This window comes from Bacillus sp. EKM202B (genome assembly GCF_011066025.1).
Lineage (GTDB): Bacteria > Bacillota > Bacilli > Bacillales > Bacillaceae_G > Bacillus_A > Bacillus_A toyonensis.
The window spans coordinates 115,343-173,013 of the sequence record NZ_JAAMNK010000004.1 but is presented as its reverse complement, the minus strand read 5'-3'; the positions used below and the strand labels follow the sequence as shown (position 1 = coordinate 173,013).

Here is a 57,671-nt window from a genome sequence, read left to right as displayed (position 1 = left end):
ACAGATAATACAATTACAGAGATAACTGTGTTAAAAATTACTTTTTTTCCAAGACCTATGTATCCTAAAATAAGGATAGGTAAGTTTAATACGAAGTTAATAATACCTGTGTTTACAGGAGTTACAATCCCTAAAATAATAGCAATTCCGCCAATTCCACTACTTAAAATTTTGTGGGGGATAAGGAAAAGATTAAAGGCAATCGCAATAATAAAAGAACCAATAATAACACCGAGAAATCTGATCATCTTTTTCCCGTCCTTCACTAAAAAATTCATATTATTTCAAGATTATATATGATATTGAAAGTTTTGGGTAAAAACAGTTTATTTCGGAAAATTAGATTAATCGAAACAATTTGATTGTTTTGTAATTTGAAAGGGGATACAGAAATGAGGATAACGACTTATCAACAAAAAAGCCCGTTGAAGCAAGAGTGTGAGGATTCTTATTTTTGTAATGAAGACAAAAATATTTATGGTGTATGTGATGGTGCAACACCGCTCGTTCCGTTTCGTGACGAAAAGGAACATAATGGAGCATACATCGCTTCACATTTATTTGCAAGACATTTTACTTCATTACGGGAAAATCTTAGTTTACAAGTCGCAGTTGCAAGAGCAAATGAGTTATTGCAGAACAAGATGCTAGAATATAAGGTTGATACGAGAAAAAAAGAGCATTTGTGGTGTACATGTATTGCAGCAGTTCAAATAAATGGTGAGAAAATTGAATATGCGCAGTTAGGGGACTGTATGATCGTTGCAATTCTTCAAAATGGAACGATGCAAGTAGTAACGAAAGACACAGTTAAAGGAATTAGTAAACGAGCTAAAAAGAAGAGAGAAGAAGATCGTAAAAAAGGTTTATTTGTGCCAGAAGAACATGTTTTTCAAGATGTTCGAGAACAGTTAAAATACAATCGTTATCTTGCAAATATGGAGGGCGGGTATTCCGTTGCAAACGGAATGAAAGAAGCCATCCATTATTTACAACACGGTGAATTACATATAGATGAAGTGAGTGGGATTTTTATTTGTTCAGATGGGTTATTTCATCCAGATTGGTCACTCGAACAAACTGTTGCATATATAAGAAAGAATAGTATAAACGAATACGTAGCAATCATTGAAGAGTTAGAAGGGAAAAAGAGAATAAGGCCAGATGATAAGACAATTATTATGATCGATTTTTAAGAGGAGGAAGTTCATATGGAAATTAAATGTGTAAATTTAATATTTCAAGATGAGTTAGTTCCTTTAGGGAAAGTAAATAAACTTATTATTCACCATACGTCAGAAGATGGATGGGATGTGTATAAAACACATGAATTTCACCAAACTGTAAGAGGGTGGAGCGGGATTGGTTACAATTATTTTATTGAAGAGGACGGAACGGTAATTGAAGGAAGAGGGTTACATATTGGAGCACATGCGAAAGACAATAATCGAGATACAATTGGAATATGTATGACGGGTAATTTTGATAAGTATGATCCAACTACTGCACAAATGAATGCATTATATTCTTTATGTAAAATGTTTATGAAACAGTTTGCTATAAAGAAGGAAAATATACTAGGTCATAGGGAGCTAGTAGGAGTAACAAAAAGTTGTCCTGGAAATCGTTTTTCTATGGTAGAGTTAAGAAAAATAGTATCTTAAATATAGAGGAGTAACAAATGATGATGAATATAAAAATACCAAATGATAAAAAAGAAGAGCTTGTAGCACAAATTCAGCAATTCTTCATGGAAGAAGATTTAGATGAAATTGGACGTTTCCAAGCAGAACGTTTAATAGAAGAAATGATAAAATTAGTTGGTCCATTTGCCTATAATCAAGCAATTGGAGATGCAAGAAAGCTTGTAAGCGAGAAATTAACGAATATTGAAGAAGATTTGTATGTGTTAGAGAAGAATGAAGGGAAATAAAAAAAGAGCCGAATGGCTCTTTTTTTATTTGTCTTCTTTATGTTCTTTATACTCGTGTGCTTTTTCTTTTACATTACCGACAGTGCTTTTTGCATTGCCTTTTATTTTATCCCATTTTCCTTCGGCTTGTAATTTTTTGTTATCCGTTACTTTCCCGACAACTTCTTTTACTTCACCTTTTACCTTATCAATGGCACCTTCTACTTTTTCTTTTAAACCATGATCATGCTTTGTCATACATTTCTCCTCCTTGTAGTTTGATTAGAATTCTCTTTTCATATTGCAAGTTGAATGATGTATCTAATAATAGCGTAACAAATCTAGTTTGAATATTCAAATGATTAATAGGATAGAAAAGGAATTGTCAAACAATGTATAAAATTGTAATGGAAAGAGAAAGAATGTTAATTACATGTCTTTTGCAGTCCATATTGATTTTGTATAAGCGATTTTCAAATGAGCGCGTTCCATATTATTTTGACTACTACTACCGAACCTTGCTTGTCCAATTATTAAATTACAATCGGATTTAATAGCTGCCTCAATTCTTTTTTGAATTAATGTAGTGTGACAGCCTATACGCTGAAATTCTGGCAAAGTAGCAGAAGCAGCTAATGATGCAATTCCCTTATTTATATATAGGACACCAATGCCCGCAGGAATATTTTGAACTTCTGCTATGAAAAAATACCAGCCTGGTTCATTGTAAAGAATTTCGTTATTTTGACGTACACCATCCTTTGTAAAGGAAGGCATATTAAATCCGCGTACATATATGTCTGCAAAAATATCAAATTCATTTTTTTTTAGTTGGCGCACTGAAATGTTAGAAGGAATAAGGGATGGATCTTCTTTCGGTATACTATATAAAGCGGTATGGAAGCTAGATTGATAAAAACCTTTTTTTGATAAGTATTGAAATAGTTCAGCTGTACCTTGCGCTGGTGTAATTTCAAAACGGCAAGGGATTTGTAGTGATTCATAATAAGAGATGATTTCATCTATCGCATCTGTATTTGTATATGTAATGCCTTTTACTGTATTAAAAGCAGGACCAGTAATTATTTTTGATGAAAAGGCAGTGGCACTCCCGAAATTTTTCATTTGTATTTGCATTGGATTTCCGCTTATTGCTTGTAGTAGCGCTAATCTAGAAGAGAGCATATCTATTTCTGCGTTTTCAATTTCTTGTGCTACATTGAATGTCATAATCATACTCATAAGATTCCTCCGTCAATTAATATAGTTCATAGTACATATACGATTTTTATTCTGAGATTCCTGTTGAAATGTAAGAGAATAAGAGGTTTTTTGGAAGGGAAATGGAAGTGAACTGTCGAAGGGAAGTGGAAACAGATTAAAGGTGGTGCTCTCATGAAACAGAAAGACGTGCAGACATGCCCTAATTGCGGCTCTCAAAACATAGGAGAAGGTGAGTTTATCGGTTATGCACAAATACGGAAAAAGGAAACGATGTTCACATCTTCACCAGTAGATGCTTATATTTGTACAGATTGCGGGAATATCCTTTCATTGAAGGTACGGAATTATGAAAAGTTTAAGCAGAAGCCGTTATGATTGTTGAGAGGTGGTCATATCCAGCGTTGTATACGAAACATCTTATATTACGGGGAATTAATATGAGTGATATTTTACATATATATGAGTATGCCTCAGATAAAGAAATGTCAACGTATACTGTATGGGATGCTCATCAATCGTTACATGACACACAAAAATATATAGAAGAAATTGTGAGTCAATATGAAAAAGAAAAAGTAGCCCCCCTTGGAATTGTATTAAGAGAGGAACAAAAACTCATAGGGACTTGTGGATTTATAAAATATGATGTAATTGAACATAAAGCGGAAATTGCATACGCCTTATCACGAAAATATGGGGGTAGAGGATTAGCTACTGAGGCGGCGTCAGCTTTTTTTAGCTATGGTTTTAATGAGTTACGTCTTAATAGTATTGAAGCAGGATGTAATTCAGAAAATGAAGCATCTGAAAAATTAATGAAACGTTTGAATATGGAATACGAATGTACAATTCAAAAGGATTTGTTCATTAAAGGTAAGTATCGTGATACGAAAAGATATTGTATATCTAGGGAAAGATATATGAATCAATGAAATATTTTATATTGAAAACTCCTTTAATTTAATAAGGGGGTTTTTATTTTTTATAACAATAATTACCTTTAATTGTTATAATTGGTTATTGAAAGGTATTGTGTTTCTTAATATCACAATTATAGAAGAAAACTAGCTAAATCGTATAGAAAACCTCTATATAACATGATCGCAACCGTAAGTTGACAAAGTGCAACCGCAGGAAGATAGAGATAAAGACAATGTTTACATACAATTTAGTTAAGAAAATAAAGGGGGACACACATATGGGATTTGGTGAAAAGCTTTTTAAATTAAGAAAGGAAAAGGGCCTTTCTCAAGAAGCGTTAGCTGAGAAACTAAACACGACAAGGCAAGCAGTTAGTAAATGGGAAAACGGTCAAGGTTTTCCTGAAACTGAAAAGTTAATAATGATTGGAAATGTATTTGAAGTCTCTCTTGATTACTTATTAAAAGAAACTGCCGAGCAAAGTAATGAAAAGGAAAATGGTTATTATGTAAGTAAGGAAATGGCGGAAGGGTATGTAGTGTATGGACAAAAAATTTCTAAATATATCGCATTAGGATTTAGCTTGCTTATTTTATCTACAATACCGTATTTATTATTTAAAGAAAATGCAACACTGTCTACATTTCTTGTCATTATCATTGCGGTCCTTGGAATTGGAGCAATGATGGTACCTGTAACACTAGAAGAGAGTCGATACAATGTATTAAAAAAGGAAGAATTACTGTTTGATCAAAACTTTCTAAAAGAATTGACAAAAAGATATGCGACTATTAAGAAGAAGTATGCAGCAGTAGTGATCGTTGGATTTTGTTTTATCGCAGCAGGAGCAATACCATTTTTATTTGAGAAAAAACGAATCACGTCAGGAGAGCTCGTGCAGTATTACCCTTATTGTGTTGTACTTATTGCTATTGGAGTTTATCTTTTTGTTCGTGTGTTAGGCGTGTTAGAGACGTATCGAATTTTAGTAGAAAATAAAGAATATAGTAATCGTTTTATCTTTAAACTCAAAAAGAAAGTAAGAAAAAAGGTAGATAGTTTATAAGCAAGAGAAAAACATGTTTTTTATTGTTCTGAATTATTTCCAAAGAAATAATTCAGAAAATACAGAAAAATATCGTAATTATTTGTAGAAGTCTGTTATAATATACGAAAATGAAAACGCTTTAAAGGGAGGCTGTAAACAATATGATGATGAATGTACCGCTAACAATTAGTTCTATGATGGAAAGAGCAGAGAAACTGTTTTCGAAGAAAGAAATTGTTTCACGGACACATGATACAGTTACAACGTTAACGTATAAGCAGTTAGGGGAAAGGACGAGAAGACTTTCAAGTGCGCTAAAAAAATTAGGAATAAAAGAAGGCGAGCGTATAGGAACGTTAGCGTGGAATCATCATCGACATGTGGAGGCGTATTTTGCTATTCCAGGTATTGCTTCCGTTTTACACACAATTAATATTCGTTTATCTCCTCAACATATTTCATACATTATTCAGCACGCAGAAGATCGCATTCTACTTATAGATGAAGATCTCGTACCACTCGTTGAAAATATTCAATCACAATTATCAACTGTACAAGCCTACATTATTATGACTGATAAAGATGAACTTCCAAATACTACGCTAGAACCTGTATATCATTATGAAAAGTTATTAGAAGAAGGCGATCCAAATTTCCAATTTGTAAAAGATATTGATGAAAATACACCTGCTGGTATGTGTTATACGTCAGCGACTACAGGAAACCCAAAAGGTGTTGTATATACGCATCGTAGTACTGTATTGCATTGTATGGCACTTGGTTTAGCGGATACAGCTGCTTTATCGGAAAGTGATGCGGCGATGGCAATTGTACCGATGTTCCATGTGAACGCTTGGGGGCTTCCTTTCGCTGCTACTTGGTTTGGAACAAAACAAGTTCTCCCAGGACCGATGTTTACGCCAAAAATTTTATTAGAAATGATTCAAGCTGAAAAAGTAACGATAGCAGCAGGTGTGCCGACAATTTGGCTCGGTGTATTACAAGAGTTAGAAAATAATAGTTACGATTTATCTAGTATAACGAGAATATTATGCGGTGGTGCAGCTGCACCGAAAAGCGTTATTAAAGCATTTGAGCAAAAATATAATGTTCCTTTCGTACATGCATATGGTATGACTGAAACGAGTCCACTCGTAACGCTTGCACGTTTAAAAAGTTATGAAACAGAATTATCATATGAAGAGCAATTAGAAATCCGCTCCAAACAAGGATATCTTGTACCTGGTGTAGAGATGAAAGTAGTCGGTACAAATGGTGAAGTGAAGTGGGATGGTACGGAGATGGGAGAATTATGTTTACGAGCACCTTGGATCGCTGAAAGCTATTATAACGATGATCGTACTGTCGAAGGATTCCGTGACGGTTGGTTATATACTGGCGATGTCGTTACAGTTGATGAGGAAGGCTGCGTGAAAATTGTTGATCGTACGAAGGATGTTATTAAAAGCGGGGGCGAGTGGATTTCTTCAGTCGATCTTGAAAATGCTTTAATGGCACATGATGCTATATTTGAAGCGGCTGTCGTTGCAATTCCTCATCCGCAGTGGCAAGAACGCCCAGTTGCCTGCGTTGTTCAAAAGAAAAATAGTACGGTTACAAAAGAAGAAATATATGAGTTTTTAAAACCGCAGTTTGCGAAGTGGTGGTTACCAGATGATATTGTATTTATGGAAGAAATACCGAAAACATCTGTTGGAAAGTTTTTAAAACAGGCACTTCGAAAAGAACTTGAGCATTTGCATAAAGAGAAATAACAGAATTGTCATTTGTAAACTTATATTAATTTATGGTTGACAAAAGAAAAGTAGGAAGATAATATAACTCCTATAATATGTTATCTAAAAACGATTTTAAGTTTACAAATAGGAGAAGCAAATATGAATACAAAAAATTTAGTTTTCGTCGCTTTATTTAGTTCTATTATGGGAGTGTTAGGGTTAATACCTCCAATTGCTCTTTCTATCACACCAGTTCCGATTACATTACAATCACTTGGTGTTATGCTTGCAGGTGGCCTGTTAGGATCACGTCTTGGGGCATTAAGTCAGCTCGTTTTCTTACTTATAGTTGGAGTTGGAGCACCATTACTTGCGGGTGGACGTGGGGGTCCAGGTGTATTTGTTGGACCAAGTGCAGGATATTTACTTGGTTATATCGTTGGAGCGTTTGTAATTGGATATTTAATTGAGCGTTTACGTGAAGTTTCTATTATAAAAGTATTATGTATTAATATAATTGGTGGTATTTTCGTAGTTTACGTATTTGGCATTACTGTACAAGCTTTCTTAATGGATGTTTCTGTATGGGAGACAATGAAAGTGAGTGCTGTGTTTTTACCAGGGGATTGCATAAAAGCAATTATTGCAGCAATTCTCGTGACAAAATTACATCGTTCATTGAAACACATTATTACGCCCGCTTTAAAGAATGGAAAATATACAAATGCGGGATGATAAAGAGAAGAAACACGTTCATTACGTGTTTCTTTTTGTTATTTTGTAAAGAAAGGACATCTCAAATGGGGATTATAAAAGAATATAAAAAGCATGCCTCTTTACAACCGAATAAAATAGCGATAAAGGAAAATGATAGAGCTTTAACATATAAAGAGTGGTTTGAATCAGTTTGTAAAGTAGCAAACTGGTTGCGCGTAACAGAATCGAAGAATAAAACAATAGCAATTGTATTAGAAAATCGTATGGAGTTTTTACAACTATTTGCGGGTGCTGCTATGGCTGGGTGGGTTTGTGTACCATTAGATGTGAAATGGAAAAAGGATGAGCTAAAAGAAAGACTAGCAATTAGTAATTCGGATATGGTTGTGACGGAAGGGTATAAGTTAAATGATATTTTAGATGAAGAAAGAAGAGTATTTGCAATTGATGAATGGAAACAAATAATAGAGAACTACCTTCCTAGAGATTATCTCGGAGAAAATGTACAAAATGCCCCTTTTTATATGGGGTTTACATCAGGATCGACTGGAAAGGCAAAAGCATTTTTGCGTGCACAACAATCGTGGGTTCATAGTTTTGATTGTAATGTATATGACTTTCATATGAGAAAGGAGGATTCTATTTTAATAGCTGGAACGCTCGTTCACTCTCTTTTCTTATACGGCGCAATAAGTGCATTATATGAAGGACAAACGGTGCACGTTATGAGAAAGTTTATTCCAGATCAAGTGTTGGATAAGTTAGAGACTGAAAATATTTCGGTCATGTATACAGTACCAACAATGCTGGAGTCTTTATATAAAGAAAATAGAATAATAGAAAATAAGATGAAAATTATTTCGTCAGGAGCAAAATGGGAAGCTGAAGCGAAAGAAAAAATAAAGAGTATATTTCCTTATGCAAAAAAATACGAATTTTACGGTGCATCGGAACTAAGTTTTGTAACAGCATTAGTCGATGATGAGAGTGAAAAAAAGCCAAATTCAGTAGGGAAACCCTGTCATAATGTGCAAGTTCGAATATGTAATGAAGCAGGAGAAGAAGTACAGCTAGGTGAGATAGGAACAGTTTATGTGAAAAGTGATCAGTTTTTTATGGGATACATATTAGATGGTGTTTTAGTTCCAGAGCTAACTGAAGAGGGCTGGATGACAGTACATGATGTAGGCTATCAAGATGAGGAAGGGTTTATATATATAGTTGGTAGAGAGAAAAATATGATTCTATTTGGTGGAATTAATATTTATCCAGAAGAGATAGAAAGTGTGTTATATACGCATCAAGCTGTTGAAGAAATTGTTGTTGTTGGTGTAAAAGATAGTTATTGGCGTGAAAAGCCTGTCGCTATCGTAAAAGGAAGTGCTACGAAGCAACAATTAAAGAGCTTTTGCTTACAGAGATTATCCTCTTTTAAAATACCGAAAGAATGGTATTTTGTAGATGAAATACCTTATACAAATAGCGGGAAAGTAGCCCGCATTGCAGCCGAAAGTATAGTTAGAAATCAGGAGAAGATACATGAATAGAGCAGTTATTGTAGAGGCGAAAAGAACGCCCATTGGTAAGAAGAAGGGGATATTGAAAGACTATGAAGTTCAGCAATTAGTAGCACCACTTCTTTCATTTCTAGGTAAAGGAATTGAGAGGGAAATAGACGATGTTATATTAGGGAATGTTGTTGGACCAGGGGGTAATATTGCAAGATTATCTGTTTTAGAAGCAGGACTTAGTTATCATATTCCTGGTGTAACGATTGATCGGCAATGTGGTGCTGGTTTAGAAGCGATTCGTACCGCGTGTCATCTCATTCAAGGTGGGGCAGGTAAGTGCTATATCGCCGGGGGAGTAGAGAGTACAAGTACGTCACCTTTTCAAAATAGAGCGCGATTTTCACCTGAAACAATAGGTGATCCTGATATGGGAGTAGCGGCTGAATTTGTTGCAGAGCGTTATAACATAACGAGAGAAATGCAAGATGAGTACGCTTGCTTAAGTTATAAGCGGACGCTACAAGCATTAGAAAATGGATATATACAAGATGAAGTATTGTCACTTAATGGATTACTAGATGAAGTAATAAAGCGAGAAATGCAGTATGAAAGAATGATTAAGAGAACAAAACCTGCATTTTTACAAAATGGAACGGTGACGGCAGGGAATTCGTGTGGTGTAAATGATGGGGCGTGTGCTGTACTTGTAATGGAAGAGGGGCAAGCTCGAAAATTAGGATATAAGCCAGTTCTTCGTTTCGTTCGCAGTGCTGTAGTTGGAGTGGATCCAAACCTCCCGGGAACTGGTCCGATATTTGCCGTGCAAAAACTACTTAGAGAAATGAATTTAGCAATAGAAGATATTGATTGTATTGAGATGAATGAAGCGTTCGCTTCGAAAATTGTTGCTTGTGCAAAGGAATTACAAATTCCATATGAGAAGCTCAATGTGAATGGTGGTGCAATTGCGCTCGGGCATCCGTACGGTGCATCTGGCGCTATGCTTGTGACACGTTTGTTTTATCAGACAAAAAGAGATTCTATGAAATATGGAATGGCGACATTAGGAATTGGGGGCGGAATAGGACTTGCTCTATTATTTGAGAAAGTAGAAGACTAGCAAGATAACTAGTTTTCTACTTTTTGAGGAATATAAGCATTGCTACCAGGTTTTACTTTTATTTCGTTCCAAGCAACGATAACGTCAGCTTTTGATTTTCCTTTGTTATTTGGATCTTCAAAAAAATCGCGAATAAAACGATTGTATTCAAACTGTGTACCAATAGTTGTTTTATACGCAGGGTCTTTTTTACGTTCGTTTTCCTCATACCAAAACGTTATAGCGTCTTCATATGTTCTTCCGATATTTTCTTTAAAAAACTTTTGAAGAGCTACTGTAAAGCGGAAGTTTTCTCCAATTTTTTCTTTAAAAAAAGCACGTACATCTTCGCTACATCGATGATTTTCAGTGATAATCGTTTGCAGGGAAAGATCTTTATTGGATAGGGAAGCTTTACTCACCTTTTGATGAGAACTGTTTTTTAATACTTTACCTGTAGTTAAATAATGTGAGATACGACCGCTTATTTCGATCTTAGAGCCACTAGCTGGTAAATCATACTCACGACAAAATATTTGTAGTTCAGCTTTCAACCAATAATAGTTTTGGAAATCTTCAAGAGATATAGACTTTGTTAAAGGTGGACGCATGAATGTAACAACTTCTTTCTTCCATAATTTTCTTTAATTATAAAACGTACGTTCTTTTTGTGGAAGGATTAATTTGTAAATGTAATAGGAAGAGGAGATTACATATGGAAAATGTAATGCAAGTTCGTGTTACTGGAATTTTAATTGAAAGCGAAAAGGTATTGCTAGTAAAGCAAAAAGTTGCTAATCGAGATTGGTCTTTACCTGGGGGAAGGGTAGAGAATGGTGAAACGTTAGAAGAAGCGATGATTCGAGAAATGAAAGAAGAAACGGGATTAGATGTTAAGGTTAAGAATTTATTGTATGTTTGTGATAAACCAGATGCTCTCCCGTCTTTATTACATATTACATTTCTGCTTGAAAGGATGGAAGGTGAAATCACTTTACCTTCTAACGAGTTTGATCATAATCCAATTCAGGATGTACAAATGGTGCGAATAGAAGAATTAAGTAGTTATGGTTTTTCTGAGAAATTTACTAAACTTGCATCTGAAAAATTTCTGAATGCAGGAAGTTACCAAGGTTTAAAACAAAATATTGGCTTGTAAATATAAACTACTTTGAATATTGCTTTTTTCGGTAAATCGATATTTCTTGTCGAATCGTCGATATATGGTAAGTTATGATTGATAAAGTCAAAATGTCGTTCCTGAAATTTCATTTATCGTATTACTATGTATGAAGCAAAAAATAAGGAGATGTCCCTAGTTTGAAATTTCGCTAGACGACATCTCCTTAAGAAATGTTTTACACTGCAGATTGTAAAGAAGAAATAAGCTGATGTAAAAACTCATCACTGCTCATAATCGCTTTCCCACCACCGCGAGCGCTCTTTTTATTTCCGCCACCTTTTCCTTCAATTGCAGGAAGTGCATCTTTTAAAAGAGCATTCATATCGAGCGTTACTGTTTTTCCACAAGCGAGGATGCATTGTAGTTTGTCATCATTTTCAATGACGAAATATGTAATTGCATGCTCTTGTTGTTCTATAATGATAGCAGATAGTTTGGCAACTTCTTGCATAGAACGATTTGTAAATACTTTAGAAATAAGGAATCCAGCATGTATTTCTGCAGGCTGTTGTAATAGTTCATTTGCCTCTGCAAATAATAATTTTTCATTCATTGTCTGTATCGCTTTTTCGTTTTCTTTTTGAGAGATAAGAAGTTGTGCTACTTTTGCTGGAATATCAGTTTCGCTACTATTTAATTGTTTAGAAACATCTTTCATAATTTGTTGCTGTTGTCCCATTAATTTCAGTGTGCGCCAGCCAGCGATAAACGTTAATCGAATACCACCTTTATTGCGCTCCCAATTAAGTACTTGAATAAGACCTACTTCACCTGTACGTCTCGGATGAGTTCCACCACAGCCGTTATAATCAAAGTTTTCGATAATAACAACGCGTATATTTTCGGTTAAAGTCGGTTCTTTACGAAGAGGTAACGTTTTCGCTTCCTCTAAGTTCATCCACTGAATACGGATTGGGTGGTTTTCAAAAACAATATTGTTGGCAATTTGCACTGCTTTTTCAATCGTTTCTGCAGGAAGATTTTCTGTTTCTAAATCAATTGTCACCGTTTCTTTTCCAAGATGGAATCCGATAGTGGGTATGTTAAAATGATCCCAAAAAGCAGCAGATAAAATGTGCTGAGCTGCATGTTGCTGCATATGATCAAAACGGCGCTCCCAATTAATTTTACCTTCTACTTCTGCTGTTTCTAATTGTTCTGCAATGAAGTGGCGGATTTCTCCATTTACTTCTTCAACATTAGTGACTAAGGTACCATTTAGTGTGCCAGTATCATATGGTTGTCCACCGCCTGTTGGGTAAAATGCCGTTTCATTTAAAACAACATATAAGTTATCTTCTTTATCATAATCTTGCTTTATAATTTTCGTAGTAAAGTCTTTCGTATAAGCGTCGATGTAATATAATTTTTGCTCCAATTTTCTTTCCCCTTTCGTATTCACTAGTTTCATTGTAAAACAATTGAAATAAGTTTCCTAATATTTCAGAAGAAAGAAACTATTTTTAGAATTTTCTTGCTATAATAAGAAAAAGAAAATGCGGGGGTGGAATGAAATGCTATATGAAAACGGCGTAGATAAACTGCTTAGTTTAAACAGAAATATTTCTGAATTATACCGAGAATTAAATGAAATGACCCGGATTTTAACGGAGTGTAATCGAGAAAGCGTGAAATTTGATCGGTTATATGTAAAAGAGTTACTGTGGAAAAAAGAAGATGTGATAGAGAAGTATGATCAATTACTTGTGCAGCTTTGTATGAATGAATGCTTTGATTTAAAAAGTGTAATTACTGGCGAATATAAGTATACATATGAAGAAGTAGAAAGTATTGTTTTACAATTTAATGAAAAGTATAACGTAGCAATTTTAATTAAAGATATTTGTAAAGAATTACAGTTTACATATGGCATTGATATGGACATATCGAGAGCGGTTCGGGTGCAAACATCTCAAGTATAAAAAGGAAAAAGAAAGCAGATCCTTTGCTTTCTATTTTTATGTAAGAAAAGGGAGAGTAGGTTTAAAGATGAAGGGGAAGTTACAAAATATTCATCCACTTGGCATGACAATTATAATAGGGACATTATTTGCGAGGTTTGCAACTTCAATGAGTATTCCTTTTTTAGCAATTTATTTAACAACTGTTAAAGACGTTTCAGCTGGAATGACGGGTGCTATTATTGGAACGAGTGCGCTTGTTGGAGTGTTTGCTAGTTTTATTGGGGGCAATTTATCGGATCGATTTGGTCGGAAGATGATTATAATATGGTCCATGATTGTTTGGGTGTTTGTATTTATCGGATTTTCAGTTGCAGATCATGTTTTGAGTTTCTTTTTATTAAACGCTTTGAATGGATTATGTCGTTCTTTTTTTGAACCGACATCAAGAGCGTTATTATCAGATTTAACAAAGCCAGAGTATCGGTTACTCGTCTATAACTTACGATATGGTGCAATAAATGTTGGGGTTGCGATTGGACCAATTGTTGGATTACAGCTCGGAAGTGCAAAATCAACAATTCCTTTTTTAGTAGCCGCTGGAGTTTACATTCTATATACAGCTATATTAGCACTGCAATTTAAGAAATATCCACTTAATAAAAAGAAAATGAATACAGAAAATCCTGTTACAATGCTAAATGCAATTCGTATATTGCGAAAGGATGTAGTATTTTTAGTTGCGTTAGTCGGTATTATTTTGAGTAATAGTGGTTTTTCACATTTAACGACGACGGTATCTCAATATTTTGCTAATGCACATATATTTCAGGATGGGGTAAAGTTGTTCTCATATATGCTAGCTTTAAATGCAATTGTAGTAGTGGTTATTCAATACCCTGTCATTCAAATGTGTAAAAAGTATACACCGTTAGCATCAATTATGGTTGGAACGTTATTTGTGAGTGGGGGATTATTTGGATTTGGACTAGTAGAATCTATGTTAGGAGCAGCTATTTGTACCATTATTTTCACATTTGGAGAAGTTTTAATGTTTTCAATGACAGATGTATTTATTGATGAGATCGCTGATTCCAACCTGAAAGGAACATACTTCGGAGCGATGGGCTTTTCAGGAATTGGAGGAGTAATTGGTCCTTGGTTTGGGGGAGTACTACTCGATTATTACGGGTATCAAAATGGGTTTGTAGTATTTTTAGCGCTAGCCCTATTTTCAACTGTAGCATTTCCTGTACTTTTAGTTACAAAAGGTTTATTGAAAAAAAGGTACGATAGAAATTATAATATAGAAATACAAGTGAAATAAAATAAGCCCCAGCAACTTGCTGGGGCTTATTTTTGTATTTACGTTAACTCTCAATTTGAAAAAAGAACCTTCTTTTCATGCTTATTGGCAACTTCATTTTTGGAAATATGAATGGCTAAAAATCCATTCTCTAAGCAGGCTAGCATCTTCTTATAAATGATAGTAGTAGGTAAAGAGATTGTTCGCTGTAAAGAAGTATTTTTATGAAGTATGCATATATTTAGGCCTGTCTCCATCTTTTTAATGCGTACATTTTGTTCAGTCACATTTGGTACATCTGTTTCCAAAATGTATTCTTCCTCTGTTTCACAAAGATCGATATGAATTTCATTTGGAAAACTAAAGTTGCTACAAGTATCAGAACAAAATTGATCCATCCATTCTTCGAAACCATCAACATGAAAAAGACAATCCTTCTTTTTCTTGCCCATGTAAGACACCCTCCGTAAAATATCAATTCATATCATGTTATGCATGAATGAAATAGAGGTGAAGAATAAATGGCAAAATATAAACATTTTATGTCGAATATACACAGTATGTGAATATTTTCTTATTACATATCATGATGCGCATGGTTTTTTTGGCGTGAATGGTTACGATTTTTTACTTTATGAGATCCGCTTAATGGTTCAGGTTGTCCTTTTTTTTCTTTCGATTCACGATTGTTTTTTCCCATTGTATGTGACACCTCCTCTTTCTATTTAGAATGAGAGAAGTTTGTAAATTTATACGAGAATGTTTTTAGAAAAAAGGGTAAAGATAAATGGGACTAACTATTATGGAAAGGGGATTGTATAATGCCATATCATAAAGATAAGCAACAAGCTTTTCAAGCAGCGCAGCAAGGGGTTACACAAGCAGAAAATTCATTTAACAATATCGTGAAAAATGATCCGAACTACGGTCATGATTTAAAAGAGTTACGTCAAGAGGTTCAGGAAGCGTATGAACAAATTCAAAATGCACTAGAAGTAGCTTCGGAAACACAACGTCCACAACTTGAGCAATACGAAAATAATCTTCAAAATATTATGCGAAATGTAGATCAACTAGAAAAGTAAAAGAGGTTGTTGCGTATTCGACAACCTTATTACTTTAACGAACGCTATGTTAAAACAAAAGGTTTTTCTATTAGTTTTTTCTTTACTATGTGCAGTACATATATTTCAAGTGGAAAAAGTGGAAGCGAAAATGTTGCTTAGAAAAGAGCTAGAACCAACTGGCTATGTAACGTGGGAAGTACCTAATAGTGAAAAAATTATCGCAATTACATTTGACGATGGACCTGATCCAACTTATACACCACAAATATTAAATTTATTACGTCAATATAAAGCAGAAGCGACTTTTTTTATGATTGGATTCCGTGTGCAGCGTAATCCATATTTAGTAAAGCAAGTGTTAAAAGAGGGGCATGAAATTGGAAATCATACGATGAATCATTTGTATGCGAGTAATTCATCTGATGAAAAATTAGAAAATGATATTTTAGATGGAAAGAAATACTTTAAAAAATGGGTGAAAGAACCTTTGTTGTTCCGTCCTCCAGGCGGATATATTAACGATGCTGTATTTAAAACAGCTAAAGAAGCTGGTTATCAAACTGTTCTATGGTCGTGGCATCAAGACCCTCGTGATTGGGCGAATCCAGGTACTGAGTCCATTGTAAATCATGTTGTGAAACATGCTAAAAGTGGAGATATTGTACTGTTGCACGATGGAGGAAGTGATCGTAGTCAAACAGTGGCAGCGTTATCGAAAATTTTACCTGAGCTTAAAAAGCAAGGATATCGATTTGTAACGGTTTCGGAGTTATTACGTTATAAGCATTAGAAAAAAACCAAAAGGCAGATATACCTTTTGGTTTTTTTGTTACTGATTCTTTTTACGTTTCTTATTATTTTGTCGCTCTGCTGGAGTTAAAGCCTCATTTGAAAACTCTTCGTTATAACCAGCACCTTGTCCTTGTGCGGATGCAACATTCATTCCTGAAATAGTATGATTTGCTTTTTGTTTACTCATTTTTCTCACCTCTATAATGTTTTTTTATAGATAAAACATGAGTTGTTCATAACATATATGAACGTAAAGTAAAGCGCTGAAAGAGTACTTTACTTTATGGTAATAGTATTCATAAGGAGCATGAACACTATTCAAATTTAGAAATATAAAGAAAACTTATGATAATCCATAAGTTTCTTATTATTTACTTATTTAGAAAGTTGTAATAAGATATTATCGTAAGGTATTGAAAAGTTTGTCTACATTTTATATTCAGACAACTTAGTCACGTTTAACAGGGGGGAAACATAATGGTCAAACATAATCCATTTCAATCACGCGCAACTTTCGAAGTAGATGGAAAAACGTATCATTATTATCAATTGAAAGCGCTTGAAAACGCAGGGGTTGGCAACGTATCTCAATTACCATATTCCGTGAAAGTTTTACTTGAATCTGTACTTCGTCAAGTAGACGGACGCGTAATTACAGAAGAACATGTTACAAATTTAGCGAAATGGGGAACGAAAGATGTTCAAGATATCGATGTTCCATTTAAACCATCTCGTGTAATTTTACAAGACTTCACAGGTGTTCCAGCTGTTGTAGATTTGGCTTCGCTTCGTAAAGCAATGGCAGACATGGGCGGAGATCCTGATAAAATTAATCCAGAAATTACTGTAGACCTTGTAATTGATCACTCTGTACAGGTTGATAGAGCGGGTACGGCAGATGCGCTTGCATTCAACATGGACTTAGAGTTTAAACGTAATGAAGAACGTTATAAATTTTTAAGCTGGGCACAAAAATCATTTGATAACTATCGTGCAGTTCCACCAGCAACAGGTATCGTACACCAAGTAAACCTTGAATATTTAGCACCAGTTGTTCACGCGGTGAAAAATGCTGAAGGCGATTTAGTTGCATACCCAGATTCATTGGTTGGAACAGACTCACATACAACGATGATTAACGGTATCGGCGTTCTTGGATGGGGCGTTGGTGGTATTGAAGCAGAAGCAGGAATGCTTGGACAGCCTTCATACTTCCCAGTACCTGAAGTAATCGGTGTGAAATTAACTGGCACACTTCCAAGTGGTACTACAGCAACTGATGTTGCATTAAAAGTAACACAAGTATTACGTCAAAAAGGTGTAGTTGGTAAATTCGTTGAGTTCTTCGGTGATGGACTAAAGAGCATGCCTTTAGCTGACCGTGCAACAATTTCAAACATGGCACCAGAATACGGTGCAACTTGTGGATTCTTCCCAATTGACGATATTTCATTAGAATACTTACGTTTAACAGGTAGAGATGAAGAACAAATTCGCGTTGTTGAAGAATATTGTAAAGCGAACGGCTTATTCTATACAGCGGGCAGCAAAGATCCAATTTACACTGATCTTGTTGAAATTGATTTAAATACAATTGAATCTAACCTTTCTGGACCGAAACGCCCACAAGATTTAATTCCACTTTCAGATATGAAAGATGCGTTCCACAAAGCTGTTGTAGCACCAGTTGGAACACAAGGACTTGGATTTAATGCGCAAGAGTTCGATAAAGAAGTGAAGGTTACATTAGAAGATAAAGAAGTAACGATGAAAACAGGTGCAATTGCAATCGCTGCAATTACAAGCTGTACAAATACATCAAACCCATACGTATTAATTGGGGCAGGTCTAGTTGCGAAGAAAGCAATTGAAAAAGGGCTTGTAGTACCTGAGTACGTAAAAACATCATTAGCACCAGGATCTAAAGTTGTTACTGAGTACTTAGATAAATCAGGTTTAACAACATATTTAGATCAATTAGGTTTCCAAACAGTTGGTTACGGCTGTACGACTTGTATCGGTAACTCTGGTCCACTAGCAGAGGAATTAGAAGAAGCAATTGCAGCAAACGATTTATTAGTAACATCTGTTTTATCTGGTAACCGTAACTTTGAAGGTCGTATTCACCCGCTTGTAAAAGCAAACTATTTAGCATCACCACCACTTGTTGTGGCATATGCACTTGCAGGTACTGTTGATATTGACCTGAAAAATGATGAAATTGGTAAAGATGCAAATGGCAATGCTGTATACTTCAATGATATTTGGCCATCAGCTAAAGAAATTGAAGATGTAGTTCAAAGTGTTGTTACATCTGAACTGTTCAAGAAAGAATATGCACAAGTATTTAATAGCAATGAGCGTTGGAATGAAATCCAAACTTCAAATGAAGCTTTATATACCTGGGATAATGATTCAACATACATTCAAAACCCACCATTCTTTGAAGGATTATCTAAAGAACCAGGTGAAGTTGAAACATTATCAGGTTTACGCATTGTTGGTAAATTTGGAGATTCTGTAACGACAGACCATATTTCACCAGCAGGTTCAATTGGTAAGCACACACCAGCTGGACGCTACTTATTAGAAAATGGCGTACAACCAGTTGACTTTAACTCTTACGGTTCTCGTCGTGGTAACCATGAAGTTATGATGCGTGGTACATTCGCGAACATCCGTATTAAAAACCAAATCGCACCAGGAACAGAAGGCGGATATACAACATATTGGCCAACTGGTGAAGTAACATCTATCTATGATGCTGCTATGAAATATAAAGAAGATGGCACAGGCCTTCTAGTTGTTGCTGGTAAAGATTACGGTATGGGAAGTTCTCGTGACTGGGCTGCGAAAGGTACAAACTTATTAGGTATTAAAGCAGTAATCGCCGAAAGCTTCGAGCGTATTCACCGTAGTAACTTAGTGTTAATGGGTGTGTTACCACTTCAATTTAAAGATGGCGAAAGCGCTGAAACGTTAGGTCTTGTTGGTAACGAGTCATTTGAAATTCAAATTGACAAAACAGTTAGACCACGCGATCTTGTAAAAATAGTTGCAACTGATGCAGATGGCAACGAAAAACAATTTGAAGTAGTAGCTCGTTTCGATAGTGAAGTTGAAATTGACTACTACCGTCACGGTGGTATCTTACAAATGGTTCTTCGTGAGAAAATTGAAGAATCTAAAGTGTCGAACTAAATAATTGAAATGAACGAGAAGGAAGCTAACAACTGTTAGCTTCCTTATTTTATGGAAAGGGATGAAACCATTTGGTTTCATCCCTTTCTTTTTACTATAAAAAATGGAGGAAACGTCATGAAAGAATATAAAAGAATACTGTTACCGTTACAGAAAGAAAAATTATTAGTAATAGCAGCTGTATGTAGTGGATGCTTTGCTGCTATTTTAAACTTATCCCGTCCACTATTCATGGGGCTAATTGTAGATAACCTGATTCAGCGGGAGTTAAAAGCTGCGTATGTATATATTGCATTGTTTGCGGGGAGCCGCTTGTTGATGTGGGTGAACAATCTTTCATTTGATTATGTAAGCTCAAAAGCGAGTCAACGAATATTGCGAAAGAAGCGTATATATGTATTGCGTCATTTTTTCTTATTACCATTTGAAGAGAGTGAGAAGATTAAGCAAGGAGAGTTAGAGACGCTAGTTGTGTCTGATATTCCGAATTGGGTCAGATTATATGGTTCTATATTAATAGAATATATACACGCTATTGCGCAATTTATAGGTGCGTTCATAGCACTACAACATATAGATATGAAGTTTATATTGTGGGTAACTCCGTTTTTATTTTTTAGTGCAATGGTTCCGATGTTGATGGGGAAAAAGGTCAGGAATATCGCAAGCATCGCTCAAAACAATCAATCAAGTGTTGTAGAGATGGTGTCGCAGTTTGTAAAAGGCGTACAAGATTTACGTAGTTTGCAAAAAGAAAAGTGGGCCATTCGCTTATTTAAAGGAGTAACAGCACAATCCTATAAAACAGAAGTAAAGAAGACGATGATGCAACACTGTATTGGAGTAGTTGGAACAGTGATTGAAACAGGGGCATATATCGTTGTTCTCATTATAGGCGCGCAGAAAATAATGAAGGGGGAAATGGAAGTTGGCGCACTTGTTGCCGTGTTAGCTACAATTGAAATGCTCTTTTTTCCAGTTCGTTACGTTGGCGATTTATTAATGATGACACAAGTTGCAGCTGCTTCGGCAAATAGAGTTTTTTCTTTTTTAGATAAACGAGGGGCAGATAGTAAGGTAGAAAGAGCGATGGGGATGACGATAACAAATGTTTCATTTCAGGAAAGTGATGGAGAGAAATGCAGAATTCATAATATTGATTTGCAAATTCACCCTGGTGAACTTGTTATTATTGTGGGAGAAAGTGGCGCAGGAAAGGCGACGCTTTTAAAATTAATGACAGGTTTGTATAAACCATCTAACGGTAGCATTGTTTATTATGGTAATGAGGCTCGTATGACTACAGTGTGGCAAGAACCTCGTTTCTTTCGGACGACAGTAAAAGAGAATGTGCATTTCGGAGAAGAGTATTTAGAAAATCAATTAGAAAAAAATATTGAACTTGTAAATGTGAAACCGATTATTAGAGATTTATCAGAAGGGATTGAAACTGAACTACATAAAAGCGGTGTAGAATTTTCTGGAGGGGAAAGAAAACGTCTTGCATTATTACGTGCCATTGTTTCAAATCCGAATCTTATTATTTTAGATGAACCAACTGCGGGATTAGATCCGAGCAACCAAGAAACTGTTTGGAATATGATAGAAGGATTAGGAAGAGAGGTCACGAGAATTGTGGTAACACATGATGTCGAGAAAGCGATATTAGCAGATCGTGTTGTCATAATGAAGGAAGGACGTATTGTTGCAGGTGGAAGTCCTGAAAAATTAATAAATAGTCATTCGTTTTTACAAAGATATGAATAAAGATAAGAGCAATGCCCTTATCTTTATTCAGCGTCATTTATTTGATACTCGATAGATTCGGAGTGATTTAGATCAATGTTAAAAGTAGCAGTCATAAGGAAAGTTGTAATTCCAAGGATTACGAAAAGGACGAATGAGACTAGAGAGATGTAGAGACAAATACGCCCTACTTTCTTTTTTTTAAGATCTTTACTAAAGAGTGAAATGATCCATGTAATAATGCCGATTGGGTATAAAAGAAAACTAAGAATATATAATGTTATTTTTTCGAATGAATTCATAAACAATCCCCCTTTTGTTGAAGGTTATATAACTACGAGAGTAAATAGGTAAGTGGGTCAATAAGAAGATAAAATACCTCATCTGTTTTTCTAATTATATGATAAAAAGGAAAAAAACTCACTTTAAATGAGAATATTCTAATTATTTTGACTGTGAATATTTCCAAGCTCGTCCGTATAAGCTAAAATAAGGTATATAGTATTTTGATGAATTTGTTAAAAGTACATAAACACGTTAGGGTGATATAAAATGTGGCGGAAGCTTACGATTATTGTAGTGTTACTTTGTTTAGCGGGATATGCAGCTTATGAACAGTTCGGTAATAAAGATCAGGCGGTACAAGGGAAGCAAGAAAAAAGTGAAGCTGCTATGAAAGAGATGATTGCAAGTAATGGTATTGAAGTAGGAAAGAGTGCACCAAACTTTGAATTAACTAAGTTAGATGGAACGAATGTAAAGCTATCGGATTTAAAAGGAAAGAAAGTTATTTTAAATTTTTGGGCAACGTGGTGTGGGCCTTGTCAGCAAGAAATGCCTGATATGGAGGCTTTCTATAAAGAACATAAAGAAAACGTAGAAATTTTAGCAATAAATTATACGCCTTCAGAAAAAGGTGGGGGAGAAGAAAAAGTAAGCAATTTTGCTAAGGAAAAAGGGATTACTTTTCCTATTTTATTGGACAAGAACATTGATGTGACAACAGCTTATAAAGTAATTACGATCCCAACTTCGTATTTTATAGATACGAAAGGCGTCATTCAGGATAAGTTCATTGGACCGATGACGCAAAAAGAGATGGAAAAACGAATTGCTAAATTAAAATAACGGTGAAAAGGTAGAGGTGGAGAGTTCCCATTTCTGCCTTTTCTTTTTCAAGTAGTAATAACTTCATGATATGATGTAAGAAATATAAACGTTTAGAGATAAAGGAGTGTATGGAGTGGGGAATGTATCCTTACCGTTAGATTATGTTGTAATTGATTTTGAAACAACAGGATTTAACCCTTATAATGATAAAATTATTCAAGTTGCAGCTGTGAAATATCGTAATCATGAACTGGTAGATCAATTTGTTTCATACGTGAATCCAGAGCGTCCGATTCCGAGCCGAATTACGAGTTTAACAGGTATTACAAATTATCGTGTTTCAGATGCACCCACGATTGAAGAAGTTTTACCTTTATTTTTAGCATTTTTACATACAAATGTTATTGTGGCTCATAATGCTTCTTTTGACATGCGCTTTTTGAAAAGTAATGTAAATATGCTTGGGTTTCCTGAACCTAAAAATAAGGTGATTGACACTGTGTTTTTAGCAAAAAAATATATGAAGCACGCACCTAATCATAAACTTGAGACGTTAAAGCGAATGCTTGGAATTCGTCTAAGTTCTCATAATGCATTTGACGACTGTATTACGTGTGCAGCTGTTTATCAAAAATGTACATCTATTGAAGAAAAAGGGAAACGAAAAGTAAATAAGGCTGTGCTTGATGAAACTGCGGTATACGAAGCGGTGAAAGAAATACTTGTCCGCAATAAACGCAATGTAGAATGGCTGCGTTGTATGAACGTAGGAAGTTATTTAGATATAAAAGCTTTTTATCCAGTTATGAGATTAAAAGTAAAAGGACGAAAGAAATACGTATTAACAGAAATAGTAGAAGATGATGTGAAAGAAATATGTACGAGCTTAATATGTGAACCAGCTCTAAAAAGTGAAGTTGGTAATACAAGAGTTATGCTTAATAGCTTAGCGGATGTCTTGAAATTAGAAAGTTATATTTTAGAACAGTATGATTTTGTATTACAAGCACTTGATACGTATAGAGAAAATGAAACGAATGCAGATGAGAAGCTCAAAGAGTATTTAAATGTTATGGTATAAAAAACGCTATGTACAAATTATTGTGCATAGCGTTTTTTTTTTTTTTTTTAGGAGTACTAAAACATAAAATTTTCTTGCAAATCTGATTAAAGAGTTTTTTGTTTGCTCATACTATGTAGTAAGAATGAGAAAGAGAGAGGGTGAACAGCATGAGAAGAAGTCGCCGCAAATCGTTTGAAGAACTTGTAAATGAAAATAAACAACAATTATTAAGCGATCGTGATGCAATTGATCGCATTGAAGAGCGTATTGAGAAACGTTATGAAATGAAACTTTTTAAGCAAGCTGAATAATTCTTAACACTAGTACGATACTAGTGTTAAGGAGGCGATAGTAATGGGTAATCCGAAAAAGAATTCAAAAGATTTTGCACCGAATCATATTGGAACGCAATCGAAAAAAGCTGGTGGCAATAAAGGAAAACAAATGCAAGACCAAACTGGTAAACAACCGATTGTTGATAACGGTTAAAAGGAGAATGTTATCATTCTTCTTTTTTATGAGGGAATGAAAGACGTTTTGTAACAGTAATATGAAAAAAGGGCTGACAAAAGTCAGCCCTTTTTTGTAATCGTAAAGTTTTCAACGAGTAAACGCCAATTTTGCGGGAATGGTAAACCAATCTTCCAATAACTAATACCACCGATGCCCTGTTCTTTCATTAAATTAAATTTACTTTGTACGGACCGTGAATCTTCAAACCAAACTTCGTGTTGTACGCCGTTTTCGTCAAAGTAATTGAAATGAGGAGCTTGAGCCGTGAAATCATAGCGGATAGGAACATTATATTTACGAGCTAGTGCAACAGCTGCAACAGAGCTGATTGCTTTTGCAGGTGGATTTCCTTGTTTGAACGGAAGTTTCCAATCGAAACCATATAAATTTTGCCCCATCATAATTTTTTGTGGTGGCATTTGAGATTTCGCATATTGAAGTACTTCTTTCACAGGACCAATAGGAGAAATCGCCATCGGTGGCCCGCCTTGCCAACCCCAGTCGTATGTCATAATGACGACGAAATCAACAATTTGTCCTTGTGCTTTATAATCGTGAGCCTCAAAAAATTTCCCTTTTTGATTGGAACTTGTTTTCGGTACAAGCGTTGTACTTAATGTGTACCCGCTAGGTAAGCGTGTTTTCACATTTCGTAAAAAGCGATTGTATGCCTCGCGGTCTTCGGGTGCCACACTCTCGAAATCGAAATGAATGTCTCGCATGCCATATTTTTCAGCTGTTTGCAAAATGTTAGTAATAAACTTGTTTTGGATTGTTGCATCGCGTAAAATAACCGATGTCAGATCGGCACTGAAATTTCCATTTTCAATATTTGTAATAACGAGCATAGGGATGGTTTTACCTTGCGTTGCAATATTAGCGATTTTCGCTGTTTCCGTTGGTTCTTTTAAAGTGCCGTCTCTTTTTGCTTCAAAGCTGAAGTAGGCTAAATATGTTAAAAATGGATTAATAGCACGTGTAGCATTTACTAAACTTTCTTTTATCGGTATTGTTGAAGGCTGTAAATAAGCGATGGATTCTACTGCTCGTTTTGTACCTTTTGGTATATATAATTGTTGTCCGACATGGAGAATAGATTTTAATGAAAGATTATTAACTTTAGCTAAGCTAGCGAGAGGAACGTTATACGTTTGAGAAATTCGATATAAGCTGTCACCAGGCTGTACATAATAATTATTTCCTTTTGTATTAACGATAAGTGCCTGACCAACAACGAGTGTTTCAGCAGGATTTAGTCCATTGTCTTTTACAATTTCTTCAGGTGTAGATCCGTACTTTGATGCTAAACCATAAACACTATCACCGCTACGAACAGTTACAATTTGGATCATGTGTTTGCCCCTTTCGGTAAAAGATTCACTGTTTTTATTTTATTTTTGATTCCACTGTATTATGATTAAATGTATGCAAGGTAGCAGAAGTGAAAGAAGGCGAATAGAAATGTTTGTAGCAGAATATGAAGTTGAAATCCGCTATGCGGAAACAGACCAGATGGGTGTTGTTTACCATTCAAACTATTTAGTGTGGCTGGAACTTGGGCGCACGAAACTTATACAAGAATTAGGATTTTCATATGTTGAAATGGAGAAAGAGGGAATTATTTCTCCTGTATTAGACTTGCAAATTTCATATCGTAAAGCGATGCGTTACGGAGAAAAAGCAATTGTGAAAACGTGGATTGATACTGTGAGCCCGCTTCGTGTTGTATATGGTTATGAAATATATAACGGTGATGGTGAGCTTTGCATTACTGCAAGTACAACGAATATTTGTGCGAAAAAAGAAGGGTTCCGCCCTGTATCATTTAAAAAATTATATCCTGAGTGGTATGCGAAATATGAGGAAATTAAAAAGAAATAAAAAAAGCGTGGCAGAAGCCACGCTTTTTTTATTTCTCATAATTAAATTGAGGGAAATCATCACCGTCGTTAAGTGTAACAGATAAATTATGTCCATCGAAGAACCACTCATCATCGCCTTCAATAAAGAAGTTAATACCTTCTTCTTGAGTTTGAACAGCAGGATGTGCAGGGTCATCTTTACGAATACCTAAAGAAAGTCCTTTTTGCACAGTACTGCAACCGCCGTATTGTACGAAAAGGCGTAGTGTTTCACCTGATTGTAAGTTTAATTCGTTTTTATACCATTGTGCTGCTTCTTTTGTTACGGAAAGATTCATGTATAGTTCCTCCAAATTATGTTGCCTTTTCTTTAGTATAAAAAATAACGCAAAAAGACGCTATTAATATGCTTCACGTTTTCTTTTTGCGTTATGTGGGTTACAACCTTATTTTTGCTTTTTTGAGAAGTTTGCTTTCGGTTCAGTTTTATTTATAATTCGTCCGATATTTGCACGGTGTTTATAAATAACCATACCTGCTAATAAACACATCGCAATAATGAAGATTTTATCCCCGCTAACAATGGATGCAATAACAGCAACGACAGCTGTTACCATAGAAGAAAGTGATACGTATCTTGTTGTAAATAAAAGGGTGAAAAATACAACAGCTAATATTGCAAAAACAACTGGTGAGTAGCATAATAGCACCCCGGCAGAAGTTGCAACTGCTTTACCACCACGGAATTTTGCAAAAATCGGATATACATGTCCAAGAACAGCTGCTAATCCGAACCATAGTGGGTGAATATCTAATCCGAAAATTATCGGTAGACCTGTTGCTAATGTCCCTTTTAAAATGTCAGCAATTGTAACGGTAAAACCTGCTTTTTTCCCTAATGTGCGGAATGTATTTGTTCCGCCTAAATTACCGCTTCCGTGCTCACGAATGTCGATTCCATAGCCGATTTTTCCAACGACTAATGCAAATGGAATCGAGCCAAGTAAGTAGGCAACGATAAATAAAAGATATGTAGTAACCATAAGTTCAGTCTCCTTTATTCAAATGTGTTGATAAAGGGTAAAAAGAGTTTTTCCCGTTTATTGTACCATACATTTGTAAAGAGCACATTTCTTTTTTGCAAATGAAAAATTCATTATTTCGTGAAAAAAAATTCACAGGAATGTTACATTTCTCACAGAAACAACAAGACTATATGTTGTAACATTTTAATCAAAAGATAACAACATATTGATGGAGGGTTATAAATGTTACAACGAAATACACGTGGAGAAAAATTAATGAAAGTGTTTGGGACAATTGTCCACGGCAATGAACAAGATTTAATGCAAGAGAATGCAAATGTAGATGGGCGCTCTCCGATGGGAGTAATGGGAACGTTCGCATCTGAGAGTGCAAAATATTATGCAGTTGAAAATTTATTGTCAGACCAAGTGAAAAAAGCGATAAATGAAAATATATTATATCCACATGATTTAGATTTTTATGCGACAGGAACGACGACTTGTTCGCAAATTCCGTTAGCACAAATGCTTGCTAATGGTTTTCATACTGGACATGGACATATGAGACAACCGCAAGACATTAAAAGTGCGTTGGCACTTTCGTCTATTATTTTTCAAGCGAATCAAAATATGCAGCACGGTGGTCAATCGTTTGCACTCTTTGATATTGATTTAGCTCCCTATGTGAGAAAAACCGTACTGAGACATAAAAAGCGACTACAATCATATCCGCTTACGAAAGAACAAATTGAGGAATTCGCATGGAAAGAAACAGAAAGCGATACGTATCAGGCGTGTGAAGCTTTCGTTCATAATTCAAATAGTATGCATAGTAGGGGCGGGGGACAAGTACCGTTTATTTCTATTAATTACGGAACAGACACATCGAGAGAGGGAAGGCTTTTAATTAAACAGCTGTTAAAAGCAACGCAAGCTGGACTTGGAAAAGGAGAAACACCGATTTTTCCTATTCAAATTTTTAAAATGAAAAAAGGTGTAAACTTTGAAGAATGTGATCCGAACTATGATTTGTTTGAATTAGCACTAGAGACGACAGCAGAGCGATTATTCCCTAATTTTTCATTTTTAGATGCGTCGTTTAATGCAGTGCACTATGATGGACGACCTGAAAGTGAAGTATGTTACATGGGATGTCGCACTCGTGTTATGTCTAATATACATGGAGAAGAAACAGCAATAGGAAGAGGTAATTTGTCGTTTACTTCTATTAATTTAGTGAAATTAGGGCTAATTAGTGGATCGAAAGAAGCGTTTTTTGAAGCGCTAAATTATTACTTGGATTTAGGAATTAAGCAATTATTAGAGAGATTCGCGTATCAATGTACGAAGCGAGCGAGAGATTTTCGATTTTTATATTCACAAGGTGTATGGCGTGGCGGAGAAACATTACAGCCTGAAGATTCTGTAGCACCTATTTTAAAGCAAGGGACGTTAAGTATTGGTTTTATCGGTCTTGCGGAATGTTTAGTGGCTTTAACAGGAAAGCATCAAGGGGAAGATGAAGAGTCATGGAAACTTGGATATGAAATTATTTCCTTTATGAGGGAGAGAATGGATAAGGCGACGGAAGAACATCAACTGAATTTCTCAATAATTGCAACTCCTGCAGAAGGTTTATCAGGGAAGTTTGTGAAAAAAGATAGAGAGGAATTTGGTGAGATTAGCGGTATAACGAACCATAATTACTATACGAATTCATTCCATATTCCAGTTTATTATAACATTCAAGCGATAAATAAAATCCGTTTAGAAGGACCTTTTCATGCTCTATGTAATGGGGGGCATATTACGTATATTGAATTAGACGGAGCAGCGATGCATAATCAAAAGGCGTTAAAACAAATTGTACAAGCGATGGCAGAGCATGGCGTTGGGTACGGTTCAATTAATCATCCTGTTGATCGTTGTACATGCTGCAGCTATCACGGAGTTATTGGAAATGAATGTCCAAGCTGCGGAAATGAAGACGAGACCAATATAGAAAGAATTCGCCGTATAACTGGCTATCTTGTGGGAGATATGTCGAAGTGGAATAGTGCGAAACGTAGCGAAGAGATGGATCGGGTGAAGCATAAATGAAAGTGATGAATATCATTCATGATAGTGTAGTAGATGGAGAAGGGTTGCGGACAGTCGTGTTTTTTGCGGGCTGTCCGCATCGTTGTTTCGGGTGTCATAACCCGAAATCTTGGAATATTTGCAATGGAACTGAAATGACGGTAGAAGAAGTTGTGAAAGAGATTGCAAGTAATCCATTAACTGATGTAACATTTTCAGGTGGAGATCCGTTTTTTCAAGCTGTTGAAGTGAAAAAAGTAGCAAAAGCCGTGAAAGATTTGAAAAAAAATCTATGGATGTATACAGGTTATACGTTAGAAGAGATACAGAGTTCTCAAAATAATGATATGATAGAGTTGTTACACTATGGGGATGTTTTAGTCGATGGAAGATTTGAAATCGAGAAAAGAGATTTAACACTTCCATTTCGCGGAAGCTCCAATCAACGTATTATTCGATTGAAAGAGTAAAAAGGCGGGATAGATTATATGAATAAAACAGTATTACTTGTTGAAGACGAAAGAAGATTACGTGAAATTGTTAGTGATTATTTTCGTAATGAAGGCTTTGAAGTGATTGAAGCAGAAGATGGAAAAAAAGCGCTAGAGTTATTTGCAGAGCATGAAATTGATTTAATTATGTTAGATATTATGTTACCAGAAATAGATGGATGGTCTGTTTGTAGACGAATTAGAAAAGAATCAGCAGTACCAATTATTATGCTAACAGCACGTTCGGATGAGGATGATACATTGCTAGGTTTCGAATTAGGTGCAGACGAGTATGTAACGAAACCATTTAGCCCGAAAGTGTTAGTAGCTCGCGCGAAGACGTTATTGAAACGTGCGGATGGTGCGGTAGGAGTAGCGGAAGAAAATGCTATGTCTTTAGCTGGAATAGAAGTGAATCGTCTATCTAGAACTGTTTTAGTAGATGGAGAAGAAATTATATTGACGCATAAAGAATTTGAACTTCTCGTTTATTTAATGGAGAACAAAGGAATTGTGTTGTCACGTCAACATTTATTAGATCAGTTATGGGGATATGATTACTACGGTGATGACCGAACGGTTGATACGCATATTAAAAAATTGCGAAATAAGCTAGGAGATAAAGCGAAGCATATCGGTACTGTTATTCGAGTTGGTTATAAATTCGAAGAATAATCTGGAATGACTTGTGCACTTTAGCCTGGGAATTTAGCAATTTTATATCCTCTTTTTGAAGGTAGAATGTTCAAAAAATAATTTTCTTGTCTACAATGGTAGATAGGAGTATTTTTTTAATTGGATTTCACGATGAGTTCACAAGAAGGACACAAAACGTGACTATACTGAAAATACGAATTCACCAGAGAGGGGAAATAAAAATGGGATATTACGACGGACCAAATTTGAATGAAGAGCATAGTGAAACGAGAGAAGTGAAAAAATCAGGAAGTAAAAAAGGTTATTTCTTCACAGGTTTAGTGGGAGCTGTAGTCGGGGCGGTTTCGATTAGTTTTGCAGCACCTTATATGCCATGGGTGCAAAATAATGGAGCGGCAGTTTCATCATTCAATTCTAATAAACAAGTAGAAGGTACTGTAGTTCCTGTTGTCAATAAATCAAAAAACGAAACTGATTTGCCAGGTATGGTTGAAGGTGCGAAAGATGTTGTTGTAGGTGTTATTAATATGCAACAAAGTGTCGATCCATTTGCAATGCAACCGACAGGTCAAGAACAACAAGCTGGTTCAGGATCAGGAGTTATTTATAAAAAAGCAGGAAATAAAGCATATATCGTAACGAACAACCACGTAGTAGATGGAGCGAATAAACTTGCTGTGAAACTAAGTGATGGAAAGCAAGTTGATGCAAAACTAGTTGGTAAGGATCCTTGGTTAGACTTAGCTGTTGTTGAAATTGACGGATCTAATGTAAATAAAGTTGCAAGTCTAGGTGATTCCAGTAAACTTCGTGCTGGTGAAAAAGCGATTGCAATTGGAAACCCACTTGGATTTGATGGCAGTGTAACGGAAGGTATAATCAGTAGTAAAGAACGCGAAATTCCAGTTGATATTGATGGGGACAAACGCCCAGATTGGCAAGCACAAGTTATTCAAACAGATGCAGCGATTAACCCTGGTAATAGTGGTGGTGCATTATTTAACCAAAACGGTGAAGTAATCGGTATTAACTCGAGTAAAATTGCGCAGCAAGAAGTTGAAGGAATCGGATTTGCAATTCCGATTAATATTGCAAAACCAGTCATCGAATCGCTTGAAAAAGATGGAGTAGTGAAACGTCCAGCGCTTGGAGTAGGTGTCGTTTCATTAGAAGATGTGCAAACTTATGCAGTAAATCAGCTGAAAGTGCCAAAAGAAGTAACAAATGGCGTTGTATTAGGTAAAATCTATCCAATATCACCGGCAGAAAAAGCAGGTTTAGAGCAATATGATCTTGTAGTAGCATTAGATAATCAAAAGGTAGAGAATGCTCTTCAATTCCGTAAATATTTATATGAAAAGAAAAAAGTTGGCGAGAAAGTAGAAGTTACATTCTATCGCAATGGTCAAAAAATGACGAAATCAGCTACGTTAGCAGATAATTCAGCTACTAAGAATCAATAATCGGAATAAAAGAAAGTCTCTTTCATGTTGAAAGAGACTTTCTTTATCGGATATACTAAAGGAATAGGAGGGACTAATTATGACAATTGAAAACCCAACTCGTACGGAAATTGGTGAAGTATTGAAGAAAAGTAAAACGATTGCGGTTGTTGGATTATCAGATAAACCAGAACGTACATCGTATATGGTTTCAAAAGCGATGCAAGATGCAGGGTACCGCATTATACCGGTAAATCCAACAGTTGATGAAGTACTTGGAGAAAAGGCAGTTCCTTCACTGGCGGATATTAAAGAACATGTTGATATCGTAAACGTATTCCGCCGTTCAGAATTTTTAATGGGTGTTGCGAAAGAGTTTGTAGAGATTGATGCAGATGTTTTTTGGGCACAACTAGGAGTACAAGATGAAGATACGTATAAACTTTTAAAAGAAAAAGACTATACTGTAATAATGGACCGTTGTATTAAAGTAGAACATGCGATGACAAAATAGTATAGATTTTAAAGATAGAAAGATTGATTCAGCCCTCGTTATAGATAAGTAGGGCCGATGAACGAGGTGTTCATCATGAGATTTTTTAAAGGCTGTTTTTGGGGATTGTTACTTGTTATCCCGTTTTGGATATTGATCATTTGGATCATGATAAAGGTTTGGAATGTGTAATCTTGGAATACATATCCATTTCTCGTTGACAAACGATTATTTTTCTGAAATAGTAGCCTAGAGGAATCCTTGTGAAAAAACAAGGATTTTTCTATTGAAAATGGTATATAAAAGAGATAAGATAACTTGCCAAAACTATAGTCGAGGCGTTATTCTATAATAGAAACATATGTTCTGATTTGATTAGGAAAGGGGCAAGGAGTTTGGCGAAGCATCAGTTCCAATACAATGAAGATGCAATTCAAGTGTTAGAAGGACTTGAAGCCGTTCGAAAACGCCCGGGTATGTATATCGGGAGTACGGATAGCCGTGGATTGCATCATTTAGTATATGAAATAGTAGATAACTCCGTTGACGAAGCGTTAGCGGGATTTGGCGACGAAATTTCTGTCGTAATACATAAAGATAATAGTATTAGCGTTATTGATAAAGGGCGAGGAATGCCTACGGGAATGCATAAACTTGGGAAACCTACACCTGAAGTTATTTTAACTGTACTTCATGCAGGTGGTAAGTTTGGTCAAGGTGGCTATAAAACGAGTGGTGGTTTACATGGTGTTGGGGCATCAGTTGTAAACGCCTTGTCAGAATGGTTAGTAGTAACAATTAAACGTGATGGTAACATTTATGAACAACGCTTTGAAAATGGTGGCGTTCCTGCAACGACGTTAGAGAAAATCGGGAAAACAAAAGAGTCTGGTACGACAATGCACTTCAAACCAGATACAACGATTTTCAGTACGACAAATTACAATTATGAAACATTATGTGAGAGATTACGTGAATCTGCATTCTTATTAAAAGGAATGAAAATCTCGATAAAAGACGAACGTAATGATTTAGAAGATATATTTCATTATGAAACAGGAATTGAAGCTTTCGTTTCATACTTAAACGAAGAAAAAGATTCAATTCATCCAGTTGTATATTTCACTGGTGAACAAAATGGGATTGAAGCAGAACTAGCATTCCAGTTTAATGATGGTTACTCAGAAAATATTCTTTCGTTTGTAAACAACGTACGTACAAAAGATGGTGGAACACACGAAGCTGGATTTAAAACAGCGATGACACGTGTGTTTAATGAGTATGCTCGTAAAGTTTCATTATTAAAAGAAAAAGATAAAAACTTAGAAGGTACAGATATTCGTGAAGGTGTAGCGGCTATCGTTTCTGTACGTGTACCAGAAGAAGTACTGCAGTTTGAAGGACAAACGAAAGGGAAACTGGGTACAAGTGAAGCTCGTTCTTCTATTGATGCAATTGTATCAGAGCATTTAGCTTACTTTTTAGAAGAAAACCCGGATGTAGCTACACTTCTTGTAAGAAAGGCAGTTAAAGCAGCGCAAGCACGTGAGGCTGCTCGTAAAGCGAGAGAAGAAGCACGTAGTGGTAAGAAAAAGAAAAAATCAGAAGGTACTTTAAGCGGGAAGTTAACACCTGCACAATCACGTAACCCTCAAAAAAACGAATTGTATTTAGTAGAGGGTGACTCGGCCGGCGGTTCAGCAAAGCAAGGGCGAGATCGTCGTTTTCAAGCGGTACTACCGTTGCGTGGTAAAGTAATTAACACGGAGAAAGCAAAGCTTGCTGATATTTTTAAGAATGAAGAGATTAATACAATTATTTATGCAATTGGCGGCGGAGTAGGAAATGAATTCGCTGTTGAAGATATTAACTACGATAAAGTTGTTATTATGACCGATGCAGATACGGATGGAGCTCATATTCAAGTATTGTTATTAACTTTCTTCTACAGATATATGAAACCACTTATCGAAGCTGGTAAAGTATTTATTGCACTTCCACCTTTATATAAAGTAAGTAAAGGGAAAGGGAAAAGTGAAGTAATTGAATATGCATGGTCTGATGAAGAATTAGATGGTGTAACGAAAAAGGTCGGTAAAGGTTATATGTTGCAGCGCTATAAAGGACTTGGTGAAATGAATGCAGATCAGTTATGGGAAACGACGATGAACCCTGAAACGCGTACATTAATCCGAGTGAAAATTGATGATGCAGCAAGAGCAGAGCGCCGTGTAACTACATTAATGGGCGATAAAGTAGAACCGCGCCGTAAATGGATTGAGCGTAATGTACAATTTGGTATGCAAGAAGAAGGAAATATTTTAGAAAACGAAATGATTATGGAGACGGAGGTGGAATAACATGCAGGCAGAGAAGTTTCATGACCTCCCGCTTGAAGACGTGTTAGGTGACCGCTTTGCACGTTATAGTAAATATATAATTCAAGACCGCGCGCTTCCAGATGCGCGTGATGGTTTAAAGCCAGTACAAAGACGTATATTATATTCTATGTATGTAGAAGGAAACGTACATGATAAAGCGTTTCGTAAATCAGCTAAAACAGTTGGTAACGTTATTGGTAATTACCATCCACATGGTGATTCCTCTGTATATGAGGCGATGGTACGTTTAAGTCAAACTTGGAAAGTACGTAATGTTTTAGTTGAAATGCATGGTAATAATGGTAGTGTTGATGGTGATCCAGCAGCGGCAATGCGTTATACAGAAGCCCGTTTATCACCAATCGCATCAGAGTTATTACGTGATCTCGATAAAGAAACAGTAGAATTCGTTTCAAACTTTGATGATACGAGTGAAGAACCGGTTGTATTACCAGCAGCGTTCCCGAATTTATTAGTAAACGGATCTACAGGAATTTCCGCTGGTTATGCAACAGAAATTCCTCCGCATCATCTTGGAGAAGTTATTGACGCTACAATGATGCGTATTGATAAGCCAAATAGTACTGTTGATGATTTATTAACAGTTATGAAAGGACCAGATTTCCCAACAGGCGGTATTATTCAAGGGATTGATGGTATTAAAAAGGCGTATGAAACAGGAAAAGGTAAAATTATTATTCGCGGAAAAGCAGAAATTGAAACAGTGCGCGGTGGGAAACAACAAATTGTAATCACTGAAATTCCTTACGAAGTGAATAAGGCAAACCTTGTAAAGAAAATGGATGAATTACGTCTAGATAAAAAGTTAGATGGCATTGCTGAAGTACGTGATGAGACAGATCGTACTGGTTTACGAATCGTTGTTGAATTAAAGAAAGAAGTAAACGCCGAAGGTATTTTAAATTATTTATATAAAAATACAGATTTACAAATTCCATATAACTTTAATATGGTAGCGATCAATAATCGCCGTCCAACACTTATGACATTACCGAAAATTTTGGATGCTTATATTGGACATCAAAAAGAGGTTATTACGAGACGTTCGCAATATGAATTAAGAAAAGCAGAAAATCGTCAACATATTGTAGAAGGTTTAAAGAAAGCATTATCGATTTTAGACCAAGTAATCGAGACAATTCGAGCTTCAAAAGATAAACGTAATGCGAAAGATAATTTAAGTGCAAAATTTGGCTTTACAGAAGCACAAGCAGAAGCAATTGTATCCTTGCAATTATATCGCTTAACGAATACAGACATTACGGCGTTACAAGAAGAAGCCGATGAGCTTAATAAGAAAATTCTAGAGCTACAGTCAATTTTACAAAGTGAAAAAAGATTACTTCAAGTCATTAAAACTGATTTGAAGAGAGTGAAGAAAACATATAGTGATGATCGTCGCGCTATTATTGAAGAACAAATTGAAGAGATTAAAATAGACGTAGAAGTGATGATTCCACAAGAAGATGTCATCGTTACTGTAACGAAAGAAGGATATGTGAAACGTACTGGATGGCGCTCACATAATGCATCAAACGGCAAAGACTTCGGTATGAAAGAGGGTGACATCTTACTTGAACGATTCGATACGAATACGACTGAAACAGTTCTTTTATTCACAAGTAAAGGAAACTATATATATCTTCCAGTATACGAAATGCCAGATATTCGTTGGAAAGATTTAGGTCAGCACGTTGCAAATATCGTTTCACTCGACCGAGATGAAACAATTATTTGGGCAACTGTCATACCGAACTTTGAGGAAGAAAAACGATTTATCGTATTTGTAACGCGAAATGGTATGATAAAGAAAACAGAATTAAATCAATATAAAGTTCAGCGTTATTCAAGGGCATTCGTTGCTGTAAACTTGAAAAAAGATGATGAAGTTGTCGATATATTTGCGACAGATGGAACGAGTGATATCGTTCTTGCTACACACGGTGCATATGCACTTATTTTCCATGAAGATGAAGTAAGTCCAGTCGGTGTAAGAGCTGCTGGTGTAAAAGCAATTAATTTAAAAGAAGATGACTATGTCGCTTCTGGTAAACCGTTAAATGGTGACAAAGATCAACTTATTCTCGTAACGCAACGCGGTGCTATAAAGCGTTTAAAAGCATCAGAAATTGAAAAGTCAACGAGAGCGAAGCGAGGTCTTGTTATTTTCAAAGAGTTAAAACGTAATCCATACCGTATTGTAGGTATTGAAATTGTACGAGACGATGAACTAGTTTACATGAAGACAGAGAAAAATATTGTAGAAGAGGTTGATCCGAAAGCGTATCGAAACAAAGACCGGTATAGTAATGGTAGTTTAGTACTAGATGTTAATGATACTGGTGAAGTAGTAGAAACGTGGACGAAGAAAAGACCGGAATAAAGGAAGCATCTTGCTATGAATAATAGCGAGATGCTTTTTTCTAAGCGAATTATTATGTATATGAAAATAATCTTGTTATAATAGTGAAATGAAATCGTTCTCATAAAGTGAAACTTTAATCAGTGGGGGGCTTTATTCCCTACTGATTATTAGTTGAACTAATCGGGCTTTTACGGACAGTAAGGCCCTCACCTAACTTCTTAGTTTTCGCTGAATTTTGAGGAGGGATCTTACTGTCCGTTAGTGCGGGATAATTGGAGGGGCAACATGAAAAAAATAGGTGTAGGGATTGTAGGATTTGGATTTTCTAGTACAACATTTCACATCCCGCTATTACAAACGATAGAAGAATATGATATTCGAGTTATTTTATCTTCAAAAGAAGAAGTAGTGAAACAAACTTTACCAAATGCTGCTGTTGTTGACACAATTGATGAATTAGTAAAGCGATCTGATATTGAACTAGTTGTCATTACTTCACCGAATACAACTCATTTTCCATATGTAAAAGAAGCGATTTTACATGGTAAGCATGTTGTAGTGGAAAAACCATTTGTTGTTTCAATTGAAGAAGGGGAAGAACTTATCTCATTAGCAAAGCAGCATAATGTGATGTTAAGTGTATATCATAATCGTCGTTTTGATAATGATTTCCTAACAATTAAGAAATTATTAGAAGAAAATAGAATAGGAAATGTATACGCATATGAAGCGCATTTTGATCGTTTCCGTCCACATGTACGCGATCGATGGAGAGAAAAGAATTTACCAGGTTCAGGTATATTATATGATTTAGGATCGCATTTAATTGACCAAGCGCTATCATTATTCGGAAAACCAGATGCGATAAGCGCAGATGTAATAAAACAAAGGCCAGGTGCGGAGATTGATGACTATTTCCACGTAGTACTTCATTATGGAGTTAAGCGTGTCATTTTACGTAGTAGCAGTTACGTGAAACAAGCAGGACCGCATTTTACATTACATGGGGACAAAGGTTCTATCGTGAAATACGGTATGGATTCGCAGGAAGAACAATTAAAAAATGGAATGAAGCCAGGCGATATAGGTTATGGAGTAGATGCTGAAGAGAATTTTGCTACTTTAGAAACAGAAGAAACTTTAAATCGCATTTCAACAGAAGTCGGTTGCTATGACATGTACTATAAAGGTGTAAGAGATAGTATATTAAATGGTGAGAAACTACCTGTAACAGCGCAAGATGGTTTAAATGTTATTAAACTAATTCAATTAGCGGTTGAAAGTAGTGAAACGGGTAGAGTCATTTCGGTAAAATAAAAAAGACACGAATTTCGTGTCTTTTTTATTTTGTTGGAACAGAAAGGCCGTAAAAGAACATCGTAACGATATCTTGTATATGTTTTTCTCGATCTCCTTCAAGAAGCTGTGCCCCGAAATCATCACCTAACTTAGTAAACATTTGAATGTAAAGTAACATCATTTCTTTCGTAAGGTGTGGATTAATTTCGTTTTTGCGCTGAGCTCGTTCTAATATTTCTAAATACCAGGGAAGGATTTTTTCATTTTGATAACTATAAATAAACTTACGGAGTTCTTCGTCCCTTTGCATCATTTGTAGTAACATATCAGGTTGAAATAACCCGCCAGTATTCATTTTTCTTACAATCATTTTTTGCATCATATCATGAAAAGGTAATTTTTCTTCTGCAAGCCCTTTATAATATTGAAATTCAGATATGATAAATTCTTGTATAAGCTCCCTAAATAACGCATCTTTACTTCCGAAATGATTATAAATTGTAACTTGAGAAACGTTTGCTTCTTTTGCAATATGTTCTATTTTTACTTCATTAAATCCACGTTCTGAAAATAATACGAAGGCCGCCTCTTTAATGGCGCGTTTTTTCTTTTCTTTCACTTTTTCAAAGCCGTTCAATGTAATCACCTCACTTAAAATATACAAGAAAAAATAATGGAAAACAATATTTTTGAAATATGGACTAATAAATATTTCAAAAAGTTGTTGCGAATATGAAAGATGAGGAGTACAATAATTTTGAAATATCATATATTAAATATTTCAAAAAATGAGGTGGACTTATGATTTCAGTTCAAGATGTTACAAAACAGTTTTCGAATGGAAAAGGTTTGTTTCATATTACATTTGATGTAAAAGAGGGAGAAGTATTTGGTTATTTAGGACCGAATGGTGCCGGAAAATCAACGACAATTCGTAATTTAATGGGATTTATAAAACCGACAGCTGGTAAAGCGACAATTTTTGGATTAGATTGTTGGAATGAAGCAGCGAAAATTCAAAGGGAAGTTGGTTATTTACCGGGTGAAATTTCTTTTATTGAAGGAATGAACGGATTAGAGTTTTTAAAATTAATGCAAGGAATGCGTGGATTAAAGGATACGAAAAGACGAGATGAACTGATAGATCGTCTGCAATTTGATGTGAAAACACCGATTCGCAAAATGTCTAAAGGAATGAAGCAAAAAGTAGGGATAGTCGCTGCATTTATGCACGATCCAGAGGTGTTAATTTTAGATGAACCAACATCTGGACTTGATCCACTGATGCAGCAAGTATTTATAGAACTAATAGTAGAGGAAAAACAAAGAGGAAAAACGATTCTTATGTCTTCACATATTTTTACTGAAATTGAGAGAACTTGTGACAGAGTAGCTATTATTAAAGATGGTCGACTCGTAACAGTTGAAAATATTCATGATTTACAAAGTATGAGACGACAGGTAATAGATGTAACTGTATCATCGCAAGAAGAAATTGAATCTCTTACAAAGTGTAATTTGCAATTTGAAGCGGTAAAAGGCAGAGAGGCATCTATTATTGTACAAGGAAACTATCAAACTGTTTTACAAACACTTTCAAACTATAATGTAACGGCACTTCAAACGAGATCGATGGATTTAGAACATTTATTTATGCATTATTACGATAAGAAAGAAGGGGTAACGCATGAATAAGCAATTGTTTTTAGCTAGTTTGAAAGAAACACAAAAAAGTATTTTTAGTTATGCGATTGGTGCGGCTCTCTATTTATGGTTATTAATTTGGATATTCCCATCAATGGTATCAGCGAAAGGATTAAATGAATTAATAAGTGCTATGCCTGATAGTGTGAAAAAAATTGTTGGTATGGAAAGTCCGATTCAAAACGTAATGGATTTTTTAGCTGGGGAGTATTACAGTCTATTGTTTATTATCATTTTAACAATTTTTTGCGTAACAGTTGCGACACATTTAATTGCGCGTCATGTAGATAAAGGAGCGATGGCATACTTGCTAGCAACGCCTGTATCCAGAGTGAAAATTGCTATTACGCAAGCTACTGTTCTCATATTGGGGCTACTTATCATTGTAATTGTCACGTATGTAGCAGGTATAGTAGGAGCAGAATGGTTTTTAAAAGATAATAATTTAAATAAAGAATTATTTTTGAAGATTAATGTAGTCGGAGGGCTCATATTTTTAGTCGTTAGTGCGTATTCATTTTTCTTTTCTTGTATATGTAATGATGAAAGAAAGGCACTTAGTTATTCAGCAAGTTTAACTATATTATTTTTCGTACTAGATATGGTAGGGAAATTAAGTGATAAGTTAGAGTGGATGAAAAGCCTATCTTTATTTACGCTGTTTCGTCCGAAAGAAATTGCTGAAGGAACATATAATATATGGCCGGTAAGTTTAGGTTTAACCGTTGGGGCAGTTTGCATCTTTTTGTTAGCAATAGTTATGTTTAGAAAGAGAGATTTATCGTTATAAAGTAGCAAGTCCACTGTGAAAGTGGACTTTTTTGTTTGTAAATTTGAACCGATATGTTCATTGTGTGCCACCATAAAAAGGATATTTATCTTTTTATTTACAAAAATATTCAAAAAAATGAACCTTTTTATAGGCTACGCAGTCTAATACGTGTAAAGTTAAATTTGAAGTGAGGATGAAACAGGAGGAGCAATTGTGAAAGTAATCCCTTTATATAAAATGATTGTAAAAGAAGAAACGGATGTTTCCTTAGCGAAAAAAGGTGATCATGAAGCCTTTATGGCGCTTATACATACGGAGAAAGTGAAGATGTATCGCATTGCAAAGGCGATGTTACATGATGAGACAAACATAGAGGATGCGATACAGACAACAATTTTAAAAGCTTATGAAAATATAAAAAAACTAAAAAAAGAAGCGTTTTTTCAAACTTGGTTAATTCGAATTTTAATAAATGAGTGTAACAATATAATTAAGTCATATAAAAAACTAATTATAATCGAGGATCATGATAGTAGTATGGTAGCGTTCGACCGATATAAAGATATTGATCTTTGTAATGCCATTCAGTCTTTAACGGAAGAATTAAGAGCTGTAACTGTACTTTATTATTATGAAGATATGAATCAAGAGAGTATTGCGTCCCTTTTAGAAATTCCAAAAGGGACGGTTAAGTCAAGGTTGTCACGTGCAAGGGAACTATTAGAAGAGCGATTAAAGATGGAATAGGGGGTGTATAGAATGGATAGTGAAAAATCATTTGATGAGAAATTAAAAAAGAGAATAAAAGATGAAAATGTTATTTTACCGTCAAAGTTAAATGGAAAGATTAATGATACACTGCATAATCTTCCAGTAAAAAAGAAGAGTTACAGAGTTCATATGATGGTAATTAGTGCCGTGGTTCTAGCGCTTTCTATTGTTTATATGTCTGAATTTTCTATACAAAGCTTTGCACAAAATGGTGGAGTATTTGAATATGTGAAGAAAAAGGCGTTTTCTGATTATGAAAATGAAGAAGAAATAAAATTGAATGTAAATTATCCAGATAAGGAAAAAATTCATATAAAGATGTTGGATTCAATTGATCATTTTAAAAATATTTCAGGACAATTTGAGGAATATTCTAGCTCTACAAGAATGGCTACAACATACAAGTATGCGATTGATACGGAGAAACAAAGAGGCATTGCATCTCAAGAAGATAAACGATTGAAAAAAAGAACGATTATATATAACGAGGGTAGAAAAAAAGAGTTTGATGATGAGAACTATACATATAAAGAGTCAAAATGGAGCCCAGAGGAAAGAAATAATGAACTATTAAAACTAAATCCTACGGAAAGATTGTTGAGAAAATCAGGTGAGAGGAAACGGTATGATGGCGAATATGTGGGATTGGCTAAGCATAGTATTCAATCAGAATTCGCAGATTTGTTAATTCGATATAAAGATTGGAATTATAAAGAAACGAAATATCTAGGACTCGATTGTTACAAAATTGAAGGGGTAATTAATATAGAGATGCCTATTAGCGCCTCTGAAGATGTAAGAGGGAAATTTGAAATGGTTGTGGAGAAAAACACAGGGGTTATGTTAAAGTTTCTTAGTTTTCATGAAGGTATGATTCAATATTCAGTTACTACCGAATGGATACAAATAGATAAAGGGCTGAAAGAAAGTATGTTTCAAAAGGATAGCACGAAATATGAAAAAATGAAAAATATATTGGATGAATAGAAACAGGAGGAGAATAAATGGGGAATCATTCGTCTTCAAGAGAAGAGAAAAATAAGCGGAAATATAAAAAGACAACGATAATAAGTTTACTACTAGGAGTATTACTATTTGGCGGGGTTGGATATGGCACCTATGTATATATGAAAACTTCTAATCTTGTACAAAAATCTAATTTGAATTTAGCGCGTGGTGAAAAATCAAATTTACGTGAGAAAGCAGTAAAACCAATTGCAAACAATGTTTCACTTTTAATTATGGGCATTGATGAAAATCAAGAACGTCAAAAGGAGTATAGTGGTGCATTTCATACAGATGCGTTATTGCTGGCAACTTTTAATAAAGATGATAAGACAGTGAAATTAACAAGTATACCACGTGATACGTATACATATGTCCCAATTGAAAAGAAAAAGGATAAAATAACGCATGCATATGGAAGAGGGCTTGTTAAAAATGGTAAAGATGGAGGGCCACAAGCATCTGTTGAAGCAGTAGAAAAATTGTTACAAGTCCCCGTTGATTATTTTGTGAAGTTTAATTTTAGCTCATTTATTAAAATTGTTGATGGATTAGATGGTATTGAAATAGATGTCCCAGTTGAATTTACAGAACAAAATAGTAAAGATGAACCTGATGCGATTCATTTGAAAAAAGGACTACAAAAATTAACAGGAGAAGAAGCACTTGCGCTGGCAAGAACGCGTCATATTGACAGTGATGCAATGAGAGGGCAACGTCAACAACTTGTTATTGAAGCGATGTTAAATAAATTAAAAAGCACAGGTTCGATTACAAAACTAGAGAAAATGGTTGAGGCGGTTGATGGTGATTTTAAAACAAATTTAGCCATGGATGATATTTTATCTTTTTATAAATATGGTTTAAATGGTTCAGTTGAAAAGACTCAATTAGCTGGTGATGATCTTTATTTACCTAATGGCCCAAATGGACAACGTGTCTATTACTATAATCCTAATAAAAAAGACCTACAAAGTTTGAGTGATACTCTTAGAACACATCTAGGATTAAGTGCGAAGCAGATTGAGGAGAATTAAAGCAGACGAAATGTCTGCTTTTTTATTAGCATCTACTCTATCTGCAATGAATGTTATCTCATTAGAAGGGTTAGCGCTACTACTTGGGGGAGATCGTTTCATGTCAGAAGCACGTGCTATCGTTAATTTAATTGGTAACGGTATTGCGACTGTAGTTGTTGCAAAAAGTGAAAATGAGTTTGATGATGAGAAGTATAAGAGAGTGGTAGAGGAAATGAAAAGAGAAAAAATTGCCGGGTAAAAAAAGTCAGTTTAGCTGACTTTTTTATTTTTGTAGAAAAGATGTTTTTAGATATATGCATTATTTATTAGAAATAATTAACAAGTATTCAAGCGGTAAATGAGATGAAAGTGATTAAATCAACGAATGTGTATAAAGGAGAGATAAGGTTTGAACAACGTATGGCATTTTTATGAATATTACTGTAAAAAAATAATTTTTTAAAAATTTTCAATAATAATACTTTACAAAAATTAAAAAATTAGTAGAATAAGAAGTAGTAAGAATCGTCTGATAAATATATAAAGAAAAACAGAATTATCAGAAAATTCTTTAATAGCTATCGTTAAGAATTAGGGAGGGTACAAAATGAAAAAGAAACAAATGAAAAAACTAACAGCAGTTGTAGCACCAGTTTTAGCAATGAGCATGGCGTTAACAGCATGTTCTACATCAGGTGGAGATAAGAAGACAAGCACAAACTCTAGCTCTAGTGGAGATAGTAAATCTGAAGGAAAACTAGCAGCGAAACAAGTGCTAAATCGTACAGAAACAAATGAGATCCCAACAATGGATACTTCAAAAAATACAGATACATTAGGTTCTCAAATTTTAGGGAACACAATGGAAGGGTTATATCGATTAGATAAAGATAATAAACCAATCCCAGCTGCAGCAGAATCTAGCACAAAAAGTGAAGATGGTAAAAAATATACATTTAAACTACGTAAAGATGCAAAATGGTCAAATGGTGATCCTGTAACTGCAAAAGACTTTGCGTACGCTTGGCAACGATTATTAGATCCAAAAACAACTGCAGAATATGCGTTTATCGCATTCCCGATTAAAAATGCAGAGGCAATTAATAAAGGTGAAAAACCAGTAACTGAACTAGGAGTTAAGGCGGTAGATGACTATACATTAGAAGTTGAATTAGAACAAGCGGTACCATACTTCTTAAACTTAGTTGCGTTCCCATCGTACTACCCATTAAATGAGAAGTTTGTAAAAGAAAAAGGGGATAAATTCGGTTTAGAGTCTGATACAACAGTATATAACGGACCATTTGTTCTTACTGATTGGAAGCACGAGCAAGGCTGGAAACTAAAGAAAAATGATCAATATTGGGATAAAAAGACTGTAAAATTAGATGAAATCAACTATAGTGTAGTAAAAGAAATAAATACAAAGGTCAACTTATTTGATACAGGTGCAATTGATTTCGCACTTCTATCAGGTGAATTCGTTGATAAATATAGAAATAACAAAGAGGAGTTTGGCACATACTCACAAGTAAGTACCTACTTCTTACGTATGAACCAAAAACGTGGTGGACAAGATACACCATTAAAGAGTCAGAAATTACGTGAAGCAATCGCGCTTTCTATCGATAAGAAAAACCTAGCAAACGTTATTTTAAATGACGGATCTAAACCAGCTGACTTCTTAGTACCCAAAGGATTAGCGACTGGACCAGACGGCAAAGACTTCCAAGAAACATTTAAAAATGGTATCAAACCAGATGCGAAAAAAGCTGCTGCTGCATGGGAAGAAGCGAAAAAAGAACTTGGTAAAGACCAAGTTACAATTGAGCTATTAAACTATGATACTGGTAATGCGAAAAAAGTAGGGGAATATGTAAAAGACCAAATTGAGAAAAATTTAAAAGGTGTAACAGTTAATATTAAACTTCAGCCATTCAAACAAAAACTAAAACTAGAAACAGAGCAAGATTATGATATATCATATGCTGGTTGGGGACCTGACTATGCTGACCCAATGACATTCTTAGATATGTTCCAGTCTAAACATTCTCATAACCAAATGAGCTTCGCTGATCCGAAGTATGATGATATGATCAAAAAAGCTGGCACTGAATTAATGGGTGACGCGAAGAAACGTTGGGAAGAGTTAGGGAAAGCTGAGAAATTACTTCTTGAGCAAGATGTAGCACTTGTACCTTTATACCAACGTGGTGATGCATATGTTCTAAAACAAAATATTAAAGGTATTGTAAAACATAATATCAGTCCGGAATATAGCTTTAAATGGGCATATGTTGCTGAAAAATAAAAGAGTTGAAAAAGCATTTCAAAGTAGCTTAGCTACCTTGAAATGCTTTTTTGTATATTGGAAATTAAAATGTAAATTTGTAGTATAGCAAAATAGAGAAGAATAAGGAGTAAAGTATGTACATATGGTAGATGGGGGATAAATCATACTAAATTACGAAGTTTAAAATCAGAATATTTAAAATAAAACTATTTACAAATGTGAAAAAAAGAGTAGAATAACATTAGTTGTAATTTTCTGAAAAATATTTAACAAGGAGTCTCTCAAGGTTGGTAATGTACATATAATTAGGGAGGGTTAAAAAATGAAGAGAAAAAAAATGAAAAAATTAACAGCAGTTGTAGTACCAGTTTTAGCGATGAGTGTTGCATTGACAGCGTGCTCTAGTTCAGGTGGAGAAAAGAAAACGACTACTACATCTAATAGTGGGGAAGAAAAAACATCTGATATTAAATATGCAGCGAAGCAAGTATTAAATCGTACGGAAAATCAAGAAATTCCAACGATGGATACTTCTAAATCTACTGATACGTTAGGGGCACAAATTTTAGGAAATACGATGGAAGGCCTATATCGTCTTGATAAAGATAATAAGCCAATTCCTGCTGCGGCAGAATCTAGTACGAAAAGTGAAGATGGTAAAAAGTATACTTTTAAACTGCGAAAAGATGCAAAATGGTCGAATGGTGATCCTGTAACAGCGAAAGATTTTGTTTTCGCATGGCAGCGCTTACTTGATAAAAATACTGCGGCAGAATATGCGTTTATTGCTTACTATATTAAAAATGCAGAAGCGATTAATAAAGGAGAAAAACCTGTAACTGAATTAGGAGCGAAGGCGGTAGATGATTACACGCTAGAAGTAGAATTAGAAAAACCGGTACCGTATTTCTTAAATTTATTAGCATTCCCATCATATTATCCATTAAATGAAAAATTCGTAAAAGAAAAAGGCGATAAGTACGGTTTAGAAGCAGATACAACTGTGTATAATGGGCCATTTGTTATGTCTTCATGGAAACATGAACAAGGTTGGCAGCTGAAGAAAAATGATAAGTACTGGGATAAAAAGACTGTGAAATTAGAAGAAATTAATTATAGTGTTGTAAAAGAAGTAGCTACAAAAGTAAATTTATATGATACAGGATCAATTGACTTTACATTACTATCAGGAGAATTTGTAGATAAATATAAATCGAATAAAGATGAGTACGGTGAGTATGCAGAATCAAGTACATTCTTCTTACGTTTAAATCAAAAACGTAACGGACAAGATACGCCATTAAAGAGCAAAAAGCTTCGTGAAGCAATTGCATTATCAGTCGATAAAAAAGGATTGGCGAATGTAATTTTAAATAATGGATCAAAAGCAACGGATCAATTGGTTCCGAAAGGGCTTGCGACAGGACCTGATGGAAAAGATTATCAAGATACATTTAAAAATGGTCTGAAATATGATCCGAAAAAAGGTGCAGCAGCTTGGGAAGAAGCGAAAAAAGAACTTGGAAAAGATCAAGTTACAATTGAATTACTAAGCTATGATGATGGAACTGCGAAAAAGATTGCTGATTATGTTAAAGATCAAATTGAGAAAAATTTAAAAGGTGTAACGATTAATACGAAAATTCAGCCGTTCAAACAAAAATTAAAATTAGAGACTGCACAAGATTATGAAATCTCTTATGCAGGTTGGAGTCCAGATTATGCGGATCCAATGACATTTATTGATATGTTTGAATCGAAGAGCCCGTATAACCAAATGAGTTATTCAAATCCAAAATACGATGAAATGGTAGGAAAAGCAGGTAATGAATTAATGAGTGATGCGAAAAAACGCTGGGAAACGTTAGGGAAAGCTGAAAAATTATTCCTTGAAGAAGATGCAGGATTAGTTCCTTTATATCAAACAGGAAGATCGTACGTAATGAAACCGAATGTAAAAGGAATCGTGAAACATAACATCAGTCCAGAATATAGCTTTAAGTGGGCGTATGTAACTGAGGATGGCGGAAAAAAATAAAGTGAAAGCATTTCAAAAGTGGCTGAGCTGCTTTTGAAATGCTTTTTAGTATGTATAAGGGAAATATATCTCGTTAGCCTATTGAGAAACGGGTAGGGAATTAGGAAGATTCTATCGGAGGACATTAGAGAGAGTTCAGTAAGTAGTAAGACAGATGAATGATAGTAAGAGATCTCATGCTAATAAGAAAAATATAGAACGTAGTAATAGAGTGGAATAAGGGGAGGGATGTTTACATATAGTAGACGGGGGATAATTCATAAAGTAGTTAAAACAACAAGTTACTATCACAAAAAAATAAATATTTAGAAAATTTACAAAAATACTTTACAAAACTCAGAAAAATAGTAGAATATTAATTAATAAGAATTTTCTGATAACGAAAGTTAATAGAGAATTTCTAAATGTTAATATCGTACATATAATTGGGGAGGGTACAAGAAAATGAAGAGAAAAAAGATGAAAAAATTGACAGCGGTCGTAGCACCAGTTTTAGTAATGAGTATGGCATTAACAGCTTGCTCTGGATCAGGGGAAAAAGATAAGGCAAGCACAACACCAAAAAGCGGTGAAAAAGAAGGCGGAAAATTAGCAGCGAAGCAAGTGTTGAATTTAACAGAGAGCCAAGAGATTCCATCTATGGATTCTGTTAAAGCGACAGACCAAGTATCGTTTCTTGCTTTAAACAACGTAATGGAAGGTTTATATCGACTGGATAAAGATAATAAAGCAACACCAGGGGTTGCTGAATCATATAAAAAGAGTGATGATGGTAAGAAGTATACATTTACATTAAATAAAAATGCAAAATGGTCAAATGGAGAGCCTGTAACAGCGAAAGATTTCGTATTTTCTTGGAAACGTGCTGTAGATAAAAATACAGCAGCGGAATATGCATACATTATGTTCGATGTAAAAAATGCAAAAGCAATTAATGAAGGAAAAGCAGCGCTTGATACGTTAGGTGTAAAAGCTGTAGATGACTATACGTTAGAAGTAGAATTAGAAAATGCAGTTCCTTACTTTGTTGAATTAACTTCATTCGGAACATTCTATCCACAAAATGAAAAATTCGTAAATGAAAAAGGTGCAAAATTCGGTTTAGAAGCAGATACAACATTATACAACGGACCATTTACATTAACAGACTGGAAACATGAAGAAGGTTGGAAATTAAAGAAAAACGCACAGTACTGGGATAATAAAACAGTTAAGTTAGAAGAAATCAACTTTAACGTAGTAAAAGATAGCGGTACACGTGTCAACTTATATGAAAGTGGACAGATTGACCGTTCAGGATTAGTATCTGAATTTGTTGACAAATATAAATCGAATCCAGATTTCTATACACAAAAAACACCATCAACGTTCTTCTTACGTTTAAATCAAAAACGTGGTGGTCAAGATACGGTGTTAAAGAACAAAGATTTACGTTTAGCAATTGCAAAGGCGTATGATAAAAAAGGTTTAACGAATGTTATTTTAAATGACGGATCTACACCTGCAGATTACTTAGTACCAAAAGAATTTGCTAAGAGTCCGGATGGAAAAGACTTCCGTAAAGAAAATGGAGATATTTTAAAAACGGATGTGAAAAAGGCAAAAGAGCATTGGGACAAAGCGAAAAAAGAGCTTGGAAAAGATCAAGTAACAATTGAGCTGCTAAACTATGATAGCGATAATGCGAAAAAAGTAGGGGAGTTCTTAAAAGGAGAGCTTGAGAAAAACTTACCAGGCTTAACAGTGAACTTGAAAAACCAGCCGTTTAAACAAAAATTAAAATTAGAATCAGATCTAGATTATGATTTATCTTACGCTGGTTGGGGACCTGACTACTTAGATCCAATGACATTCATTGATATGTTCGTTACAGATGGACCTCATAACCAAACTGGTTACTCAAATAAGAAATATGATGAAATTGTAGAAAAAGGTAAAGGTGAGCTATTAACGAAAACGAAAGAGCGTTGGGATAGCTTACTGAAAGCTGAGAAAATGTTACTTGAAGATGCAGCAATTGCACCATTATATCAACGTGGTGATGCAATTGTTCAAAGAGCGAAAGTAAAAGGAATTGTTCACCACCCAGTTGGTGGAGATTACAGCTACAAATGGGCATATATCGGTGAGGAAAAATAAGCTGAGGGGGCGCGTGATGCGCCCTTTTTTTATGCACTTTTCATTCTTCCTTGAATATATAAAATAAAAAAGGGAGAATCCCATGGAACGAAATACTTACATCGATTTCTTAGCTTATTACGGAATAGGAAGTGCTCATCCTGGTGGTTTTACGTTAACAAAACAATTGCTAGCACAACTGCCTCTTAGACAAGGAGCGGATGTCCTTGAGATAGGTTGTGGTACGGGGAAAACAGCGGCTTACATGACAAAAGAATTCGGTTATAAAGTAACAGCGATTGAAAAGAATGAAATTATGATTCAAAAAGCGAAAGATAGATGGTTGTTTGAAAGATTGAATGTACAATTGATTCAAGGTGATGCAGAGCGATTACCTTGTTTAAATGATTCATTTGAGTTTGTGCTTGGGGAATCGATACTCGCTTTTACAGATAAAGAAAGGGTTATATCAGAGTGCTATCGTGTATTACAGAAGGATGGTAAGCTTGTTGTCATTGAAATGATTATTAATACACATATTGAGAAGAGTGAGGAAGAAAAAATTGCCCAATTATATGGCATGAAAGAATTATTAACTGAGAATGAGTGGGTACAACTATTTCAGAAAGCAAATTTCAAAAGAATTACAATTGCTGGCGGTGGTACAATTGCAGAAACGATATCTAGCTATATAGAAGAGCCGGAATGGAATGTATCAACATATATTCCGAATGAGTTATATGAGGCATGGGTACAACATGAAAACGTACGACGTATGTACCAACATGTTTTAGGACACCGTATATTTATATGTGAAAAGTAGAGAAAAAGAGTTGGCTAAAGGTAGTCAACTCTTTACTATGTTAAATGAAAAATAATGCAGCTAAAGTAATTCCGAAGATGAAACCAAATCCAAGTTCAACGCCCCAGCCACAACCGCCACCCCAGCCGCCGCCACCACAATTACCGCAACCACGACCGCCACATCCACAGCTACTGAATCCACCACCGCAACCGAATCCGCAACTATCACATCTGCTAATGCCGCCGCAAAGATCACAACCACCGTTTGTATATGCGTCATAGTATCCGAATCCTGTATCAAAAGATGAGCGCTGTTGCATTGGTTCGATCCATACAGATTCATTTGTCACATCGATTATTTTGCCTAAATGAATGCGACCATCACGATCTTCAATTCGAACAACTTTACCGAAATAACGTCGGCACGTATCATAACATCTTTGTCTATGCATGTTCTGTCCTCCTTCCCCCTTACAGTAATACGATATGTAAGGGGGACAAGTGCGGCTTGTACGAATGACCTACCTATCATAATTGTTATATGAAAGGGGAAATATAAAGAAAGGATATAGTAAGGAGGGAAAGGCAATGAAATCTACAGATCAGTTTCAAACATACGAAGTACCGTGGAAAGAATTTATAGAAGCATTGCGAGATGAAATGAAGAAAAAAGTAGGAGCGGATATTATTGATACAGTAGTTTGCAATTTAGAAGATGGATTTGAAGTGTATACATATATACAGGGGGATTTAGAGTTTGAATATAAAGAAGCGCTTGAAAGAAAATACGGAAGTGATGCTAAGACTCCTAATTTGTTAACGATTATGCTATTAGCCAGCATTTATAATACGAGTGAAGCGAATATACGCTTACATGCAGATAACAAAGATAATCCAATTGTTGAAGTATATGTGAAGCAATGAAACACGCTGTGAAAGGCGTGTTTTTTATTTATCCCGCTATTTTTGGGCAGTAAAACTCCTACCAAAAAATTTGGCTGGAGCAAAAAAGTTAGGGGGAGCCAGACTGTCCGTAAACGCCCCACTGATCAAAGTTTTACTTTATATGATAAAGTATTAGAAAATTAGGCATCTTAATTTAACGGTTACAGATGTAGTAGCTACTAGAGAATTTTTAGAAAAATATTTTGGATTAATTTGAAGTGGAACGAGGGGAAATGGCTTTGCAGTTATGCGTGATAAGGATGGGTTTATACTAAATTTAATGAAAGGGAAAGAAGTTCAGTATCCTAAAACATTTCATGTAGGATTTCCGCAAGAAAATGAGGAACTAATAAATAAAATGAATCAAAGATTGAAGGAAGATGGATTTTTGGTTGAACCTCCTAAACATGCACATGCGTATACGTTTTATGTTGAAGCGCCTGGTGGATTTACAATTGAAGTAATGTGCTAATTAAAAAATCAAACTTTTTGTTGTGTGTTTTTAATATGAAAAGTAGGAAAAGTCTGTTTTAAGTATGGAGCTTAGACAGGCTTTTTTGCCTATATAATTGGATAGAAAATGCTATAAAGAATATTACCAAGTGTGTATATATGTTTACATAATAAAGTTATGGTGGGTTAGTTGTCCTAAAATACAAGTCATATATCTTGTTTCCTCTCATAAATTTAAACATAGGAATTTGTCTACAAAGGTGGCGAAGCCTCATCATGAAAATTCGAATTTGTGCCACATTCATGTTGTTTCTATTTATATGGTTACATCCTTATTGGACTTTTGCAAAAGGAGAGGAGGCAAAGGAAAGGGTCGTTTCACTTGTATATGATGATTCGGGCAGCATGAGAAATAACGATCGCTGGAAATATGCCAATTACGCTTTGCAAAGTTTAGTTGCGCTATTAGATGAAAAAGATACATTTTCTTATGTTCCAATGAGCAAGCCGAATAATCCGTTAAACATTTCGTTAACGAAGGATAAAAGGCAAACAGAAATTGAAGGAATTGGAGCGTGGAAAACGTATTTAAATACTCCTTTTAGCGCAGTAGAGACGGCGATGCAATCTATAAAAAAGGAAGCAGATATAGATGGAAAACGTGAATTTTGGCTTATTGTATTAACTGACGGGGCATTTAATGATCTAGAAAAAGATAAAGTTGGCGGAAAAGAACAAATTACAAAGAAACTAACAGACTTTAAGAAAGAAATGGATGTAAAAAAGATATCTTTACATCCTATCTTAATTACGATGGAAGAGGATTTAGGGCAGCAAGAAAAAGAACAATTAAATACGTTTAAAGAAATATGGAAGAAAGAGATAAACGGAGTTACGATGCCGTCAAGCGGAGAGGATGGCATTGTAAAAAGTGTAAATCAAGTGGCAGCATTAGTTGCGAATCGTGATCCATTCTCCTCCGTTGAATCGATTGTAAAAACGAAAGTAGTAGGAAAGAAAGTAGAGATTACAACGCCGTTCCCATTAAAGCGTATGACGCTTGTACGACAATCGCCTTCGCTGTCTAATTATCAGGTCACACAAATTTCGAAACCATTACAGTTACAGTCTTCTTTTTCCATACATGCACCCGGAGAAGCGAAATTATTCGGAAATATAGTTCATATAAGCACGGAAAATCAGGAAGTCATTAAACCAGGAACATATACGATAGAAGTGGATCGGGATATTGAGAAAGAAGGATTGCAAGTACTTGTTGAACCAGCGCTTAACTATACGGTTTCTACTTATGACAAAGATGATAATAGTCAAAAAAATGTTGAACAAATGTACGAAGGTGTTACTGCTGTTATTGAAGCAAAGCCTACTGAGTTACCAATTCAGTCTTCTTACTTTCAAGCAGAAGTAGAAATAGACGGAAAACAATATCCGATGAAGTGGAACGATAAGAGGCATGTGTTTTATTACGAAACGAAGATTGGTAAAGGGTTAGTACGTGGAAAAGTTCATATGAATATAAAGGGATTTTACAGACAGACGAAAGAATTCAAAATTGAAACAACAGAAAAGCCAAAATTATCACTTCAAACTGTTACGAAAGATTATGAAGAAAAAGTAACAAATTTAGAGAATAGTAAACCGTTTATTTTACAACCAAAGTTAGATGGTAAGCCGATGACAGAAGGGGCTGTAAAGAAACTATTAAAATCTACTGGTGTCACATCTAAACAATCAATCAACTATGAAATAAAACAACGTGGTAATCAAATTTACGTTTATCCTCGTCCTTATTACTCCGACACATTCAATTTCACAGATACTGGCACCGTAGAAGCTACCATCGTTATACAAGATGCGAAATTACAAGAAGTAAAGAAGCAAATATCACTCCATATTCAAAGTGCGCCGTTTTATGAAAAGTATGCGCTTATTTTTAAGTTTGTCATTCCTATCACTTTATTGCTGCTAGTAGTAGGCATAACCGTTTTAGGATGGATTGTTCGTCCAAGATTTCACCGGAAAGCGCTATTGTATTACGAATGGGATCAAGAAGTAGCGAAAGATTGGTTATATCAATCTGAACCAGAATTACTTCGAAATAAATGGTGGAAACATTATTTTGGTATCCCATTTCGAGCAGAAAGAAAAACTGTGCAATCCGTTACGTTTATAGCCAAGAAAGGTTCGAAATCTGTCTTTGTAGCGAAAGAGTCACAAGTAGTAGGAATGATTATTGATGGGATGTTTATAACAGAGGAAGAAGTAGGAATGGAGCATAAGACACTATATCCAAATGAACTTTTATTAATTGATAGAGGATATGGTAAGGAGATTTACAAATATGAATGTGAATAGTAGGTAGGGATAAGAGGGGAGTCTTAGCTTTCTTTCCCTTTCTTTTTAAACAAGAAAGAATAGGAAGGTGGTTCACATGACATTACAAGTTCCAACGATATTAATTGGATTAGGTGGAATCGGTAGTACTGTGACGCATCAAATATATGAAAAACTGCCTGAAGAGCGCCGAAAAAAGGTAGCGATGCACGTATTTGATACAGATGTGAATACATTGAGTAAATTTGATCATATTCGAAAGTTTAAGACACAAACGAGTTCAAGTAAAACGCCTAGAGAGTATATTGCAGGAGATCCAACGATTCCAGAGTGGTTTCCAATGGATCCAACTATACTTGATAAACCATTAACAGAAGGAGCAGGACAGTTACGCGTCATTTCACGTTTAGCGTTACGTGCTGCGATGAAAGAAGATAAATTGACGTCCTTTTGGCAAGAAATTGAGAAGATTTTTCCGGTTACAAGTGATCAAACGGAATATGGTGTGCGAGTTATTATTGTAACATCACTAGCAGGCGGAACAGGTTCGGGGATGTTTCTGCAAATTGCATTATATTTACGTGAAATGCTTCGGAAAAAACTGCAGCATCATAACATTTTAATACGCGGTGCATTTTTAATGCCTGATGTGTTAGTGAAGACGAGAACGGTTAGTGCGAAAGAATTTGAAACGGTGCAAGCAAATGGTTATGCGTCTTTAAAAGAATTGCATGCCATTACGCTCGGTTCAACTGGAGAATTATCAAAACGCGGTGGTGTAACGATTGAATTAGAATACCGCCCGGATCAAGTAGATGAGGATGGAAGAACGAATCATACGATTAAACAACATCATTTACCGTACAATTATTGTTTCTTATACGATTACGAAAACTTACATGGACACCATTTACACAATTTATCGGATTATATGGAGCAGATGGCAAATACGATTTATTTACAGTTATTTAGTCCGATGTCCACAAGTCATTTTGCACAGGAAGATAATCAAATTCAGCAATTGGCAGAATCAAGCGGGAAAGGACGATATTGCGGGGCAGGAACAGCAAAGCTCATTTATCCATATGAACATGTGTTAAAATATTGTGCTTTAAAATGGGCTGTGCAAGGTTTAGACGAATCGTGGCTTCATTTGGATCAACTCTTTCAAGAAAAGAAGCAAAGGTACGACCAAGATGTAAAACGTGGTATGCAGCGTGAAAAGCCAGAGCGTGGCAAAAGTTATTTAGAGGATTTAGAACATCTTGCTACCCGTCCAGAACAAGCCCATATTTTCTATAGACAAATGTACAATGAAACGCGTGAAGGAGCAGAGGGCGGTAAGCTCGGAGTTGCGAAATCTAAACTGTTTTTAGAAGCTGTAGAAAGCTATGTACAGCGCACAGTGCAAAAAGATGAGGAATTAAATCGTTTGCAGCACGAGTGTAAAATTTCAGCTGCGAAACTAAAAATGATGGAACAAATGAAAGGAGAAGTAGCGAGAGTAGATCATGCGGTTCGTTTATATGCGTATGCGATTCCGAGCCGTGTACATGAACATGTAACGACACTTTTATATGACATGATTGAATCAGACCGTTTTTCACCAAGTGGGTCTGAAGGACAGTCCTATCAATTAAATACATGGTTTTTAAAGAAAACAGACCCTGTTCATCCAGTAGCAGCGCGTTTTATGTTATATGAAATTCGAAAGCAGTTAGTAGAAAAAATGAATCGACTACATGAAAATAATGAACAGAAGCGTAATGTAATTCAAAATTATGATAAAAAATTTAATGTAGGTAATATAGATGGAACGGTAACTGCTGTACGCCGCGTTGAAATCGCTCAGCAACAAGGTTGGTTTGGAAAAATGGTGAATAATCAACAACGTTTATTTAAAAAAGAATTTGAAGATATCGTAACGCAATATGTACACAAATTAAATGAGTACAGAAAAGAAATGCTGTTAGAACTCGTTTATCAATCGTTATATCAAGCAGTTAATAAAATGATTCAATATTGGGAAAGGTTTTTTGATAATTTACATGAAACACGTGAAAATTTATTGTTTGAAATTCAAAAAAGAAGTAAGGAGTTTGAAGGGAAAACAAACCCAACGAATGTATACGTATTAGCGGAAGAGAAGTTGCAAGAAAAAATATGGCAAGATATGCAGCAACATTTAAATTTAGGTGTATTGCCGAAAGATATATCAGCGGAAATTTATATGAGTTTGTATGGGGAATATTGTCGGGATGCGAAAACGGAAGAAATTCAATCGAAAAAGGTAGAAGATTTTTACCGTGAACATATATTGAGCTATTGTTATGATGAATTACAAGTACGTTATCGTGATAAATTAGAACTTAATATTATAGAGGCATTGCGAAAAGAAGCGGATTATAAGAAGCGTGATCGTGATGAATACGTTCGTGAAAAAATTGAAGATCTGTTCCATTTAGCTAGTCCATTCGTGCCGAAAGTTTCTCACCATAGGGAATTACAATATTGGGGTATACATCCAACTTTAAAGAAAGAACTGCAAGAAGAATTAATTCAAGAAATGTTTAAAGAAAAAGATACAGTACATGAAGCTTTTTCACCATTTGAAGTGATCTGTTACCGGGCACATTACGGTTTATCATTGCAAGATTTTCCTAAATTATCATCAGGACACATTGCGAACGGTTTTATGAATGATAAAGGTGACTACTTCCAATCATATTATCGCCGTGTAAACAAATTAAATAGTAAAAAATCTAGTTTAACGCCGCATTTAGATAAGTATTGGCACTTACCAGCCTTTATGCCCGACTTGAATGCGACTCAAACGAAGTTAGACTACGATAAATGTAATCGTGCCCTTCTATATGCGTATATGTATCGCTGGATTAGTTTAGTTGCTGTTGATGGGCAGTTTGTGTATCAATATAACGGCGTTGGACGTAGCTTCTTAATTCAGTCGATGGGGAAAAATATTTCAAGTGAAAGTTATAAATTACACAGAGCATTACTTCATAATCCGTTTATTTATGAAAACATCTTGTCCAGATTTGAAGAAGAGCAAGAAAAGGCAATGATTCAAGGTGGACATTTATATACACATCCGTTCGTATTAGGAGCTCAAGATGTAAGATGGCTTAGAAAAGAACATGTTCACAATCTTTTAGATATGATTTTAATGTATGACCGTGAGGCGAAGTATGATCCGACGTTAGAAGAA

56 protein-coding genes and 2 pseudogenes (2 of these 58 running past the window's edge) are annotated in these 57,671 nt (G+C 35.2%); 44 read left to right on the top strand and 14 right to left on the bottom strand.

Annotated elements, in window-relative coordinates; translation table 11 throughout:
* A protein-coding gene (locus G9F74_RS07730) for a YitT family protein (RefSeq protein ID WP_000617799.1) crosses the window boundary here: on the bottom strand, nt 1-248 show its start. 562 nt of this gene lie to the left of the window's left edge; 248 of the gene's 810 nt are visible here — the first part of the coding sequence; it begins with the start codon at nt 246-248; its stop codon lies off the left edge, out of view.
* A 144-nt stretch (nt 249-392) separates the two neighbouring features.
* On the opposite strand from G9F74_RS07730, the gene G9F74_RS07725 reads away from it, so the two are divergent.
* The 3 genes from G9F74_RS07725 to G9F74_RS07715 are packed head-to-tail and all read left to right on the top strand — an operon-like array spanning nt 393 to nt 1,933.
* Nucleotides 393-1,196 carry a protein phosphatase 2C domain-containing protein gene (locus G9F74_RS07725; RefSeq protein WP_001223366.1) on the top strand — a complete coding sequence of 268 codons (804 nt, stop codon included), beginning with the start codon at nt 393-395 and terminating at the stop codon, nt 1,194-1,196.
* A gap of 15 nt (nt 1,197-1,211) precedes the next feature.
* On the top strand, nt 1,212-1,664 hold the full coding sequence (locus G9F74_RS07720) for a peptidoglycan recognition protein family protein (RefSeq protein ID WP_000402959.1): 453 nt from the start codon (nt 1,212-1,214) through the stop codon (nt 1,662-1,664).
* A 17-nt stretch (nt 1,665-1,681) separates the two neighbouring features.
* Nucleotides 1,682-1,933: a DUF2164 domain-containing protein gene (locus tag G9F74_RS07715; RefSeq protein ID WP_002039315.1), complete on the top strand. Its 252-nt coding sequence runs from the start codon at nt 1,682-1,684 to the stop codon at nt 1,931-1,933.
* 24 nt (nt 1,934-1,957) lie between these two features.
* Here the strand turns inward: G9F74_RS07715 and G9F74_RS07710 are convergent, their stop codons facing one another.
* Both G9F74_RS07710 and G9F74_RS07705 read right to left on the bottom strand, forming a co-directional pair.
* The gene (locus G9F74_RS07710) at nt 1,958-2,170 is read right to left on the bottom strand and encodes a CsbD family protein (RefSeq protein ID WP_000160404.1); all 213 of its coding nucleotides are present in this window, start codon (nt 2,168-2,170) and stop codon (nt 1,958-1,960) included.
* Nucleotides 2,171-2,341: 171 nt separating this feature from the next.
* On the bottom strand, nt 2,342-3,154 hold the full coding sequence (locus G9F74_RS07705; RefSeq protein WP_016108907.1) for a hypothetical protein: 813 nt from the start codon (nt 3,152-3,154) through the stop codon (nt 2,342-2,344).
* A gap of 153 nt (nt 3,155-3,307) precedes the next feature.
* Between G9F74_RS07705 and G9F74_RS07700 the strand changes: the two genes are divergently transcribed.
* The 7 genes from G9F74_RS07700 to G9F74_RS07670 all read left to right on the top strand — a co-directional run bounded on the left by G9F74_RS07700 (nt 3,308) and on the right by G9F74_RS07670 (nt 10,192).
* Complete coding sequence (locus G9F74_RS07700) at nt 3,308-3,511, top strand: hypothetical protein (protein ID WP_000810202.1); 204 nt, start codon at nt 3,308-3,310, stop codon at nt 3,509-3,511.
* Nucleotides 3,508-4,068, top strand: coding sequence for a GNAT family N-acetyltransferase (locus G9F74_RS07695; protein WP_000634659.1), 561 nt, complete (start codon nt 3,508-3,510; stop codon nt 4,066-4,068). The genes G9F74_RS07700 and G9F74_RS07695 overlap by 4 nt, the downstream gene beginning before the upstream one ends.
* A gap of 266 nt (nt 4,069-4,334) precedes the next feature.
* Entirely contained in the window at nt 4,335-5,123 is a 789-nt protein-coding gene (locus G9F74_RS07690; RefSeq protein ID WP_000505607.1) for a helix-turn-helix domain-containing protein, read from the top strand.
* Between the two features lie 143 nt (nt 5,124-5,266).
* The gene (locus G9F74_RS07685; protein ID WP_000980193.1) at nt 5,267-6,880 is read left to right on the top strand and encodes a long-chain fatty acid--CoA ligase; all 1,614 of its coding nucleotides are present in this window, start codon (nt 5,267-5,269) and stop codon (nt 6,878-6,880) included.
* Between the two features lie 123 nt (nt 6,881-7,003).
* The gene (locus G9F74_RS07680; protein ID WP_001093347.1) at nt 7,004-7,579 is read left to right on the top strand and encodes a biotin transporter BioY; all 576 of its coding nucleotides are present in this window, start codon (nt 7,004-7,006) and stop codon (nt 7,577-7,579) included.
* Between the two features lie 65 nt (nt 7,580-7,644).
* A complete protein-coding gene (locus G9F74_RS07675) occupies nt 7,645-9,108 on the top strand; it encodes an acyl-CoA synthetase (protein WP_016108906.1) in 1,464 nt (487 codons plus the stop codon).
* Nucleotides 9,101-10,192 (top strand): acetyl-CoA C-acyltransferase, encoded by a 1,092-nt coding sequence (locus G9F74_RS07670; protein ID WP_016108905.1) that lies wholly within the window; start codon nt 9,101-9,103, stop codon nt 10,190-10,192. Before G9F74_RS07675 ends, G9F74_RS07670 begins: the two co-directional genes overlap by 8 nt.
* An 8-nt stretch (nt 10,193-10,200) precedes the next feature.
* Here the strand turns inward: G9F74_RS07670 and G9F74_RS07665 are convergent, their stop codons facing one another.
* Nucleotides 10,201-10,782: a DUF6434 domain-containing protein gene (locus tag G9F74_RS07665; protein ID WP_001247737.1), complete on the bottom strand. Its 582-nt coding sequence runs from the start codon at nt 10,780-10,782 to the stop codon at nt 10,201-10,203.
* A 104-nt stretch (nt 10,783-10,886) separates the two neighbouring features.
* On the opposite strand from G9F74_RS07665, the gene G9F74_RS07660 reads away from it, so the two are divergent.
* A complete protein-coding gene (locus tag G9F74_RS07660; protein ID WP_000432590.1) occupies nt 10,887-11,330 on the top strand; it encodes an NUDIX hydrolase in 444 nt (147 codons plus the stop codon).
* Between the two features lie 199 nt (nt 11,331-11,529).
* On the opposite strand, the gene G9F74_RS07655 is transcribed toward G9F74_RS07660, so the two are convergent.
* Entirely contained in the window at nt 11,530-12,732 is a 1,203-nt protein-coding gene (locus tag G9F74_RS07655) for a serine-tRNA(Ala) deacylase AlaX (protein ID WP_000435885.1), read from the bottom strand.
* 136 nt (nt 12,733-12,868) lie between these two features.
* Between G9F74_RS07655 and G9F74_RS07650 the strand changes: the two genes are divergently transcribed.
* The gene (locus G9F74_RS07650) at nt 12,869-13,276 is read left to right on the top strand and encodes a hypothetical protein (protein ID WP_016108904.1); all 408 of its coding nucleotides are present in this window, start codon (nt 12,869-12,871) and stop codon (nt 13,274-13,276) included.
* Nucleotides 13,277-13,343: 67 nt separating this feature from the next.
* Nucleotides 13,344-14,582, top strand: coding sequence for an MDR family MFS transporter (locus G9F74_RS07645; RefSeq protein WP_000676818.1), 1,239 nt, complete (start codon nt 13,344-13,346; stop codon nt 14,580-14,582).
* A gap of 50 nt (nt 14,583-14,632) precedes the next feature.
* On the opposite strand, the gene G9F74_RS07640 is transcribed toward G9F74_RS07645, so the two are convergent.
* Together G9F74_RS07640 and G9F74_RS07635 are read right to left on the bottom strand one after the other, a co-directional pair.
* On the bottom strand, nt 14,633-15,013 hold the full coding sequence (locus tag G9F74_RS07640) for an Hsp20/alpha crystallin family protein (RefSeq protein ID WP_000516750.1): 381 nt from the start codon (nt 15,011-15,013) through the stop codon (nt 14,633-14,635).
* Between the two features lie 125 nt (nt 15,014-15,138).
* Entirely contained in the window at nt 15,139-15,261 is a 123-nt protein-coding gene (locus G9F74_RS07635; RefSeq protein ID WP_000517651.1) for a small acid-soluble spore protein P, read from the bottom strand.
* 121 nt (nt 15,262-15,382) lie between these two features.
* On the opposite strand from G9F74_RS07635, the gene G9F74_RS07630 reads away from it, so the two are divergent.
* The gene (locus G9F74_RS07630; RefSeq protein WP_001146300.1) at nt 15,383-15,646 is read left to right on the top strand and encodes a hypothetical protein; all 264 of its coding nucleotides are present in this window, start codon (nt 15,383-15,385) and stop codon (nt 15,644-15,646) included.
* Between the two features lie 46 nt (nt 15,647-15,692).
* Nucleotides 15,693-16,418 (top strand): polysaccharide deacetylase family sporulation protein PdaB, encoded by a 726-nt coding sequence (gene pdaB / locus G9F74_RS07625; protein ID WP_002039311.1) that lies wholly within the window; start codon nt 15,693-15,695, stop codon nt 16,416-16,418.
* 39 nt (nt 16,419-16,457) lie between these two features.
* Here pdaB and sspO read toward each other — a convergent pair whose 3' ends face one another.
* Nucleotides 16,458-16,607: a small acid-soluble spore protein O gene (sspO, locus tag G9F74_RS07620; RefSeq protein WP_000043210.1), complete on the bottom strand. Its 150-nt coding sequence runs from the start codon at nt 16,605-16,607 to the stop codon at nt 16,458-16,460.
* A 290-nt stretch (nt 16,608-16,897) separates the two neighbouring features.
* Here sspO and acnA point away from each other — a divergent pair, with 290 nt between their 5' ends.
* Both acnA and G9F74_RS07610 read left to right on the top strand, forming a co-directional pair.
* A complete protein-coding gene (gene acnA / locus G9F74_RS07615) occupies nt 16,898-19,621 on the top strand; it encodes an aconitate hydratase AcnA (protein ID WP_016108903.1) in 2,724 nt (907 codons plus the stop codon).
* Between the two features lie 117 nt (nt 19,622-19,738).
* Nucleotides 19,739-21,388, top strand: coding sequence for an ABC transporter ATP-binding protein (locus G9F74_RS07610; protein WP_165406216.1), 1,650 nt, complete (start codon nt 19,739-19,741; stop codon nt 21,386-21,388).
* A 23-nt stretch (nt 21,389-21,411) separates the two neighbouring features.
* Here the strand turns inward: G9F74_RS07610 and G9F74_RS07605 are convergent, their stop codons facing one another.
* On the bottom strand, nt 21,412-21,669 hold the full coding sequence (locus G9F74_RS07605) for a hypothetical protein (RefSeq protein WP_001083872.1): 258 nt from the start codon (nt 21,667-21,669) through the stop codon (nt 21,412-21,414).
* Nucleotides 21,670-21,919: 250 nt separating this feature from the next.
* Here G9F74_RS07605 and G9F74_RS07600 point away from each other — a divergent pair, with 250 nt between their 5' ends.
* From G9F74_RS07600 to sspN, 4 genes are all read left to right on the top strand, one after another.
* Nucleotides 21,920-22,495, top strand: coding sequence for a redoxin domain-containing protein (locus G9F74_RS07600; protein ID WP_000269081.1), 576 nt, complete (start codon nt 21,920-21,922; stop codon nt 22,493-22,495).
* A gap of 115 nt (nt 22,496-22,610) precedes the next feature.
* On the top strand, nt 22,611-23,558 hold the full coding sequence (locus G9F74_RS07595) for a 3'-5' exonuclease (protein WP_000528769.1): 948 nt from the start codon (nt 22,611-22,613) through the stop codon (nt 23,556-23,558).
* Between the two features lie 149 nt (nt 23,559-23,707).
* Nucleotides 23,708-23,851: an FbpB family small basic protein gene (locus G9F74_RS07590; protein ID WP_001254699.1), complete on the top strand. Its 144-nt coding sequence runs from the start codon at nt 23,708-23,710 to the stop codon at nt 23,849-23,851.
* A 43-nt stretch (nt 23,852-23,894) separates the two neighbouring features.
* A complete protein-coding gene (gene sspN, locus G9F74_RS07585) occupies nt 23,895-24,029 on the top strand; it encodes an acid-soluble spore protein SspN (protein ID WP_000527987.1) in 135 nt (44 codons plus the stop codon).
* An 83-nt stretch (nt 24,030-24,112) separates the two neighbouring features.
* Here the strand turns inward: sspN and G9F74_RS07580 are convergent, their stop codons facing one another.
* Nucleotides 24,113-25,405, bottom strand: coding sequence for a glycoside hydrolase family 18 protein (locus G9F74_RS07580; protein ID WP_000614830.1), 1,293 nt, complete (start codon nt 25,403-25,405; stop codon nt 24,113-24,115).
* 109 nt (nt 25,406-25,514) lie between these two features.
* On the opposite strand from G9F74_RS07580, the gene G9F74_RS07575 reads away from it, so the two are divergent.
* Complete coding sequence (locus G9F74_RS07575) at nt 25,515-25,934, top strand: acyl-CoA thioesterase (protein ID WP_000495823.1); 420 nt, start codon at nt 25,515-25,517, stop codon at nt 25,932-25,934.
* A 28-nt stretch (nt 25,935-25,962) separates the two neighbouring features.
* Here the strand turns inward: G9F74_RS07575 and G9F74_RS07570 are convergent, their stop codons facing one another.
* Entirely contained in the window at nt 25,963-26,253 is a 291-nt protein-coding gene (locus G9F74_RS07570; RefSeq protein ID WP_001054451.1) for a HesB/YadR/YfhF family protein, read from the bottom strand.
* Nucleotides 26,254-26,361: 108 nt separating this feature from the next.
* Entirely contained in the window at nt 26,362-26,958 is a 597-nt protein-coding gene (plsY, locus tag G9F74_RS07565) for a glycerol-3-phosphate 1-O-acyltransferase PlsY (RefSeq protein WP_000258971.1), read from the bottom strand.
* Between the two features lie 225 nt (nt 26,959-27,183).
* On the opposite strand from plsY, the gene G9F74_RS07560 reads away from it, so the two are divergent.
* The 8 genes from G9F74_RS07560 to G9F74_RS07525 all read left to right on the top strand — a co-directional run bounded on the left by G9F74_RS07560 (nt 27,184) and on the right by G9F74_RS07525 (nt 38,186).
* Nucleotides 27,184-29,040: an anaerobic ribonucleoside triphosphate reductase gene (locus G9F74_RS07560; RefSeq protein ID WP_016108902.1), complete on the top strand. Its 1,857-nt coding sequence runs from the start codon at nt 27,184-27,186 to the stop codon at nt 29,038-29,040.
* Nucleotides 29,037-29,489, top strand: a complete 453-nt coding sequence (nrdG, locus tag G9F74_RS07555; protein WP_000867069.1) for an anaerobic ribonucleoside-triphosphate reductase activating protein — start codon at nt 29,037-29,039, stop codon at nt 29,487-29,489. Before G9F74_RS07560 ends, nrdG begins: the two co-directional genes overlap by 4 nt.
* An 18-nt stretch (nt 29,490-29,507) precedes the next feature.
* A complete protein-coding gene (locus G9F74_RS07550; RefSeq protein ID WP_001044679.1) occupies nt 29,508-30,185 on the top strand; it encodes a response regulator transcription factor in 678 nt (225 codons plus the stop codon).
* A 203-nt stretch (nt 30,186-30,388) separates the two neighbouring features.
* Complete coding sequence (locus G9F74_RS07545; RefSeq protein WP_000542629.1) at nt 30,389-31,630, top strand: S1C family serine protease; 1,242 nt, start codon at nt 30,389-30,391, stop codon at nt 31,628-31,630.
* A 79-nt stretch (nt 31,631-31,709) separates the two neighbouring features.
* Nucleotides 31,710-32,123 carry a CoA-binding protein gene (locus G9F74_RS07540; protein WP_000151385.1) on the top strand — a complete coding sequence of 138 codons (414 nt, stop codon included), beginning with the start codon at nt 31,710-31,712 and terminating at the stop codon, nt 32,121-32,123.
* A gap of 374 nt (nt 32,124-32,497) precedes the next feature.
* On the top strand, nt 32,498-34,462 hold the full coding sequence (parE, locus tag G9F74_RS07535; protein WP_001062195.1) for a DNA topoisomerase IV subunit B: 1,965 nt from the start codon (nt 32,498-32,500) through the stop codon (nt 34,460-34,462).
* Nucleotide 34,463: 1 nt separating this feature from the next.
* Entirely contained in the window at nt 34,464-36,887 is a 2,424-nt protein-coding gene (parC, locus tag G9F74_RS07530) for a DNA topoisomerase IV subunit A (RefSeq protein WP_016108901.1), read from the top strand.
* Nucleotides 36,888-37,154: 267 nt separating this feature from the next.
* Nucleotides 37,155-38,186 (top strand): oxidoreductase, encoded by a 1,032-nt coding sequence (locus tag G9F74_RS07525; RefSeq protein WP_000719779.1) that lies wholly within the window; start codon nt 37,155-37,157, stop codon nt 38,184-38,186.
* 25 nt (nt 38,187-38,211) lie between these two features.
* Here G9F74_RS07525 and G9F74_RS07520 read toward each other — a convergent pair whose 3' ends face one another.
* Nucleotides 38,212-38,805: a TetR/AcrR family transcriptional regulator gene (locus G9F74_RS07520; RefSeq protein ID WP_001013009.1), complete on the bottom strand. Its 594-nt coding sequence runs from the start codon at nt 38,803-38,805 to the stop codon at nt 38,212-38,214.
* A 164-nt stretch (nt 38,806-38,969) separates the two neighbouring features.
* Here G9F74_RS07520 and G9F74_RS07515 point away from each other — a divergent pair, with 164 nt between their 5' ends.
* The 10 genes and pseudogenes from G9F74_RS07515 to G9F74_RS07470 all read left to right on the top strand — a co-directional run bounded on the left by G9F74_RS07515 (nt 38,970) and on the right by G9F74_RS07470 (nt 50,711).
* A complete protein-coding gene (locus G9F74_RS07515) occupies nt 38,970-39,863 on the top strand; it encodes an ABC transporter ATP-binding protein (protein ID WP_016108900.1) in 894 nt (297 codons plus the stop codon).
* On the top strand, nt 39,856-40,662 hold the full coding sequence (locus G9F74_RS07510; protein WP_016108899.1) for an ABC transporter permease subunit: 807 nt from the start codon (nt 39,856-39,858) through the stop codon (nt 40,660-40,662). Before G9F74_RS07515 ends, G9F74_RS07510 begins: the two co-directional genes overlap by 8 nt.
* A gap of 195 nt (nt 40,663-40,857) precedes the next feature.
* Nucleotides 40,858-41,391 (top strand): RNA polymerase sigma factor, encoded by a 534-nt coding sequence (locus G9F74_RS07505; protein ID WP_000864737.1) that lies wholly within the window; start codon nt 40,858-40,860, stop codon nt 41,389-41,391.
* Nucleotides 41,392-41,403: 12 nt separating this feature from the next.
* On the top strand, nt 41,404-42,402 hold the full coding sequence (locus G9F74_RS07500) for an ECF-type sigma factor negative effector (protein ID WP_016108898.1): 999 nt from the start codon (nt 41,404-41,406) through the stop codon (nt 42,400-42,402).
* A 17-nt stretch (nt 42,403-42,419) separates the two neighbouring features.
* The gene (locus tag G9F74_RS07495) at nt 42,420-43,457 is read left to right on the top strand and encodes an LCP family protein (protein WP_016108897.1); all 1,038 of its coding nucleotides are present in this window, start codon (nt 42,420-42,422) and stop codon (nt 43,455-43,457) included.
* A 22-nt stretch (nt 43,458-43,479) separates the two neighbouring features.
* Nucleotides 43,480-43,698 (top strand): annotated as a pseudogene (locus G9F74_RS07490) (C4-dicarboxylate ABC transporter); the annotation flags it as partial.
* A gap of 348 nt (nt 43,699-44,046) precedes the next feature.
* Entirely contained in the window at nt 44,047-45,750 is a 1,704-nt protein-coding gene (locus G9F74_RS07485) for a peptide ABC transporter substrate-binding protein (RefSeq protein ID WP_000730158.1), read from the top strand.
* Nucleotides 45,751-46,054: 304 nt separating this feature from the next.
* Nucleotides 46,055-47,770: a peptide ABC transporter substrate-binding protein gene (locus G9F74_RS07480; protein WP_000823480.1), complete on the top strand. Its 1,716-nt coding sequence runs from the start codon at nt 46,055-46,057 to the stop codon at nt 47,768-47,770.
* A gap of 444 nt (nt 47,771-48,214) precedes the next feature.
* Nucleotides 48,215-49,909 carry a peptide ABC transporter substrate-binding protein gene (locus G9F74_RS07475; protein ID WP_000823458.1) on the top strand — a complete coding sequence of 565 codons (1,695 nt, stop codon included), beginning with the start codon at nt 48,215-48,217 and terminating at the stop codon, nt 49,907-49,909.
* 82 nt (nt 49,910-49,991) lie between these two features.
* A complete protein-coding gene (locus G9F74_RS07470; RefSeq protein ID WP_000440863.1) occupies nt 49,992-50,711 on the top strand; it encodes a class I SAM-dependent methyltransferase in 720 nt (239 codons plus the stop codon).
* Between the two features lie 40 nt (nt 50,712-50,751).
* Here the strand turns inward: G9F74_RS07470 and G9F74_RS07465 are convergent, their stop codons facing one another.
* A complete protein-coding gene (locus tag G9F74_RS07465) occupies nt 50,752-51,144 on the bottom strand; it encodes a hypothetical protein (RefSeq protein ID WP_000555013.1) in 393 nt (130 codons plus the stop codon).
* Nucleotides 51,145-51,280: 136 nt separating this feature from the next.
* On the opposite strand from G9F74_RS07465, the gene G9F74_RS07460 reads away from it, so the two are divergent.
* From G9F74_RS07460 to G9F74_RS07445, 4 genes and pseudogenes are all read left to right on the top strand, one after another.
* Complete coding sequence (locus G9F74_RS07460; protein WP_000842915.1) at nt 51,281-51,616, top strand: hypothetical protein; 336 nt, start codon at nt 51,281-51,283, stop codon at nt 51,614-51,616.
* Nucleotides 51,617-51,776: 160 nt separating this feature from the next.
* Nucleotides 51,777-52,109: pseudogene (locus G9F74_RS07455) on the top strand (VOC family protein).
* A gap of 257 nt (nt 52,110-52,366) precedes the next feature.
* Nucleotides 52,367-54,466, top strand: a complete 2,100-nt coding sequence (locus tag G9F74_RS07450; protein ID WP_016108896.1) for a vWA domain-containing protein — start codon at nt 52,367-52,369, stop codon at nt 54,464-54,466.
* A 76-nt stretch (nt 54,467-54,542) separates the two neighbouring features.
* Nucleotides 54,543-57,671, top strand: the 5' portion of a protein-coding gene (locus G9F74_RS07445) for a tubulin-like doman-containing protein (protein ID WP_000175115.1). It continues 234 nt past the right edge of the window; the window shows 3,129 of its 3,363 coding nt (coding positions 1-3,129); the start codon lies at nt 54,543-54,545; the stop codon falls past the right edge of the window.

Coding starts and splice junctions, on each gene's coding strand:
- G9F74_RS07510 (WP_016108899.1), top strand. CDS start 39,856: ATGAATAAGCAATTGTTTTTAGCTAGTTTGAAAGAAACACAAAAAAGT.
- G9F74_RS07685 (WP_000980193.1), top strand. CDS start 5,267: ATGATGATGAATGTACCGCTAACAATTAGTTCTATGATGGAAAGAGCA.
- G9F74_RS07680 (WP_001093347.1), top strand. CDS start 7,004: ATGAATACAAAAAATTTAGTTTTCGTCGCTTTATTTAGTTCTATTATG.
- G9F74_RS07605 (WP_001083872.1), bottom strand. CDS start 21,669: ATGAATTCATTCGAAAAAATAACATTATATATTCTTAGTTTTCTTTTA.
- G9F74_RS07485 (WP_000730158.1), top strand. CDS start 44,047: ATGAAAAAGAAACAAATGAAAAAACTAACAGCAGTTGTAGCACCAGTT.
- G9F74_RS07575 (WP_000495823.1), top strand. CDS start 25,515: ATGTTTGTAGCAGAATATGAAGTTGAAATCCGCTATGCGGAAACAGAC.
- G9F74_RS07705 (WP_016108907.1), bottom strand. CDS start 3,154: ATGAGTATGATTATGACATTCAATGTAGCACAAGAAATTGAAAACGCA.
- G9F74_RS07465 (WP_000555013.1), bottom strand. CDS start 51,144: ATGCATAGACAAAGATGTTATGATACGTGCCGACGTTATTTCGGTAAA.
- G9F74_RS07695 (WP_000634659.1), top strand. CDS start 3,508: ATGATTGTTGAGAGGTGGTCATATCCAGCGTTGTATACGAAACATCTT.
- G9F74_RS07540 (WP_000151385.1), top strand. CDS start 31,710: ATGACAATTGAAAACCCAACTCGTACGGAAATTGGTGAAGTATTGAAG.
- G9F74_RS07660 (WP_000432590.1), top strand. CDS start 10,887: ATGGAAAATGTAATGCAAGTTCGTGTTACTGGAATTTTAATTGAAAGC.
- G9F74_RS07570 (WP_001054451.1), bottom strand. CDS start 26,253: ATGAATCTTTCCGTAACAAAAGAAGCAGCACAATGGTATAAAAACGAA.
- G9F74_RS07580 (WP_000614830.1), bottom strand. CDS start 25,405: ATGATCCAAATTGTAACTGTTCGTAGCGGTGATAGTGTTTATGGTTTA.
- G9F74_RS07700 (WP_000810202.1), top strand. CDS start 3,308: ATGAAACAGAAAGACGTGCAGACATGCCCTAATTGCGGCTCTCAAAAC.
- G9F74_RS07470 (WP_000440863.1), top strand. CDS start 49,992: ATGGAACGAAATACTTACATCGATTTCTTAGCTTATTACGGAATAGGA.
- G9F74_RS07640 (WP_000516750.1), bottom strand. CDS start 15,013: ATGGGCAAGAAAAAGAAGGATTGTCTTTTTCATGTTGATGGTTTCGAA.
- G9F74_RS07600 (WP_000269081.1), top strand. CDS start 21,920: ATGTGGCGGAAGCTTACGATTATTGTAGTGTTACTTTGTTTAGCGGGA.
- G9F74_RS07635 (WP_000517651.1), bottom strand. CDS start 15,261: ATGGGAAAAAACAATCGTGAATCGAAAGAAAAAAAAGGACAACCTGAA.
- G9F74_RS07550 (WP_001044679.1), top strand. CDS start 29,508: ATGAATAAAACAGTATTACTTGTTGAAGACGAAAGAAGATTACGTGAA.
- G9F74_RS07560 (WP_016108902.1), top strand. CDS start 27,184: ATGTTACAACGAAATACACGTGGAGAAAAATTAATGAAAGTGTTTGGG.
- parC (WP_016108901.1), top strand. CDS start 34,464: ATGCAGGCAGAGAAGTTTCATGACCTCCCGCTTGAAGACGTGTTAGGT.
- G9F74_RS07720 (WP_000402959.1), top strand. CDS start 1,212: ATGGAAATTAAATGTGTAAATTTAATATTTCAAGATGAGTTAGTTCCT.
- sspO (WP_000043210.1), bottom strand. CDS start 16,607: ATGAGTAAACAAAAAGCAAATCATACTATTTCAGGAATGAATGTTGCA.
- G9F74_RS07480 (WP_000823480.1), top strand. CDS start 46,055: ATGAAGAGAAAAAAAATGAAAAAATTAACAGCAGTTGTAGTACCAGTT.
- G9F74_RS07645 (WP_000676818.1), top strand. CDS start 13,344: ATGAAGGGGAAGTTACAAAATATTCATCCACTTGGCATGACAATTATA.
- G9F74_RS07545 (WP_000542629.1), top strand. CDS start 30,389: ATGGGATATTACGACGGACCAAATTTGAATGAAGAGCATAGTGAAACG.
- G9F74_RS07450 (WP_016108896.1), top strand. CDS start 52,367: ATGAAAATTCGAATTTGTGCCACATTCATGTTGTTTCTATTTATATGG.
- G9F74_RS07525 (WP_000719779.1), top strand. CDS start 37,155: ATGAAAAAAATAGGTGTAGGGATTGTAGGATTTGGATTTTCTAGTACA.
- G9F74_RS07710 (WP_000160404.1), bottom strand. CDS start 2,170: ATGACAAAGCATGATCATGGTTTAAAAGAAAAAGTAGAAGGTGCCATT.
- G9F74_RS07715 (WP_002039315.1), top strand. CDS start 1,682: ATGATGATGAATATAAAAATACCAAATGATAAAAAAGAAGAGCTTGTA.
- G9F74_RS07670 (WP_016108905.1), top strand. CDS start 9,101: ATGAATAGAGCAGTTATTGTAGAGGCGAAAAGAACGCCCATTGGTAAG.
- G9F74_RS07515 (WP_016108900.1), top strand. CDS start 38,970: ATGATTTCAGTTCAAGATGTTACAAAACAGTTTTCGAATGGAAAAGGT.
- nrdG (WP_000867069.1), top strand. CDS start 29,037: ATGAAAGTGATGAATATCATTCATGATAGTGTAGTAGATGGAGAAGGG.
- pdaB (WP_002039311.1), top strand. CDS start 15,693: ATGTTAAAACAAAAGGTTTTTCTATTAGTTTTTTCTTTACTATGTGCA.
- G9F74_RS07675 (WP_016108906.1), top strand. CDS start 7,645: ATGGGGATTATAAAAGAATATAAAAAGCATGCCTCTTTACAACCGAAT.
- plsY (WP_000258971.1), bottom strand. CDS start 26,958: ATGGTTACTACATATCTTTTATTTATCGTTGCCTACTTACTTGGCTCG.
- G9F74_RS07610 (WP_165406216.1), top strand. CDS start 19,739: ATGAAAGAATATAAAAGAATACTGTTACCGTTACAGAAAGAAAAATTA.
- G9F74_RS07650 (WP_016108904.1), top strand. CDS start 12,869: ATGCTATATGAAAACGGCGTAGATAAACTGCTTAGTTTAAACAGAAAT.
- G9F74_RS07475 (WP_000823458.1), top strand. CDS start 48,215: ATGAAGAGAAAAAAGATGAAAAAATTGACAGCGGTCGTAGCACCAGTT.
- G9F74_RS07460 (WP_000842915.1), top strand. CDS start 51,281: ATGAAATCTACAGATCAGTTTCAAACATACGAAGTACCGTGGAAAGAA.
- sspN (WP_000527987.1), top strand. CDS start 23,895: ATGGGTAATCCGAAAAAGAATTCAAAAGATTTTGCACCGAATCATATT.
- G9F74_RS07500 (WP_016108898.1), top strand. CDS start 41,404: ATGGATAGTGAAAAATCATTTGATGAGAAATTAAAAAAGAGAATAAAA.
- acnA (WP_016108903.1), top strand. CDS start 16,898: ATGGTCAAACATAATCCATTTCAATCACGCGCAACTTTCGAAGTAGAT.
- G9F74_RS07690 (WP_000505607.1), top strand. CDS start 4,335: ATGGGATTTGGTGAAAAGCTTTTTAAATTAAGAAAGGAAAAGGGCCTT.
- G9F74_RS07665 (WP_001247737.1), bottom strand. CDS start 10,782: ATGCGTCCACCTTTAACAAAGTCTATATCTCTTGAAGATTTCCAAAAC.
- G9F74_RS07590 (WP_001254699.1), top strand. CDS start 23,708: ATGAGAAGAAGTCGCCGCAAATCGTTTGAAGAACTTGTAAATGAAAAT.
- G9F74_RS07725 (WP_001223366.1), top strand. CDS start 393: ATGAGGATAACGACTTATCAACAAAAAAGCCCGTTGAAGCAAGAGTGT.
- G9F74_RS07495 (WP_016108897.1), top strand. CDS start 42,420: ATGGGGAATCATTCGTCTTCAAGAGAAGAGAAAAATAAGCGGAAATAT.
- G9F74_RS07630 (WP_001146300.1), top strand. CDS start 15,383: ATGCCATATCATAAAGATAAGCAACAAGCTTTTCAAGCAGCGCAGCAA.